Below are 57,671 nucleotides of genomic sequence, written 5' to 3'. Positions count from 1 at the left end.
CCCGCTGGTCATTACACTGAGTAATGACCAGACCCTCACCATTCCGGTCGGTGAACGTACCAGCACGGTTCAGGTTGAGTCACGTGCTGATGATAGCTACCGGCAAGGCGATGACGCGCTGACCATCGGCATCAAAGAAACGTCTGGCGGCAACTATGAAGCGCTGGATACCAGCAGCACAACCACCACCACGGTGGTGGATAACAGCGACGCCACCACACTAACACTGGGCGACATCACGGTGACAGAAGGCAGCGGCACCGCCACCATCGGTGCGACATTAAGCCAGCCGACCGACCGCGAATTTACCGTTACGCTCAGCAATGGCGCGACCATCACCTTTGCCGCCAACAGTGCGGTTGGCACCTCAACCGCCTTTGCGGTGCAGGGCGATGATGTCTATCAGGACGGTGAAAGCTATACGGTCAGTGTGACCGACAGCGGCGCGCATAACTTCGAGCAACTGGACAGCAGCGATACCGCCACGGTGACGGTAACCGATACGGTGAATGAGGGTATTGCGACGCTGACGGTGGATAAGAATACAGTGGCGGAAGGCGAAAGTTTCACGTATTCCGTGACGCTAAGCACTCAGGCTGGTTTGCCGATAAGCAACCACGCTGCGCTGACGTTTACGCTGACCGACGGCACAATAGTGACGGTGCCGGCGAATAGCGCGAGCGGTTCGGTGACGCTGGTGGCGAAAGACGATGTGTTTGTCGGCGGTCAACCGGCTGTGATGAATCAATTAGTGTCGGTGAGCGGCGGTGAGGCGTTTGAGAAGTTGACGCTGAACGATAATCCGGTGACGACCACGGTAGCGGATGAACCGGGGACGCCGGGAAATCCGGGCGATCCAAACCAGGGCGATGCGCTTATTGTGTCGATTCAGTCCAATAAGCCTGAGTTCGCCGAGAATGAAACGCAGACCTTTACCGTTTCCCTTAATAAGCAACTGGATCGTGATGTGGTCGTCACGTTGGACGGCGGTAAGACCGTCACTATCGCCCAAGGCACGACTGAGATGATCTATAGCCGCGCGGCTCAGGGCGATGACGTATATCAGGATGGCGCATCGTTGACGGTGGCATTGCAGGATGCGCAGTCCGCTGACGGCACATTGTTCGAGAACCTGACATTGGGAGCGCCCGCTGAAGCAAATGTGGTCGATACCGTTGATATGGTGACGGCGGTGTTGAGCGTGTCGCCAAATCCGGTCGAGGAAGGGGGCGAGGTCACCTACACGGTTGAATTGTCCGGTCCACAGGGTGCTGATTTGAGTGATCACGGTGGTTTGATGATTGCTCTGTCTAATGGCAAGACGGTCACGATCGCGGCAGGCTCGACGCTCGGTACGGTAACGAAGACGGTTGATGATAATGTTTTTGTCGGCGAGCGTCGGCAGACGGTAGGTATCGATAGGATCACCGAACAGGGCTCGGGAACCCAGGTGTTCGAAAATCTGACCAAAGGCAGTGACGTGACGCTGACAATCACCGATGAAGTCGTGCCGGACTCGGATGACACCGTTTATGCGGTCATCAGTGTGGATCAGCCGATGGTATCTGAAGGCGGCGCACTGAATTACACGGTAAAACTGGTGGATAGCACAGGTAAAGCCGTGGAACTGCCGGCAGGCAAGTCCGTCGATGTCTCGCTGAGTTGGAGCGGCGACGCGGCGAATAACAGCGATACCACGGGCCGCCCAACCAGCGTCACGATTACCGGCGGCTCATCTACGACATTTGTGGTAGACGCCGTGGATGATCAGGTTAGGGAGTCTGACGAACAACTGGTCGTGACGATCACTGGGGTGACGGATCCGAACGGCGCATTTGAGGCGTTGGCGATAAGTTCTCAGGATACCGCCTCAAGTACGGTGATCGACAATGATCAAGAACCGAGGCTCACGGCGGGTAAGACCCATGTCTCTGAAGAAGGCTTGTCCGGCGGTGCGCCTGATACCCGTGGCGATAATGATACAACGGATTCACGCTTCAGCAGCGGTACAATAACGGTTGAGCACCCGCACCCGACCACGGTAACGCTGGTTGTGCCTGACGCGAATGCGCCGGCGCTGACGTCTGAGGGGCAATCTGTTTCCTGGGCGTTGTCTCAGGATGGCAAAACGCTCATCGGCTCGACGACGGCAGGTAAAGTCGTCACCCTCTCCATCGACGATTCGGGTGAATACAACGTGGAATTACACCGTTCCATCGATCATTCGAATACGACGGAAGAGGATACGTTTGACTTCAATGTGGGCGTTAAGGTTGCCGATCAATATGGCAACACCAGCAATACGACGCTAACAGTAGTGGTTGAAGACGATGCGCCGGTTGCTCAGAATGTTGAAAACACGCTATCGGTGCCTGTGAGCGAGGTGATCGTCACCGGTCTTCAGGGCGGGTTTGTGAATGCCAACTATCAAAGAGATGCTAACGGTAGTTCCACGGATACGGATAGCGCCGATAGCTACTACGAGCAACTGCGTTGGGGGAATGGCACCGGCTCCGGGCGTTCGGGATATGATTATTACGATAATGAAGATTATCGTAATAGCAGTTCAGAGAGTTTGATCGGTTCCACCTTTAAGTTAGGGGCGTTTACGCATCTTAACTATCCGGTAACGGGCGGGGTGCTCGACTCGACTGATTTGGTGGTGAATTTTAACGTCATGATTGATGGTGAAAACCACGAAATCACCCATACGATAAAATTGACGCATACGGAAACGGCCAATACGGAAAATGTGTGGGTGCCGGGAAAGTGGTGGTGGCCGGGTCATTGGGAGCAAAGAGAACTTTCCGCTGAAGCCCAGCGCGATATTGTTGAAATTGATCAGGCTACCCTGACGAAGACGTTTACCGTAGGTGACCGAACTTTCGAGTTCACGATCGACGGCTTCAAGAACGGCGAATACGGTACGCCGGTTTCCAAGGTATATACATGGGAAAACGCCTCCAATGCGTTTGATCTTTATGCCACCATCTCTGCGGTGGATGATATGCCCAGAATCGAGGGACAGATTGACGGCGACGCTTACCAGATTGGCGCCGATGGCGCCGGGGTGGAAGGCGTGATTTGGAATAATGCCACGCAACAAGCCGACGGCACCTATGTCATTGTGAACGAATACGGGACATTTACCGGGAAATCGGATGGTTCTTACACGTTTGAAATGAGCCGTGAAGCCAGAGATAGTATGGCGGTGGGCGATCAACCGGAAATGAAATTCTCTTACACCGTCAAAGATAGCGATGGTGACGCGGCAACCGCGGATGTGGTGATTACGCTCAAAGGTGAAGCGAATGCTCCTGAAACTGGTCAGGCGCCGGAGGTCATTGAGCTTGTCGGCGAGGTGCAAGAAATTTCCGACAACGGCGATCTGAATGGCGGAGCGGGTGATGGCTGGAATGGGCAATGGAATACCAACGAGCCGACAAGCTGGAAGGGCGCTTTCTTCTCGCTGGCGGATAAAGATAAAGGCATGATTGCGACCGATTATGATTATCTCGGTCAACGTATCGCGCAAAGCGGTCTGCCGTCCGGGGAACTGCCGAAAGTCTGGCAGCAGGTTGATGGCTTGACTGCCGGTTCGGTTATCCAGATGGAACTGGGCTGGAATAATGGTATTTCTGGTAATGGCGGGGCGAATGGCACGCCATTACAGGTGGTGATTTCTTTCAATGGCATTGCGCTGTTGAAGATTACCACGCCGGATACGGCTAATTATAACTGGCTGACAGACGGCGAGTTCGAGAATGGTCAATGGGTTGACTACTTCCCGGATGATGCGTTGAACGCCTCGGTTGAAGTTTTGCATGATGGCGTCACCTTCGTGCTGGATGGCGTGACCTACGGCGCGCAAGATGTCGCGGCGTTGGAAACCTGGGCGAAAACCTATCAGGATACGGCCAAACGCACGGATGCTGATTATCTGGATGACAAGTTCAGCGTTATTCAGATTTCGCTGCCGGATGATGTGTTGCCGACAAATGGCAGCGGTGAACTGGCTGTTGAATGCAACCCGCTGGATAATTACGCCAACATAATGGATGATATCCAGATAGGCTCCTTCAAGCTCATCGGTGCGGGAGATATCACCACGCTTCCGCAGGATGATGTCGCCACGACGTTCAACGCGCAGGTAACCATCGCCGATGCGGATTCTCTGGATCTGAAAGAGGTGGTCATCAAGGCCGACGGTCTGGGCGCAGACGATAAAATATCGTTGCCGGATAATGAGTTGTTTACTGTTGCGCATCAAGACGATGGCGATGTGTTGACGATAACGTCCAGGGATAGCGCGGGTGAAAGCATCAGCGACTGGAACAGCTTCCTGTCGCAGTTAGCCCTCACCACATCCGGCAGTGACGCCAAATCGATCAGCATGCAGGTGACCGATATCGAGGGCAATACCAGTAAGGCGTCCACCATCTATTTTGGCAGCGCAGGCAATGATGAACTGCATGGCGGCAGCGGCAATGACCAATTGTTTGGCGGTCAGGGCAACGATATTCTGCTAGGCGGTAAAGGCGATAATATCCTTACCGGCGGTTCGGGGGCGGATACCTTTAAATGGCAGTCTGGCGACACCGGCCATGATGTAATCAAGGATTTCAACGCCAGCGAAGGCGACCGGATCGATTTGAGCGATCTGGTCGGTGAACTTGAAGAGGGAACCGACATCAGCCGTTACATTCGCATTCAGGGTAACGACGGTTCGCCAACCATCGAAGTCAGTACGGAAGGTAATTTTACCGCGGATAACGGCGGTACGGTCGCGGTATCCATTACGCTTGATAACTATAATGGCGCGCTGCCGTCGCTTGAGAGTTTGATCAGCAAACCGGAACATGCGGAAAGCTGAAAAGAACTTCGGTAAACAGCCCCGGCAGACTGGGGTAATGGCAGTAAAAGGGGCTTTCAAAGGATTCTGTCGGCTTCATGTTTTCTTCAAGAACACTTAACAAGGCCTCTGAATATGTTTTATATCCAGCGCGATAGTGATGGTTACCTGCTCAAGGTTGATGAGAGTCCTTTTCCCGAAATGAATGGCGAATTGCCTGACGATTCCGCAGAAGCGCTGGAATGGCTCAACAGCCATGAGGTTACGCAGGCCAGTTTGCAGCAACTGCGCCAAAGCGATCGGGAAATGGTGCGCGTACTTGAGGATTTGATTCAGGTTTTGATGCAAAAAGGACTCATCAACATTACCGATTTCCCGCCAGCGGCTCAGCTAAAGTTGATCAGTCGTACTCAGGCGCGTGAAGCGTTGAACGGCAGTTTGAACAAGTTGATTGGCGATGATGAAGACGGGATGTTCTGATGCTGGCTGAGATAAGGGCGCATTTTTTGCTGAACGCGTTCCGACATCCTGCTTATTCCCCGGCAATCGCGCCGGGGATTTTTTTGCGGCTTTATTCTAAGGTTGACTGACGCGCGGCGCCGTTATATCGGCGGCTGGCACCGGTTCACCCAGCAGACGGCCCATTGCGCCTTGCAACCCCATTTCCTGAAGAACGTTCAATTCGCCAATGGTTTCCACGCGTTCGGCAATCAGCGGCAGCGCAATACTGTTGGTGGCGCGATATAACGCTTCAATAAACATCTTTTTATCCGCTTCCTGATCGATATTGCGAATATAGCTGCCATCGACTTTCAGGTAGGCCAGTCCCCATTGGGATAAATTACCGATCATATTAAACCGACCGCCGAAGTGTTGCAGCCCCAATGTGCAGCCGTGTTCATTGAGCAGTTTGATTAATGCCTCAAGCTGTGCGGTGTCCGGCAAATGATTTTCATCCAGTTCCAGAATCAGCCGTTTCGCCAGCGCGGGTTGATGTTTTAGCGGCGCGAGCAATTGCGCCATTAACGGCAGATCAAGAACGGTATTACCGGACAGGCTGAGCGCCAGGTTGCCGGGGTATTGGCGTAAATACGCCAATACCTGTTGCAGCATGATCTGATCCAGCCGGGTGTGCCAACCAAAGCGTTGCACCCAGGGAAGGAAACGCCCCGCGGCAATGCTGTTGCCTTGTTCATCCTCGATTCTTGCCAGCACTTTATGGTGCAGTACCCGCTCAGGTTCTAGACAATCCACCACCGGTTGCAGGAATAGTTGTAAACGGCCTTGTTGCAGAATGGGATCAAGCCGGTTGAACCACCTATGCCGGTCGGTTTCCATCTGAGCAGGCGCCAGATGAGATTCATCAGAAATGGTGGTGTCGGAATTGCTTTCGGCTCTGGTAAGCGCCTGATCGCCCTGCACCAGCAACGATGATGCCGAATCGCCGGCGCGGAATGGCACTATGGCGAATCTGGCTACCGGCGATACATCGGTTTCTCCGGTGTGGTTCAACGTTTCAATATTGCGCGACAGATCGCCGACCAGCGCGTAAGCTTCTTTATCCACCAGACCGGGGCACAGCATGGCGAATTCCCCCCCGCGGATACGCGCCAGAATACTTTCCGCTTCGCTATGCTGCTTTTGGATATGACGCATAATCTGACCAATCGAAGTCAGCAGCGCATCGGTGCGCTGACCACCCAGCCGTTGATTCATTCCTGCGAGATCCTGTATGCGGATCATAATCAGAAAACCGGGCGCGGTTTCTTCATCTTCCAACTTGTCATTAAATTGCATATCGAAAGCGCGACGATTGGCCAGCCCGGTCTGCGGGTCCTGGTAGGCATCCTGTCGCAAGCACTCGCTTCGTTCCGCTTCCTCTTCAAACAGGGTTTTGAGTTGGCTGACCATCAGGTTCATGGCTTGCGCCACCCGGCGGAATTCCGGAGTATTGGGTAAATTCGGCTGATTAAGGAATTCCCGGCGCGTTATCGCCAGCGATTGTTCAACAATGTAATCCAAAGGACGTAACTGGCGGCGCAACAGAACGGCGCCGATCAATACGCCCAGCGAACCGCAGCCAAGCAACCACAGGAGGGTGGCCGAACTACTCTTCCATAAGCGGGTGACGGCGAACATGGGATGGCTGGCCACCTCAACCTTGGCCGCCTGTTCCCATCCCCGCATAATGATGGCTTCGCCCACGCCGGGCTGGAGATTAACCAGCCGGACGAACCAGGCGGGGACATTCGGTATTTCCGGCGAAGATTGACGCGTCAGCGTGATTTTACCGGTTTTTAAATCCCGAATACGGATGCTGGAGAAATAACCGCTGTCGAAAATGGAACTGACCATCAGTTCCACCATCGCCGGATCGTCAATATTGGGGGTCAGAGACAAGCCGAGTGCGGTGGCCGCATCCTGCGCGTGGGATTGAAGCTGGTTATTGGAGTGTTCACGGGAGTTTTCCAGACTGACGAAAAAACTGCCGCTGAAGATAATCAGCACGAACAGGCAGATGGCTATCAGTAATTGTTTATATAGAGACATAGCCTCATCCTACTCCTCAATTGAAAATCCTTCGGCACGCATTTTAGTTAACAAATCCTGCCAGCGTGAAAGTCGTTTACTGTCGCCCACACGTTTGTTGCCGCTTGCTCCCGGCAACCATAAACCTGCGCCGTTGAAGGAATAGACCGGCAGTAAATCGTCGCGCTGCGTCGCCGGTTGGATCTTATCCGTCAGATTATCCAGCACCAGCGGAATGGCGGTCGGCGTTGGATAGTAGGTAAGCACCATATGGGCTCTATTCAGGCGCAATGCTTTAACGTAAGTAATGCGCAGTTTTTCGCCGGATACCCCTAATTGACGCAGGGTAAAATATTTGGCGATGGCGAAGTCTTCACAGTCCGCCGCGCCTTTGCGCAGCGTTTCGATCGGGCTTGCCCAGTAATCTTCCTGATTCCAGATGACGATATCATCCCGAAACAGTAAGAGATCATTAAAAAAACGGTTTACGGTTTCCAGCAACTTCTTTTCTTCGGTACTACGCGGCGTCGCCAGTAAGGTCTGCCATCCTTCAATCCGCGAATCGGCGCCCGGCGGCATCGGGCCATAAAGTCGTTCGGTGCGTTGGGCGATGGTAACAAAGTCCCAGTCGGCGCGCAGGGAACCCGCCAGCAGAAACAGCAGACAGCAGATAAAAAATAGTTTGCAATAGGATGCTTTAGTCCCGTGATATCGCACTGATGTTTCTCTGTTTGCCCTCAAGGCCTGTTTTCGCTGTGTGAAGACGGAATAAATTAAGTTATACAGACTGTTGCAGAGTAGCTTACTTTTATAATAGCAAAAAGAGATTACTATGAGCGCCGGACAATGATCGCCAGCAATCGCCACAATAAAAGCGGCGAAAATGATGAGGTAAGCAGGATGAAGGCAGACGCAATGAATTCAGGCGATCTCCGCTTGGGCGCACTGGTATCTGAAACCCGTAACCCCGCCACGATGATGTTGGATACGCTGTCTACGCTGGACATGATGCGCGCGTTCAATCAGGAAGACAGGAAGGTGCCGGAGGCCGTCGGGCGGGTGTTGCCGACGATTGCCGAGGCGGTCGAGCGGGCGACGGATGCGCTTAAAGCAGGTGGCCGGCTGATTTATCTTGGCGCGGGAACCAGCGGACGGCTTAGCGTGCTGGATGCTTCTGAGTGTCCGCCGACCTTCGGTGTCCCGCATGGTCTGGTGATCGGCCTGATAGCGGGAGGGCCGGGCGCGCTGCTCAAGGCGGTGGAAGGCGCGGAGGACAATCCGCAATTAGGCGAAGCGGATCTGGTAGCCCTTGACCTGACGGCTGATGATATGGTTATCGGGCTGGCGGCATCGGGCAGAACGCCTTATGTTATCGGTGCGCTGCGCTATGCCCGGCGCATGGGTTGCCGGACCGCGGCGATATCCTGTAATCCTGATTCACCCATCGCGCAGGAAGCGCAGATCGCGATTTCTCTTGTTGTCGGGCCGGAAGCGTTAACGGGATCGACCCGGCTGAAATCGGGAACGGCGCAAAAGCTGGTGCTGAATATGATTTCCACCGGCGTGATGGTAAAGCTGGGAAAGGTGTATCAGAATCTGATGGTGGATGTGAAGGCAACCAACGTCAAATTGCTTGACCGTGCCTGCCGCATTGTGATGGAAGCGACAGGTGTGCAGCCGGATGTCGCGCGGCAGGCGCTATTACAGACCGAAAACGAGGTCAAGCCGGCGATTCTGATGATCCTGAGCGGCCTGGACGCGGAGCAGGCGCGTCAGCGGCTGGCGCGGCACGGTGGTTATCTGCGCGAGGCGCTGATAGGCTGATTTCATGATGGCGTGGTTATTTGTCAGGTGGAAAAGTCTTTTTCTATGCTTTGACCAAGGAGTGATGTTTTGAGCGATAAGCGAAGTCCGCGAGTGGTGTTTTTTGATCTGGATGGCACGTTGCATCAGGAAGATATGTTTGGCAGCTTCCTGCGTTTTTTGCTTCGTCGTCTGCCGCTCAATAGCGTTCTGGTTATTCCGCTCCTGCCGGTGATTGTTCTGGGATTGGCGCTACAGGGACGCGCCGCGCGCTGGCCGATGAGTTGGCTGTTGTGGGCGATAACTTTTGGACGCGGCGAAGCCCATTTGAACGGCCTGGAAAAGCAGTTTGTCAGTGACTTCCGCCGTCAGGTTACGCCTTTTCCTGAAGTTCAGGCGCGGCTTACGACATATTTACAAGATACGGATGCGCAGGTTTGGCTGGTAACCGGATCGCCCCAGCGTCTGGTCGAACAGGTTTATCATGATTCGCCTTTCCTGCCGGGGGTGCGACTGATGGGAAGCCAGATGACGCGCCGTTACGGTGGCTGGGTGTTGACCTTGCGCTGTCTGGGGAGGGAGAAAGTCATTCAGATGGAGCGGCAACTGGGTGCGCCGCTGAAACTCTACAGCGGCTACAGCGACAGCAAACAGGATAACCCACTGCTCTATTTTTGTGAGCACCGCTGGCGTGTGACGCCAAACGGCAGCCTGCAACAACTGGAGTAATGTCCCTCCGGGTTGTCCCGGCTTATTCTATCGTTATAATGTCCGCCGCAACACGTTACCGAGAAGAGAACGAGGACATGGTGAGCCACGTACCGGATGATGAATATTGGATGCGCCATGCGCTGACGCTGGCCCGGCGTGCTCAGGATGAAGGGGAAGTACCGGTCGGCGCAGTATTGGTTCTGGATAATCAGGCGATTGGCGAAGGCTGGAACCGCCCGATAGGTCATCATGACCCGACAGCCCATGCCGAGGTTATGGCGCTGCGTCAAGGGGGGCAGGTGTTGCAGAACTATCGCCTGTTGAACGCCACGCTTTATGTGACGCTGGAGCCGTGCATCATGTGTGCGGGCGCGATGATCTACAGCCGCATTGGGCGGCTGGTTTATGGCGCGGCGGATGAGAAAACCGGTGCGGCGGGGTCGCTGGTGGATATTCTGCGCCATCCGGGTATGAATCATCAGATCAACATTGAGGCAGGGCTATTGGCCGATGAATGTTCGGCTATGCTCAGCGCCTTTTTCCGTATGCGGCGTGATCAGCACAAAGCGCGTCGGGAAGCGGATAAAAAGGCCGCAGGTTAAGCGCGGCTTATTCCGACAGTTTATCGGCTGGCACCGCCGGATAAGCCTGCGCAGCAAGTTGCTGTTGCTTTGCTTTGTGTTCTTTTTCCGTCAGATACCCTTCCAGACTCACCATATAGCGACGAATATTCTCCACATAGTAATAAGCCTGTCGTCCGCGAGCGTAGCCATAAGTGGTTTGCGCGTAGTAGCGCTTCTGACTCAGCATCGGCAGACGCATTTTTACGTCCACCCAACTGTCGGGATTGCCTTGCTGTTTTTCGGTCAGCTTTCTGGCATCCAGCAAATGCGCGTATCCCATATTGTATGACGCCAGCGCAAACCAGATTTTCTCATCTTCAGGAATGGTGTCCGGCATCTTTTGCATCATATGAGACATATATTGAGCGCCGCCACGAATGCTCTGTTCAGGATCGAGGCGATCGGTCACGTCGAGACTTTCAGCCGTATTTCTGGTTAGCATCATAAGGCCGCGAACGCCGGTCGGCGAGGTGGCCAGCGAATTCCAGTGCGATTCCTGATAGGAGATGGCCGCCAGCAATTTCCAGTCGATTTCGGTCGCATACTTTTCAAATAGCGGCCTGTATGCAGGTAGTGTTTCATCAATCGCGTTCAGGAATGTCGTGGTGTCCACGTAATCAAATTCACCAACATGGCCGAGGTACTTTTCCTCCAGACTCGCCAGCGTACCGTCTTCAACCATCTGGCTGAAAAAATCCAGCAGCGCCGCTGACAGACTATCGTCATGGGCGCGCCGCATATACCAGGTGACCGGTTCTTCATCACTCAAATCGAAGGCGACGGCAAGTTGCGGATGGATACGTTGCATTAACCCGATGGTCACGGAATCGGCGATGGTGTAGTCCAGGTTGCCGTCCGCAACCTGTTTCAACAGATCATTTGAGGTCAGATCTGAGGCCGATTCCCAGTTGAGTTGGGGATATTTCTTGTCTCTCAGATCGCGAAGCGTGGCGATGTGGGCCGAGCCTGAGGTGACAGCCAGTCGCCCCGGCAGTTTTTCCATATTCCGGGGACGCGGCTTGCCCAGCCGATACACAAGCTGCTGCGAGACGGAATAATAAGAGGGGCCGACGCGGAAACGTCCCTGCCGTTCGTGGTTATAAATCAAACCGGCCGCCAGCAAATCCGCGTTATCGTTATCCAGATCGTCAAACAGTTCATCCAGATTTTTACGCGCAGACACCACCAGCCGGACGTCGAGATAATCGGCGAAACGTTTTGCCAGTTCATAATCCAGACCGCCGGGGGCGCCGTTATTGGTGTAGTAAGTCAGCGGGGAGTTAATGGTGCTGATGCGCAACTCTCCGCGTGCAAGAATCTGTTTAATCTGCATATCCTGGCTGCTGCGCCAGGGGATCGACGGCCATAAGGCCAGCGCCAGCAGTAACGTGATAATCCCGATGAAAAAATAGTTTAATTTTAGAGGCTTCAAATAGTTGTCTCTCAGCGGCTAACGAGCCTGTCTGTAACGGCAGTTTTTTCATCGCGGGTGATTTGTTCCTCCCGCCACTCTGTGGGCCGTCGCAAGCGACGTTAAAAACCGCGTCTGGCGTTTTTTTGTACATAAAGTCGCAGAGTCGGGGCATTTTGCGCAACAAACCGCCAGCGTGCAACTTTTATTGATTTGCTTAATGATTAACCGTGGTCGCCCTGCGATGTTCAATAATAGCCACGCAAACGGTTTCGTCCGGGGGCAGGATTCTCTATAATGACGCGCGTTTCCCCCTGTAGCGCCCAACGACCGCACTATTAGTAAGTGCATCGAAGACGAGAGAACTTTAGATTATGGAAATACTGCGTGGTTCACCTGCTTTGTCGGCTTTTCGTATCAATAAATTGCTGGCCCGCTGCAAAGAGCACTTTTTGCCGGTTAGCGATATCTATGCCGAATACGTGCATTTTGCCGATGTCAGCGCGTCGTTGAACAACGATGAACAGGCCAAACTCACCCGTTTGCTGAAGTACGGCCCTTCTCTCGCTGAACACGAGCCGCAAGGCCGACTGTTGTTGGTGACGCCACGTCCCGGCACCATATCTCCCTGGTCTTCCAAAGCGACCGATATCGCGCATAACTGTGGATTGAACAAGGTCCTGCGTCTTGAACGTGGCCTGGCATTCTATATCCATGCGCCAACATTGGATGATGCGCAATGGCGGCAACTGGGCGCGCTGTTGCATGACCGTATGATGGAAAGCGTATTTGACGACATGCGGCAGGCTGAGCAACTGTTTTCTCATCATCAGCCCGCGCCATTGAAACGTATTGAAGTCTTGTTACAGGGACGCCAGGCGCTGGAAGCGGCAAATATTCGTCTGGGGCTGGCATTGGCGGAAGACGAGATCGATTATTTGCTGGAGGCGTTCAAAAAGCTCGGTCGCAACCCGACGGATATTGAACTGTACATGTTCGCACAGGCGAACTCCGAGCACTGCCGCCACAAAATTTTTAATGCTGACTGGGTGATTGATGGCGTTGAACAGCCGAAATCGCTGTTCAAGATGATCAAGAACACCTTTGAGCATACGCCGGAACATGTGTTGTCGGCTTACAAGGATAATGCCGCGGTGATGGAAGGTTCCGCCGTGGGCCGCTTCTATACCGATACGCACGGCAAATATGATTACCATCAGGAAGAGACGCATATCCTGATGAAAGTGGAAACGCATAACCATCCGACGGCGATTTCCCCGTGGCCGGGCGCGGCGACAGGTTCCGGCGGCGAGATCCGCGATGAAGGCGCAACCGGGCGGGGCGCCAAACCGAAAGCCGGGTTGGTGGGTTTCTCCGTTTCCAACCTGCGCATCCCTGGTTTTATTCAACCGTGGGAAACGGAAGAATTCGGCAAACCCGATCGCATTGTCAGCGCGCTGGATATCATGACCGAAGGGCCGCTGGGCGGGGCGGCGTTCAACAATGAGTTTGGCCGTCCCGCGCTGACGGGGTATTTCCGTACCTATGAAGAGCGGGTCGATAGCCATAATGGTTGCGAACTGCGCGGCTACCATAAGCCAATCATGCTGGCGGGGGGGATCGGTAATATCCGTGCCGATCACGTCAGAAAAGGCGAGATCGGCGTCGGCGCCAAGTTGATCGTCTTGGGCGGGCCGTCCATGAATATCGGTCTGGGCGGTGGGGCGGCCTCATCAATGGCGTCCGGCCAGTCCGATGCCGATCTGGATTTTGCCTCTGTTCAGCGGGATAACCCGGAAATGGAGCGCCGTTGTCAGGAAGTGATTGATCGCTGCTGGCAATTGGGTGAGGCGAACCCGATTCTGTTTATCCACGATGTGGGCGCGGGCGGCTTATCCAATGCCATGCCGGAACTGGTGAGCGATGGCGGGCGCGGCGGACGTTTTGAGTTGCGTGACATCCTGAATGATGAACCGGGTATGAGCCCGCTGGAAGTGTGGTGCAATGAATCGCAAGAGCGTTATGTACTGGCCGTCGCGCCGGAGCAACTGGCCCGCTTCGATGAAATTTGTCGCCGTGAGCGCGCCCCTTATGCGGTGATCGGCGAAGCGACGGAAGAATTGCACCTGACGCTCAATGACCGTCATTTCAACAATCAGCCGATCGATCTGCCGCTGGATGTTTTGCTGGGCAAAACGCCGAAAATGCTGCGTGATGTTGAACGTAAGCAAGCGGCAGGCACGCCGCTAAAACGTGAGGGCATTTATCTGGCCGAAGCGGTGGAGCGTGTGCTGCATTTGCCGGTAGTGGCGGAAAAAACCTTCCTGATCACCATCGGTGACCGCACCGTTACCGGAATGGTCGCCCGTGACCAAATGGTCGGGCCGTGGCAGGTGCCGGTGGCGGATTGTGCGGTCACCACCGCCAGCCTGGACAGCTACCACGGCGAAGCGATGTCGATTGGCGAACGCGCGCCTGTTGCGCTGCGTGACTTCGCCGCGTCTGCGCGTCTGGCGGTGGGCGAAGCCCTGACCAACATTGCCGCGACCCAGATTGGCCCGCTGACTCGCGTGAAATTGTCCGCGAACTGGATGGCGGCGGCAGGACATCCCGGTGAAGATGCCGGTCTTTATGATGCGGTGAAAGCCATCGGCGAAGAACTCTGTCCGACGCTGGGGTTGACCATACCGGTTGGTAAGGACTCCATGTCGATGAAGACGCGCTGGCAGGAGGGCGGAGAAGAACGCGCCATGACATCGCCGATGTCGCTGGTGATCTCGGCGTTTGCCAGGGTGGAAGATGTGCGCCGCACCGTCACCCCTCAATTGCGCGCAGAACAGGATAATGCCTTGCTGCTGATTGACCTGGGCGCTGGTAACAAGGCGCTGGGCGCCACGGCGCTGGCTCAGGTTTATCGTCAATTGGGGCATACAACCGCGGATGTCCGCAACGCGACGCAACTGGCCGGCTTCTTTAATGCCATCCAGCAATTGGTCGCGGACAATGTCCTGCTGGCGTATCACGACCGCTCTGACGGCGGTTTGCTGGTGACGCTGGCGGAGATGGCATTCGCCGGACACTGTGGCGTGAACGTTGATATCGCCACGCAGGGTGAAGACGTTCTGGCGACTTTGTTTAATGAAGAACTGGGCGCGGTGATTCAGATCCCCGCGTCACGTCGCGCCGAGGCGGAAAGCGTCCTGGCTCTGCATGGTCTGGCGGAATGCGTTCACTATCTTGGTCAGGCTGAAGCCGGTTCCCGCTTCATGATCAAGCGCGGCGAAGAGGTGGTGTACCATGAGAACCGCATTACGATGCGTAACTGGTGGGCGGAAACCACCTGGCAGATGCAGCGCCTGCGTGATAACCCGCAATGCGCCGATCAAGAACATACCGCCAAAAAGGATGAAAACGATCCGGGTCTGACTGTGGCGTTGACTTTTGATCCTCAGGACGATATCGCCGCGCCGTATATTGCCCGTCAAGTACGTCCTAAAGTCGCGGTATTGCGTGAGCAGGGCGTCAACTCCCATGTGGAAATGGCGGCGGCTTTCCATCGTGCGGGCTTTGATGCCATTGATATTCATATGAGCGATTTGCTGGCGGGACGCCGTGATCTGCAAGACTTCCAGGCACTGGTGGCGTGCGGCGGCTTCTCGTATGGCGACGTGCTGGGCGCGGGCGAAGGCTGGGCGAAATCCATTCTGTTCAATTCACGCGTGCGTGATGAGTTCGCCGCGTTCTTCCAGCGTCCGCAGACACTGGCGCTGGGCGTGTGTAATGGCTGCCAGATGATGTCGAACCTGCGGGAACTGATTCCGGGCGCTGAGTTGTGGCCGCGGTTTGTTCGCAACAAATCAGATCGTTTTGAAGCGCGTTTCAGTCTGGTTGAAGTTGAAAAGAGTCCGTCGCTGTTCATGAGCGACATGGCCGGTTCACGTATGCCTATTGCGGTTTCTCATGGCGAAGGCCGTGTTGAGGTTCGTGATGATGCTCACCTGAGCGCGCTGGAACAGCACCATCTGGTCGCCTTGCGTTACGTGAATAACTACGGGCAGGTGACGGAAAATTATCCGGCCAACCCGAATGGTTCGCCAAACGGCATCACCGCGCTAACCAGCGGCAATGGCCGCGCAACTGTAATGATGCCGCACCCGGAACGCGTATTCCGTACGGTCAGCAACTCCTGGCACCCGGAAGAGTGGGGCGAGGATGGCCCGTGGATGCGTATGTTCCGCAATGCGCGCAGACAACTGGGATGACAGTGCGTTAATCATAAGGTCGGTTAATCATCAGAAGGAGCTTCGGCTCCTTTTTGCTAACTGCGGTTAACGCGAGTGGCGGCGAAATAAGCATAAACTCCAACTGTTGATGAAACTGTCGTGTTTTTGCGACAAACGCAATCTTCAATGTCGCTAATTGATGACACTTAACTTCATGATTTATATAGGCAAGGATGAATTGCAGCAACGCTGTCGGTTTTTGACGACATAAATGGCTGCTTTTAGTGTGAAGGATAGCGTCAGCTTCAGATTTTAAAAATGCTGAAATAAATAAATTATTAAAAATCATTGCATTAAGAAATTTATTTAAAGCTGGCACAAACCATGCATAATATACAACGTTGCTCATTCAACTGGTTATGATTGCACTGCCGACGGGCGGAAATCTCGCTCATAACACCCGGAATGACGCCAAAAGAAAGGGTGCCTATCGTCCACCAGACCGATAATATTTTATCAAGCATCGGACGACACGTTGAGTGAGGCACCGCCTATTCAGTTACGCGGCCAGCGGGAGCGATTCTTCTGGCCACGTAATGCTAATGTCAGATCGCCGCGCTCCCCTCTCATTTCCCGTTAATGAATATCCTGATTATTCCCGGTGATAGCTATTCCAGATGATAGTTATTCCAGATGATAATTTGTTGCGCCCTTTATCCTGAACGGCAACGCGCCGCATACCTCATCGGAAAAACGTTCCTGACGTTTTTATCGGATTCAGTTAGCATCAAGTACGGGTTGGTAGGTAGCGAGATGATTTCTTTGAAACGATGGCGTTTGTTTCCGCGTTCTCTGCGGCAATTGGTAATCATGGCTTTTTTGCTGGTGTTGTTGCCCTTACTGGTGCTGGCTTATCAGGCTTATCAAAGTCTGGATACGCTCAGTGAACAGGCGGCGGAGATTAACCGCACCACATTGACGGACGCTCGCCGCAGCGAAGCGATGACCAGTATCGCGTTGGCGATGGAGCGCAGCTATCGTCAGTATTGCGTACTGGACGATCAAACGCTGGCGGCGCTGTATCAAAATCAGCGTAAGCAATATTCTCAAATCCTCGATGCTCACGCGCCGATCCTGCCGGATCCACGCTACTATCAAACACTGCGTCAGTATTTAACCCAACTTGCGGAGTTACGCTGCGATAACAGCGGCCCGGATCACAATGCCTCCGGGCTGCTGGAACGCTTTTCCCAGGCGAACGGACAGATGGTGCAGATGACGCGCGATGTGGTGTTTTCCCGTGGTCAGCAGCTACAACAAGCGATTGCCGAACGAGGTCGGTTCTTTGGCTGGCAGGCGCTGCTGCTTTTTCTGGTCAGCATCATGCTGGTGATGTTGTTTACCCGGATGATTATCGGCCCGGTCAATGGGGTCGAGCGGATGATTAATCGCTTGGGCGAGGGCCGCTCGTTAGGGAATACCAGTACCTTTAAAGGGCCGCGCGAAATTCGATCGCTGGCTCAGCGTATCATCTGGTTGAGTGAACGACTCTCCTGGCTGGAGTCGCAACGTCATGAGTTTCTACGCCACATCTCCCATGAGTTGAAAACGCCGCTGGCGAGCCTGCGTGAAGGTACGGCGTTATTGGCCGATGAGGTGGCGGGGCCATTGACCGCCGATCAAAAAGAGGTGGTCGCAATTCTGGACAGCAGCAGCCGACACCTGCTGCAATTGATCGATCAACTGCTGGACTACAACCGTAAGCTGGCTGATGCCCCCACGGAAATGGAACAGGTGGAGATTGAAGAAATCGTCGAGATTGTGGTGTCGTCCCATAGCCTGCCCGCGCGGGCAAAAATGCTGCATACCGAGGTCAAACTGAATATAGAGCATTGTTGGGCGGAGACCACGCTTTTGATGCGTGTGCTTGATAATCTCTATTCCAATGCGGTGCACTATGGCAAGGAATCCGGTAACATTTGGATCGCTAGTCGTCAGAGTGGTAATCGGGTACAGATTGATGTTGCGAATAACGGCACGCCTATCCCTGATGCGGAGCGCGACATGATTTTTGAACCTTTTTATCAGGGAAGTCATCAGCGCAAAGGCGCCGTCAAAGGCAGCGGTCTGGGGTTGAGCATTGCCCGTGATTGTATCCGCCGTATGCACGGCGAACTCAGCCTGATCACCGTTGACTATGCTGAAGTCTGTTTTCGTATTGAATTGCCTTTAACGTCTGAGAATAAATAATGAATGCATGGTTTGACCGTCCTTGTCCGCAACGCATTCTGTCTGTTGTGTCTTCGCGCCGCGTGCTAAAAGCCGTGGTGATGTTATCCCCCTTGTTGCTGGCTGCCTGTAATAGCCATGTAAATCGCGGCATATCGTCGCTGGACAGGGAAAGCCCTATGCCGAAAGAGCAGGTGACCGATTACCGCATCGCGCAATGTGAGCACCTGTGGCAGGTGGACGATCGTGAAGCAATGAATAATGCGCTCTACTGGCTGCGTGCAATGGATTGCGCCGGGCGTTTGACGCCTTTTCAGGCACGCGAAGAAGCGCTGCGGCTGGAAGAAGGGCGTTGGGAAAATGCCTTCAAGCAGGGGATTTTGCTGGACAACGCCGGCATAACCCAGACAGAACGACATCAGATGCTGGAACAACTCAATGTGTACCGTCTGGATTTTCCGTCGTCATTAAGGTCATTGGTGCAAACCTGGCGTGATCGACAAACCCTGCTGCTGGCGTTATCCGATGAACGCTCGCGTTATAAACGTTTGCAAGAATCCAGCGATAAGCAACTGGATACCTTGCGCATCCAGCAAAATCATCTGCAATATCAACTGGAAACCACCACCCGGAAATTGGAGAACCTGACGGATATTGAGCGTCAGCTTTCGTCTCGTAAACAACTATCGGGCGAGTTGCCGGGAAATGATGTCGAATATCGTGGCAATGGCAATGTAGGTGTAAACCGTGAAACTCGCGGCGCAGTGCAAAACTCTACGGTCACGCCGACCAAAGCAGAAGATACTTATTCACCGCCGGTGGAGCCAGAGAGCACGATTAAGGAGCCGAAAACCCCATGATAGCCCGTAAACCGGCGAATTTATTGCTGGTGGATGATGATCCCAGCTTATTGAAGCTGTTGGGCATGCGTCTGACCAGCGAAGGCTACGGCGTAATGACGGCGGAAAGCGGTCAGGAAGCGTTAAAACTGCTGACCAGAGAACAATTTGATCTGGCTATCAGCGATCTGCGCATGGATGAGATGGACGGCATGGCGCTGTTTGCGGAAATTCAGCGCTATCAACCCGGTATGCCGGTCATAATTCTGACGGCGCACGGTTCGATCCCGGATGCGGTGGCGGCAACGCAACAAGGCGTATTCAGTTTTCTTACCAAGCCGGTTGATCGTGATACGTTGTATAAGGCGATTGATGAAGCAATGGCGCTTTCAGCGCCGGCGGGTGATGAAAGCTGGCGTGAAAAAATCGTCACGCGCAGCCCGCTGATGCTACGTCTGCTGGAGCAGGCCAGCATGGTGGCGCAGTCAGACGTCAGCGTATTGATTAACGGACAGAGCGGAACAGGAAAAGAGGTGCTGGCGCAAGCGATTCACGCCGCCAGCCCGCGAGCGAAAAAAGCCTTCATCGCCATTAACTGCGGCGCGTTGCCGGAACCGTTGCTTGAGTCGGAACTGTTCGGTCATGCGAAAGGCGCGTTTACCGGCGCCGTCAGCAGCCGTGAAGGGTTTTTTCAGGCGGCGGAAGGCGGAACGCTGTTTCTGGATGAAATCGGCGATATGCCGCTGTCGTTGCAAGTTAAACTGCTGCGCGTGTTACAGGAGCGCAAGGTTCGTCCGCTGGGCAGTAATCGTGATCTGGATATTAATGTGCGGATCATTTCCGCGACTCACCGTGATTTGCCAAAAGCAATGGAAAAAGGCGAGTTTCGTGAGGATCTGTATTATCGGCTGAATGTGGTGAATATGAAATTGCCCGCCCTGCATGAACGTGCCGAGGATATCCCGCTGCTGGCTAATCATCTGTTGCGTGAGTCGGCAACCCGGCATAAATCCTTTGTGCGTACTTTCTCAACGGATGCCATGAAACGGTTGATGACGGCGAGTTGGCCGGGTAACGTGCGGCAACTGGTTAACGTTATTGAACAGTGCGTGGCGCTGACCAGCGCGCCGGTTATCAGTGAAGCGCTGGTTGAGCAAGCGCTGGAAGGTGAAAATACGGCATTGCCGACGTTTGTCGAGGCTCGCCATCAGTTCGAGTTGAATTACTTGCGCAAACTGTTGCAGATAGCCAAAGGCAATGTCACGCAGGCCGCGCGTATGGCGGGTCGTAACCGGACGGAATTTTATAAACTGTTGGGGCGTCATGAGTTGGACGCTAACGATTTTAAGGAATAATGCTAATAGCTTGTCAGACGGGAATCTGACAAGTTGATTGTTCGCTGATGCCCGGCTTTGGCCGCAACATAGGTAATAAAAAGGTTCTTCGATGAAAAAAATTGATGCGATTATCAAGCCGTTCAAACTGGACGATGTACGTGAAGCGTTAGCTGAAGTGGGCATCACAGGGATGACGGTAACGGAAGTAAAAGGTTTTGGTCGTCAGAAAGGTCACACGGAACTGTATCGTGGCGCTGAGTACATGGTTGATTTTCTGCCCAAAGTGAAAATTGAGATTATAGTTGCCGATGATATCGTGGATACCTGTGTGGAAACGATCATGCAGACGGCACAGACCGGCAAAATTGGCGACGGTAAAATCTTTGTCTTTGATGTGGCGCGGGTGGTGCGTATTCGTACCGGTGAAGAAGACGAAGAAGCGATTTAATCACCGGGACGTGGATTGGCGTCTGATCATGCGTCTTCTTCAACGGCGTTGTCTGCAAGCCAGTCCTGGTCGGGCTGGCTTTTTTATTTCTTTATTTTGACTGGCGTTCGCTGACCATGCTGTCGGCCAGCGTTTTCAACTCAGGTGTTTGCCGAATGGCTTTGGCGACTATTTCCGCAACGGCGATCGCCCCTTTTTGCTGGAAGTGCGTGGTATCCGGGGTGGTCAGGCTGCCCGTCTGATTGCGATAGAAAGGGTATTTCTTCGGGTCCGCCGCCAGCCAGTATTGTTTCCAGTGATTACGGCCTCCCTGGTTCGCCAGTGCAATCGTGGCGGGTTCGATATCCAGCAGAATGACGTTATTGGCCGTTGCCGTGTTTTTGATGGTTTGGCTGTAGTCGCCGACAAAGGCATATCCGCCTTCGCTATTTTGCCGCGTAAAGTGGCTGTGTACCGCGGGTATGCCGTTTTTACCCTCCGCCGTGCGTACACGCGCGGTGGGGGTCAGCAGTACGGGCGTCATTTGATACTGGCGGGCAAAATTGAGGTAACGTTCCAGTGATGTCTGGAATGACATATCCGGTTTACCACGCGCAGCCTGACGTTCACCTTGCGCATTGTTGGGATAGGAGCACAGGTTGGCGACATCGGCAGCGCCGCGTACCGGTCTGGCGCTGTTGCAGTTTTGGTCGTTATGTCCCATTTGGATGAACAGGAAATCACCCGCTTTCATCAACGGTTGTATCTGGCGGAACCAGCCTTCATGGAAATAATCGCGTGAACTGCGACCAGAGCGGGCGGCATTAACGATTTTTACCCCGCTATTCTTTTTGAACTGTTGTTCGAAAACCTGTCCCCAGCCCATGCGCGGAAAACGGGCTTTTTCATAGGTTGCCGCGGTAGAGTCGCCAACGATAAAAATACGGGTTTTGGCTTTTTGCATCTCATCCAGACGCTGGCGGGCGAACTTGTAATCCAATGGCTCATAATTGCCCTGAGCGTTCAGACCGACGATCGGGCGAAAATTGCTATCGGTCAGCACCGTATGCCCGGAATAACCGGTGTTGTTGTCATAATTACGGTTATGATTAATGACCTTGATGATATTGGTCATGGCTTCCTGCTGGGTGGACGGATAGGTCAACGGATCAAACCGTACGGGGGCGGCGATACCCGCTTGCTTCAACGCCGCGTTAAACCCGGCATGAAAAACGCCATAGGCCTTTTCCCATGCCGCCGTATCCAGTGTCGGCGACGCTGCGTCATCAGCCAGTTGCTGTGGTCCGATATAGCCTGTGGCGGCGGCGACATCGGAAAGGATACGATCGGTTAACGGATTGATGTTGACGATATTCTCTTTGCCCGATTGTAGTGATGGCGCCAATGCCGTCAGACAGATCGCCCGCGGTAGGTAATTGAGCAGGCAATTATTGCCGCCGGATTCGATGGCCGAAAGCCGTAACGGGGCCGTTAATGTTGAAATGTCGAGGTGATAATTCCCTTGCTCTTCCGTTTGCGTTTGCCTGCGCTGCCCTTGCTGATCCCGGATAATGATTGTGGCGGGGAGATGGATTTCACGGTGCGTCAGACGGCCCGTGAGGGTGGTGTTTTCGCCCAGACTGGCGCTTGGCATGGCCGCAATGTCGGCGGGCGGGTTGGCGCTACGGGCGGCATCGGGTGATTTGGCGTGGACCTTCATCCAGGGAACTGAAAACAGGATGGCGCAGGCCATCTCCTTGGAAAAACGTTTTAGCATGGTTAAACATATCCCTTGTTGCATGAGTGGAAAAAGTGTTGAAAACGGGTTGCGCCTATTGTCGAACAGATCGCGGGGATTTTTATAGATTCAGTCATTTAAAAAGTGCTGTTTTTTGTTTTTTACTCATCTGCAACGGCATGGTCGGAAAATGCGGGCTGGCGAGTCAATATGAAAAACAAACAGCTTGAAAATGAAGAAATCTCTGCTTCCCGTTGCGAGTAATAAATCCTCTCAAGCCTTGTACCGCCTATGGCTAATCGTTTGCGTAAAAACCTCTGTCAAGGCCTATCTTCAACAGCGATAAACGGTTTACACTATAGGCCAGTACCCAAACGGGTGATTGTTTCCCAGTATATTTAAGTTAGCTGAGTCAGGAGATGCGGATGTTAAAGCGTGAAATGAACATTGCCGATTATGATGCCGAACTGTGGCAAGCAATGGAGCAGGAAGTGGTGCGTCAGGAAGAGCACATTGAACTGATTGCGTCCGAAAACTATACCAGCCCGCGCGTCATGCAGGCGCAGGGTTCTCAACTCACTAACAAATATGCTGAAGGCTATCCGGGTAAACGCTATTACGGCGGTTGCGAGTATGTGGATGTGGTTGAGCAACTGGCTATCGATCGCGCCAAAGCGCTGTTCGGCGCGGATTATGCCAATGTCCAGCCTCACTCTGGTTCTCAGGCTAACTTTGCCGTCTATACCGCGCTGTTGCAGCCGGGCGATACCATTCTGGGCATGAACCTGGCGCACGGCGGCCACCTGACTCATGGTTCCCCGGTTAACCTGTCTGGTAAACTCTACAACGTGATCCCTTACGGCATTGATGAAAGCGGCAAGATCGATTACGAAGAAATGGCGCAACTGGCTCACACCCACAAACCAAAAATGATCATCGGTGGTTTCTCTGCTTACTCTGGTGTGGTCGACTGGGCAAAAATGCGCGAAATCGCCGACAGCATCGGCGCTTATCTGTTTGTTGATATGGCGCACGTCGCCGGTCTGGTTGCCGCGGACGTGTATCCGAATCCGGTTCCTCATGCGCACATCGTGACCACCACCACCCACAAAACGCTGGCAGGCCCGCGCGGTGGTCTGATTCTGGCGAAAGGCGGCGACGAGGAACTGTATAAAAAACTGAACTCCGCGGTATTCCCTGGCGGACAGGGCGGCCCGCTGATGCATGTTATCGCCGGTAAAGCCGTCGCGCTGAAAGAAGCAATGGAGCCTGAGTTCAAGATTTATCAGCAGCAGGTGGCGAAAAACGCCAAAGCGATGGTCGAGGTATTCCTGTCTCGTGGTTATAACGTGGTTTCCGGCGGCACCAGCAACCACTTGTTCCTGCTGGATCTGGTGAGCAAAAACATCACCGGCAAAGAGGCGGACGCCGCGTTGGGCCGGGCCAATATCACCGTTAATAAAAACAGCGTGCCGAACGATCCGAAAAGCCCGTTCGTGACTTCTGGCGTGCGTATCGGTACGCCGGCCGCCACGCGCCGGGGTTTTAAAGAAGCGGAAGTGCGTGAACTGGCTGGTTGGATCTGTGATGTGTTGGATAACATCAACGACGAAGCCACGATTGAGCGTGTTAAACAAAAAGTGCTGGATGTCTGCGCCCGTTTCCCGGTTTACGCTTAATCTCAAACTTTCCCCTGAGAAAGTCTTTACGGCTTTCCGCCAAACATCAACGCCAGCCGACGTGCTGGCGTTTTTCATCTATGACGATGGTTTCCGGCTTCCTGTTTGAGTCTTTGCTGGGAGGCACATTCTGGGTGAGGGCGCTGTTGGCTGTTCCGGCGTTGTTTATTCGTCCCACTGTTAGCCATCACACCACCTGAAACAGTGGGACATCCATAAACGCGATCTATTTTGTACAAGGCTGTGTGTACTACGTTATGTGTACTACGTTATGTGTACTACGTCGTGGGTTCGCTGACCAGCCCGTCGATAATCACCTGCGCGACGCCCTGCGAGCAGCGCTCGATGCGTCCCCGCACGCCGTAAACCGCAGACAGGCTTTCCGGGCTTATCACGTCGGCGGAAGCGCCGTCCGCGATCAGGTTACCGTTTTGCAGCATCAATACGTGATCGCCGTGACGCAACGCGATGTTGATATCATGCACCACGACAACGGTAATGATATTCCGCTTACGTGTTTCCTTACGCACCAGATCCATCACATGGAACTGGTAGTTGAGATCCAGCGCGCTGAGCGGTTCATCCAGCAGCAATAACGAGGGTTGACGAATCAATGATTGCGCCAGTCCCACCAGTTGCTTTTGTCCGCCGGAAAGTTGATCGAGGTAGTTCAAGGCCAGATGTTCAATACCCAGTTGTCGTAACAGGGTCATGACTTCGGCCTGCTGAACCGCGGTATGCAAGCCGCCGGAGGCGCGCTGCGCGGCGATAATCGATTCCAGTACGTGCAGATGCACGCCCGCTGGCAGCGATTGCGGCAGATAAACCACTTTTTCGGCCCGTTGTGCGAAAGGCAACTGCATCAGGTTGCTGTCATCCAGCCACAGTTCGCCTTCGGACGGGTTCAGTCCGGCCATCGCACGCAGCAAGGTCGATTTACCGCTGCCGTTAGGACCCAGCAGGATGGTGATTTTCCCGCGAGGCAACAGCGGAACCGACAGATTGCGAATAACCTGACGTTTGGGATAGCCCGCGCGAAAGTGCGAAAGTCTTAATCCTTGCCGGCTCATACATTTCCCCTATGGCGCAGAATAATACTCAGGAAGAACGGCACGCCGACCAGTGAGGTAACGATACCGACCGGAATGATCACGCCGGGGATCAGATTCTTCGAGGCGACAGAGGCCAGCGATAGCACCAACGCGCCGGTCAGTGCGCTCGCAGGCAGGTAAAAACGATGATCTTCACCAAATATCATGCGCGCAATGTGCGGCGCGACCAGACCGATAAATCCGATGGGGCCGACAAACGCCACTGAGATGGCCGACAGAATGCTGATACGCAGCAAGCTCGCCAAACGCAAACGCCGAACGTTGATGCCAAAGCTGACGGCGCGATCTTCACCTAACCGCAAGGCGGTAAGTTTCCACGAACTCATCAGCGACAGCGGCATGACGACGACGAGCACCAGCAACAGGACGCCCAGCTTCTCCCACGATGCCCGCGCCAGGCTGCCCATCGTCCAGAACACCAGGCCTTGCAGCGTATCTTCGTTGGCAACGAACTGAAGCATGGAAACCAACGCATTGAACGTGAACACCAGTGCGATACCGAACAGCACCACGCCGGAGGTGGCGACCTGCGTCCAGCGGGTAATGGCGTCAAGCAGCAAGGCGGCGAGCAGGGCGAATAGAAACGCATTGGCGGAGATAAACCACTGATCGGGAATACCGGGGAGGCCAATTCCTAATACTATGGCCAGCGCCGCGCCGAACGCCGCGGCAGAGGAAACGCCCAGCGTAAACGGGCTGGCCAGCGGGTTATTCAGGATGGTTTGCATCTCCGCCCCGGCCAGCCCCAGCGCCATGCCGACAACCACCGCCATCAGCGCGTAAGGCAGGCGAATATTCCAGACGATAACGCGCGTCCCGGCATCCACGCTGGCCGGATCGGTCAGCGCCTGCCAGAGCGCATCCAGCTTCAACCCTGATGGCCCCATCGTGAAATCCAGCAATAGCGAGCCGATGATAACCAGCAGCAGCATTGTCATGATGCTCACGCGGCGTCGGATGATGCCGCGATAGTCGTCCATCACGGCGCCGTCATCCAGAGCGGTAGGTCCAGTGGTTGTACTCATTAACGCTTACTCACCTTCTTTCCAGGCAAAGATAAAATCATTATCAGGCAGCGAGGTAAAGTTTTTGATGATATGACGATAGCTATCGTCAGGATTCAGATCAGTGAACGTCTGCGGATAAATCGCTTTGGCCAGATATTCCATACCGACAATGTTGTAAGGATGGTTATAGAACGGATGATAAACGCCAAATACCTGTTTTTGCTTCACGGCAGGGATTTGGTTCACCCCCTGGCGAGACACCAGTTTTTGGGCTTTTTCGGCAATGTCGGTTTTATCGGCATTGTAGCCCAGCGGCAGCGTAATGCTGGTGCTGGAGTTGCGTTTGGCGCCGGTCATGATGTAAACATCGGGTTTCATGCTGATGAGTTTTTCCAGCGACACATAGCCATTGGCGCCTGGCAGCAATTCAGAACCGATATTGTTGGCGCCGACCGCTTCGACCATGCCGCCCCAGCCGTTATGCGCATGGCTGAAGCAACAACTTTCCGAGCGTCCGGCCCAGGCTTCGACAAACACATTGGCTTTTTTGGGCAGCGTCGCGGTTTTCTGCTGAATGGCGGCCAGGTGCTGGCGATAGAATGTGGTATAGGCTTTGGCGTTGTCTTCTTTATCCAACACTTTGCCCAGCAAATCGACGCTATCCGCGGTGTTTTTGACCGGGTTGACCTCTGAATCGATAAATAACACCGGGATACTGAGCGCGTTGAGTTTACCCAACACGCCGCTTTCACTCAGTGACGGTTTGGCGCGTAATTGCGCTACCATCAAATCCGGTTGTCTGGATAGTAAGGTTTCCAGTTCAATCGCGCCATTGTCGCCGGATTTCATATCCAGCACATTTTCAGCTTGCGGCCATTTGCCTTTCAGTATGTTCCAGAATGCGATGTCTGATTTTTTGGGAATGTTGTTCCAGGCGACCAGACGTTCAAACGGATTCTCCCGATCCAGCAGCGCCAGGGTTGTAATGTCCCGTCCGTCCTGTATCACGATACGTTGGGGACGCTGTTTTACTTCGACCTGCCGTCCATCCATATCGGTGACGGTTAAGGGGTACTGGGTCGCGTAACTGGCGAATGAAACGCAGAGTGCCGTAGCCAGCAACAACGAGGTGAAAGGTTTTTTAAACATAATCATTTCCTGAACTTCTCTCCATTGAAGGAAAATGATTTTAATAATTATTATCAACTCAGGGTAGTGCGGATAAGACGAATAATGGGCAATTCGGTAATGCGTAACTAAAAAAACAACACGCCAGCCCAAGGCTGGCGAAGAGGATTGGGATATTGTCAGAAAATGTATCAGCGTTTCAGCGCATCGCTCAGTTCATCACGCAGGGTTGCCAGCATACATTTCACGACGCGTGGGTTACCCGCCACCAGATTACCCGAGGTGAGGTAATTATGGCCGCCGACAAAATCGGTCACGACGCCGCCGGCTTCACGCACCAGCAGTTCGCCGCAGGCGAAATCCCAGGGTTTCAGACCGATTTCAAAGAACCCGTCAACACGACCGGCAGCGACATAGGCCAGATCAAGCGCCGCGGAACCGGTGCGACGGAAATCCGCGCACTGAGTAAACAGCGCGGCGACAATATTGATATAGCTTTTGGCATGTTGCTTCGCTTTGAATGGGAAACCGGTAGCCAGAACGGTGCCATCCAGATCGCGTGCGTTGCTGCTGCGCAGACGATAACCGTTCAACTGCGCCCCTTGACCACGGGTGGCGGTGAACAGTTCGTTGCGCATCGGATCATAAACAACGGCAACTTCCGTGCGGCCTTTGAGGCGCACAGCAATGGAAACAGCGAAATGGGGGAGGCGTTTAATGAAGTTGGCGGTGCCATCCAGTGGATCGATAACCCATTGTACAGCCTGATCTTCACCAACCAACTCACCACACTCTTCACCAATAATGGTGTGTTGCGGGTAAGACTTACGGATGACTTCAATGATCAGACGCTCTGCATCCCGATCGACGTTGGTGACAAAATCGTTGCTGCCTTTTTGACTGGCTTCCACGGCGTCAGGGGTTTCGTAATTTTTAGCAATTAAATTACCGCCTTTACGCGCAGCGCGTATAGCGATGTTGAGCATCGGATGCATGGTATCGTCCACTAGAATGTTAAAGAACAGAAAACGGGGCGCATTATAGCAGGGGAAAAGGAAAATATCTAAGTCTGTGTTAGAATATTCCGATTTCCTTTTCGCATGATAGAGTTCACATGTTACACAATATTCGCATTGTTCTGGTTGAAACATCCCACACCGGCAACATGGGTTCCGTTGCCAGAGCAATGAAAACCATGGGATTAAGCAAGCTGTATCTGGTTAATCCGCTGGTAAAACCCGATTCCCAGGCCATCGCTCTGGCGGCGGGCGCCAGTGACGTTATTGGCGACGCCGCGCTGGTGGACACGCTGGATCAGGCGCTTGAAGGGTGTAGTCTGGTGGTGGGAACCAGCGCCCGCTCCCGAACCTTACCCTGGCCGATGCTGGAACCGCGCGAATGCGGCGTGCGCGCCGCGCAGGAAGCCGAACATGCGCCGGTGGCGCTGGTTTTCGGTCGTGAGCGCGTCGGTTTGACGAATGATGAATTACAGAAATGCCATTATCATGTCGCTATCCCGGCCAACCCTGAATACAGTTCGTTAAATCTGGCGATGGCCGTGCAGATTCTGGCTTATGAAGTGCGCGTCGCCCATCTGGATCGTCTTGCCGTCGGTAAGGAAGTCCACGGCGAGACGCCTTATCCGCTGGTGGATGATCTGGAGCGTTTTTATCAGCACCTTGAAAAGACATTGATGGAAACCGGTTTTATCCGACAGGCGCATCAGGGGCAGGTGATGAACAAACTGCGTCGGCTGTTTACGCGAGCCAAGCCGGAAAGTCAGGAACTGAATATCCTGCGCGGGATACTGAGTTCGATTCAGAAGAAGAATAATGATGCATAATGGATGAATAATACTTGAGTGAATTACTTGGTTAAATAGTTGACTGTAACACTCGGGAATGTCAGACTCAGGCTATGTTCTGCTAATACATGTCTTCATAATACATGTTTTATCTACAGGTATCACTATCATGAGACTGACATCTAAAGGCCGTTATGCTGTTACCGCCATGCTTGATGTGGCGCTGCATTCTAAAGAAGGCCCGGTTCCGCTGGCTGATATTTCCGAACGTCAGGGAATTTCACTCTCCTATCTGGAACAATTGTTTTCACGCCTGCGTAAAAACGGTCTGGTCGCCAGCGTGCGTGGTCCGGGCGGCGGTTATCTGTTGGGCAAAAGCGCTGATGAAATCGCGGTGGGCATGGTGATTTCGGCGGTAGACGAATCTGTCGACGCCACGCGTTGTCAGGGACGTGAAAGTTGTCAGGGCGGCGATCGTTGCCTGACCCATACGCTGTGGCGTGATTTGAGCGACCGAATTACTGACTTTCTGAACAACATTACGTTGGATGAACTGGTCAACAATAAAGAAGTGCTGGATGTGGCGGACAGACAGGACACCGATACCCGTCGCACCGCCAACGGTCGGATTCAGGACACGATCAACGTCAATCTGCGCGCCTGATCATTCATTCGCGTCGGCGGATCGTTCGATCCGCCAAATCAAGCCTCCCGCCAGTTATTTTTTGTCATTGATTTTCAACAGCGCATGGCGTTTAACCGAAAGGCTGCGGATAGACAGTCTGCTAATAAAACAAGACGCTTTGCACGTTTTGAAGTGATGTAGGGAGTTTATGAGCAATGAAGTTACCGATTTATCTGGATTATTCAGCGACGACGCCGGTTGATCCGCGGGTCGCTGAAAAAATGATGCAATGCCTGACCCTGGACGGCACTTTCGGCAACCCCGCTTCCCGTTCCCACCGTTTCGGCTGGCAGGCGGAAGAAGCCGTCGATATCGCCCGTAACCAGATTGCCGAACTGGTGGGGGCCGACCCGCGCGAGATTGTCTTTACCTCCGGCGCGACAGAGTCGGATAATCTGGCCATTAAAGGCGCCGCCAACTTCTATCAGAAGAAAGGCAAACACATCATCACCAGCAAGACAGAACACAAAGCCGTGCTGGATAGCTGCCGCCAGTTAGAGCGCGAAGGGTTCGACGTCACCTATCTTGCGCCGCAACGCAACGGTATTATCGACCTGAAAGAACTGCAAGCCGCAATGCGTGATGACACCATTCTGGTTTCCATCATGCATGTGAACAATGAAATCGGCGTGGTGCAGGACATCGCGAGCATCGGCGAAATGTGCCGTGGCCGCGGGATCATCTTTCATGTCGATGCCACCCAGAGCGTGGGTAAGTTGCCCATCGATCTGAGCCAGTTAAAAGTGGATCTGATGTCTTTCTCCGGCCATAAAATTTATGGTCCGAAGGGCATCGGCGCACTGTACGTTCGCCGCAACCCCCGTATTCGTATCGAGGCGCAGATGCACGGCGGCGGCCACGAGCGCGGTATGCGCTCCGGCACCTTGCCTGTTCATCAAATCGTCGGCATGGGCGAAGCTTACCGTATCGCCAAAGAAGAAATGGACGCCGAGGTGGTGCGCCTGCGCGCATTGCGCGATCGTCTGTGGCACGGTATCAATGATATTGAAGAAGTCTATCTGAACGGTGATATTGAACAGGGCGCGCCGAATATCCTCAACGTCAGCTTCAACTATGTTGAAGGCGAGTCGCTGATTATGGCGCTCAAGGATCTGGCCGTTTCGTCCGGTTCCGCCTGTACCTCCGCCAGTCTTGAACCCTCCTATGTGTTACGCGCGTTGGGTATGAACGATGAACTGGCGCATAGTTCGATCCGTTTCTCTCTGGGACGTTTTACCACTGAAGAAGAGATCGACTACACCATCGAGTTGGTGCGTAAATCCATTGGCCGTCTGCGCGAGCTTTCTCCGCTGTGGGAAATGTTCAAGCAAGGCGTGGATATCAGCAGCGTCGAATGGGCGCGCCGGCCTGCGGCGATGTGATGAAGTTACAGATTAAGGTTAACGACGCCGGGATTATCGAAGACGCCCGCTTCAAGACTTATGACTGCGGTTCCGCCATTACGTCCAGTTCGCTGGTGACGGAGTGGGTAAAAGGCGAACCGCTCAACGAGGCGGAATAGTCATTGCTATAACGGGCTGCTCTGGGCGGCCCGCTCTATTTTTGTGCGATGACCCGCACATCGGGTTATCGGAAAAACAGTCTGGAGCCGAATTATGAAAAACGAAGCGATGCTGATTTCACTTTCCACCCAACCTGCGGATGCGCGCTGGGGAGAGAATGCGTCATTAAGTATGCATGAAAACGGTTTTACCATTCACTTGAATGGGAAATCTCCGTTGGCGACCATCCAACGTGCGGCCCGTAAAATTGACGGTCAGGGCATCAGGCACGTCAAACTGGCCGGTGTTGGTTGGGATCTGGCGAACAGTTGGGCATTCTGGCAAGGCTATCGCGCGCCGAAAGGCCAGCGGACGGTGGAATGGGCGGAACTGAATGAGGCTGACCGGAAAGAACTGGATGACCGTCTGAAGATTGTTGACTGGGTGCGCGATACCATCAACCTGCCGGCGGAAGATCTCGGGCCTGAGCAACTGGCGACCCGTGCGATCGATCTGTTGTGTGAGGTTGATTGCGATGCGGTTAGTTATCGCATCACCAAAGGCGATGATCTGCGTGAGCAGAACTACGCCGGTATTTATACCGTTGGCCGGGGTTCCGATCGTGCGCCGGTCCTGTTGGCGCTGGACTACAACCCGACCGGCAATCCCGATGCGCCGGTGTTCGCCTGTCTGGTGGGCAAGGGCATCACCTTCGATACCGGGGGTTACAGCCTGAAACCCAGCGGCTTTATGGATTCCATGAAATCGGACATGGGCGGCGCGGCGACCGTGGTGGGCGCGCTGGCGCTGGCCGCCTCGCGTGGGTTGAAGCAGCGGGTGAAGTTGTATCTGTGTTGTGCGGATAATATGGTCAGCGGTAACGCGTTCAAGCTGGGCGACATTATCCGTTACCGCAACGGCAAGAGCGTTGAAGTCATGAACACAGATGCGGAAGGGCGTCTGGTGCTGGCCGATGGACTGATTGACGCGTCTGAACAGCATCCGCAGTGGATCATTGATTGCGCGACGCTGACCGGTGCGGCAAAAACCGCTTTGGGTAATGATTATCACGCGCTATTCAGTTTTGATGATGAACTGGCGGCGGCATTACAGGCCAGCGCGCAACAGGAAGACGAACCATTCTGGCGTCTGCCGCTGGAAGCGTTCCACCGCGGTCAACTACCTTCCAATTTTGCGGATTTGAATAACGTCGCCGGGGCCGCGCACAGTGCGGGCGCGAGTACGGCAGCGGCGTTTTTATCGCATTTTGTGAAGAATTATCAGCAAGGCTGGCTGCACATCGACTGTTCCGCCACCTACCGCAAGGGCGCTGTGGAGCAATGGTCACCGGGCGCCACCGGGCTGGGCGTGCGGACGCTGGCGAATTTGCTGTTGAGCAAAGCTGAATAGTCAGGATTCAGTTATCATTGCCGGAATGTGCTGTTCAGCAAAACCGGACCAGCCGTCCGGTTTTTAATGCAATCAAGGGTTGAGGATAGGTATGGATTTTTCACCACAAAATAAACTGGAAGAGGTGCTGGTAATGGCCACAACCGAGCCTGCGCATCGGCCTGAGTTTTTCAGCGAATTAATGGAAGCCACTGTCTTCGTCTTAGGCAGCAGCGATGAAAGTGAAGCGCGTGGTGAAAAGATCCTGCATGCGGGCGGCAACGTACAGATTCAGCATTGGGAAAAGGCCGACGGTTCTTCCGCCATTCCTTTTTTCTCGTCGCTGGCCGCCTTGCAGCAAGTGATTACCGAAGAACAATCCTTTCTGGCATTACCAGCCCGTTCACTGTTTGAAATTACACTGGGCGCCACCTTGTTTCTCAACCCCAAACTGCCGTATGGAAAAGAGTTTTTGCCACAGGAGGTGCAACACATGCTGTCCGGCGAAGGTAACGGATTGGTCGAGCAGCGCATTGTTGAGGAAGATACTCAAGTGGTGATTGGTCAGCCCGCCGAAATGCCGGTGCAAATGATTGATTCTCTTACCCAGTTGTTCACCAAGTATCGGCATGTGCGCCGCGCATTTCTGGCGCAAATCCAGGAGCCGGATGAAAAAGCGCCGCATCTGCTCATCGGGATTGAAGCCGATCAACAGGTGGAGGAAATTATCCGCGCCGCAGGCAGCGTCGCCAGCGATACGTCAGCGGATGAGCGTCCGGTTGATCTTTGTGTGGTTAATGAAAATGAGCCTGGCATCAGTCACTACCTGATCAAACACACCACGCCGTTTTATGAGCGCAAATGGGGTAGTTTCCTGCGCGATTTCAAGGATACCAGTCACGCCTGAACCGGTGTCGGCGTAGCGGCGGGTGATCAATCCGCCGTTGTCGCCTGGAGCAATAACAGATCGATCAACATCACCAGATTCGATTCAAACGAACTGATCTCACCCGCCTCGGCCGCATAATGCACCGCATCGTCATACAAACGGAAATGCAGATCGGCCTGCTCGCCTAATGAATTCAGAGATGCTCTGGTGAACGCAATCACCTTCATACCGATATTTCTGGCAACTCGTACCTTGTCCAGCACCTGCTCGGTTTCACCACTGCGGGAAATGGCGATGAACACCTGATATTTGGGTGCATTGTTGAGAAAAATGCCTCTGCTATCGCCCAACCCGGAAGAAAACGCGTCTTTACCCAAAACCTGAAGCTTTTTCGCCAGATATTCTGCAAACAGGTGGGAGAAACCGGCGCCATAGAGGAAAAAATGGCTTTCCTGACGCAAGATCTGGCTGAATGCGGCCATCTCTTGCGCGCTGATATAGGAAAAGGTATGTCGGTAATTATCAACAAAATGCTGAAACGCCGCCGGAAGATGATTAACGGCACAAGGTTCGGCCATTGGCGGCAAATGCGGCTGCGTCGTCAGCAGTTGCTTACAGTGATAAATAAACTCGCTGTAACCGCTGAACCCGATTTTCTGACACAAACGCATGATGGTGGCGGTAGAAACGTAGGTTTGTTGCGCCAGTTCCCGCACGGTAATTTTCCCTATCAGAGAAGCATGTTCCGCGACAAAGGCCAGCACGCGATATTCCGCGCGCGTCAGCGACTGACCACGTTGCATCAGCGATGCCAGCCGGTTATCCATAAGGTGCTCCTGAACCGTTGACGACAGCCGGGGAATCAATCAAGCGTGATGGGCATGTCATTGCGGCTGCCCCAATCGCTCCACGCGCCATCGTAAAGCGTCACATTGGCGACATTCAGTACGTGCAACGCCAGAATAACCACGCAGGCGGTGACGCCGGAACCGCAACTGGCAACGACCGGACGACTGAAATCCACCCCATGCTGATGCAGAATGGCGGCGAGTTCGGCATTCGGTTTTAGCGCGCCGTTGGCGACCAGATCACCCCAGGGTACATTCAGGCTGCCGGGAATATGTCCGCGATGCAGGCCGGGGCGCGGTTCGTCCACTTCACCGTTAAAGCGGGCGGCAGGGCGTGCATCGACAATCTGCGCGGAGCGATCACGGCTGATCGCCAACACCTCATCACGTTGACGGATCGCCTTCTTATTCGGTCTGGCGTCGAAAACCGCAGGCGCTCGCTCGACAGCACCTTGTTCCAGTGGCAGGTTTTGATTTTTCCAGCCAGCCAGTCCGCCAGCGAGAATTGAGATCTTCTCAACGCCAACGGTGTGCAGCATCCACCAGGCGCGCGGGGCGGAGAACAGATTGCCCTCATCGTAGATAACCAGGTGTTGCTGATGACTGACGCCCAGCCCGCTCATGGCGCGGGAAAAGTCCTCGCTGTCCGGCATCATATGCGGCAGGTCGGTATGGTGATCGGACAAGGTTTCAATATTAAAAAATACCGCGCCGGGAATATGACCGGCACGGTATTCCGCATTGATATCGCGGATTGTCTCGCCCGGCGGCAACATTCGGGCGTCAAGGAGCGTGATCGCGCTGTCGTCAAGATGCTCGGCAAGCCAGGCGGCAGAAACAAACCATTCGTTAGAAACCAATGATGCAGAAGAAGATGCTGACATAATTCCTCCAGGCCGGGGCTAACGGTCAGTCAGTCCCGATGTGAAACCGTGGAGGCATTGTCAGCGATTTCTTCTATTCCGACAAGCACGCGCTTACTGAGCGACGCCGTCTGTATAGGCTTGTTTTAGCTGCGGCCAGTACTCACGGTTAGCCTCAATCATATCGTCCAGAATCGCCTTCGCATGCTGCATGGTGGGTACTGTGCGATTCAGCGTGAAGGCCTGCAACGCTTTTTCATAACTGCCTTCCAGCGTCGCCTCAACCAACAGTTGTTCCGAAGCCAGTTGCTGTTCCAACAGCGCCCGGTGGAACTGAGGCGCATTACTCATACGAACCGGTTCAGGCCCTTGCGCGGTGATGTAGGCGGGGACTTCCACCATCGCATCATAAGGCAGATTGGCTATCGCCCCTTTGTTTTCCACAATCACCAGATGGCGCTGGCGCAGATCGAAAGCCAGCGAGCAGGCGACGTCAACGATAAACTCACCATGCACGCCAACGTGGAAGGCGTCTGACAGTACGCCGGTTTCCTGATAGCGAGCCGCCGCCGCAAAGAGTTTCTTCTCGCGTCCGTCCATTACTTCATTGGCGCGGGTGTAATCGGGGTTCTGATGTTCGACAATCTGATTCGGCATCAGGTAATACTGCAAATACGGGTTCGGCACAAACTCCGGGAAATGATCCATGATCGGCTTGATGTTGCGCCAGGTCTTAACCCAGGACGGATCGGCATGCTGCGGATCGGTGTCGGCTGCATCGGCGGTCAGCAAGCCGTAGCGTGCGATATGTTCGCGCAGTTCGGGCAGGCGATCGACGCCATCGACCAGCACGCGGGTAAACCAGCCAAAGTGGTTGAGGCCGAAATAATCCACCGTGATGTCGTGGCGGTCAACGCCCAGCACCGCGGCGATATTACGCATCGCGGCGACCGGCATGTCACAGATATTCAGCACGCGCGCGTTGGGGCGCAGGCGGCGAATACCTTCGGCGACGATCGCCGCCGGATTCGAATAATTGACGATCCAGGCGTCCTGATGAGCGTAACGCGCCACCAGATCGATCAGTTCGACCATCGGCAGAATGGTGCGCAAGCCGTAAGCCAATCCGCCGGGGCCGCAGGTTTCCTGCCCGACCACGCCGTGGCGCAGAGGGATTTTCTCATCCTGCTCGCGCATTTTGTATTGACCGACGCGCATCTGGGCGAAGACAAAGTGCGCGCCGCTAAACGCGGTTTCCACATCGGTGGTGACGGTGAATTTAATCTCGCGGCTATGATCGCGGATGACTTTTTCAACCACGGGCGCAATGGTTTCCTGTCGCTGACCGTCAATGTCGTACAGACGGATTTCCGCCAGCGGAAAATCCGCGAGACGCACCATCAGACTTTTTACGATGCCTGGCGTGTAGGTACTGCCGCCGCCGGCAATAGTCAGAATGAATGGGGGTTTCGTCATGGTCAATCTCCTGTTAAAGCGCGTTTTCAACTGCTTCGCGTATGGTTTTGACGTGAAGTCCGTATACCACCTGCACATTGTTACCCTGACGGATAACGGCTTTGGCGCCGGTGGTTTTGAGTTGTTGGTCGTCAACTATCGTCGGGTCCAGCACCGTTACCCGCAGACGGGTGTAACAGTTATCCACGACTTCAATATTCGGTTTGCCGCCCAGTCCGGCAATGATGGTTGAGCCGACGAGGTGAGCATCGTTTTTGACCTGCTGCTGTGCTTTTGCCTGATATTCGGTTTTGGAGTACAACCGGGTGTCTTCTTCACTGGCTTCGCGTCCCGGCGTCGGCAGATCGAAATAGAGGATCAGGAAACGGAAGACCAGGAAGTAAATCACCGACATGATCAACCCGACGACGATGTACATCGGCCAATTGGATTTCTCAATGCCCAGCGGCAGGTTGTAAAGCAGGAAGTCAATGACGCCGTTGGCGCCAATGGCGTGAACGCCCAGCACAGAGAACAGCATCATGCCCAGGCCGGTCAGGACGGCGTGAACCACAAACAGCAACGGCGCGACGAACAGGAAAGAGAATTCCAGCGGTTCGGTTACGCCAAGCAGGAAAGAGGTAAAGGCGGCGGGGATCAGAATCGCTTTGGCCGCCATGCGTTTTTCTGGTTTGGCGGTCACATACATCGCCAGCGCCGCCGCGGTCAGACCGAACATTTTACTGATGCCGCGCGCATCCCATACCACCGTCGGGCTGAGTTGTTTGACGCTTTGGCAAGCCATCTCAGCAAAGTAGATATTACGTGCGCCTTGATACAGGTTGCCGCACACCTCGGCCATCCCGCCCAGTTCGGTATACAGGAACGGGGTGTAGACCAGATGATGTAACCCGGTTGGGATCAGAATGCGTTCCAGAAAACCATAGATGGCGACGCCAAAGGGAACGGCGCCTTGAATGGCAAACGCCAGTTGGCTGATCCCTGCCTGGGCGAACGGCCAGATGGCGCTCATGACGAAACCGAGGGCAATTGCCAACGGGATCACTAAAATGGCGACGAAGCAGTGACCTGAATAGATCGCCATCAAGCCGTCGAACTGTTTGCCGGAATAGCGGTTATACAGATAACCGGCCAGGGCGCCGATCAGAATACCGGCGAAAACGCCCATCTCCAGGACTTGAACGCCGAGCGCCATGCCTTGTCCGGCGGCGCGCATTTCGGCGACTGGCGCCAGTTTTCCTTGAATTTGAAGGGTAATGTTCATCGCATTGATGAAGATGATGAACGCCACCAGACCGATCAGCGCCGCGTAGCCCTTATCGCGCTTTGCCAGCCCGATAGGAATGCCGACAGCGAAAACTAGCGCCAGATTCGCCAGAATAGCCACCGCAGATTTGGAAACCAGTTGACCAAAATCCTGAATCAACGGGTGATTAAGCAAGGGAATATATCCGGCCAGATTACCGTTGCCGAACACGTTGCCAAACGCGATGAACAGCCCGACAATCGGTAATATCAGCACTGGCCCGTACAGGGATTTACCAAAATTCTGTAATGCATTGACCGCGTTTTTCATTATCAGCCCTCTTGGTGGCCATTATTAGGGGTACAGCGCAAGGCTAGCAGCGAATGAAGTGAAATATCCAGTTATCTTATTGTTTTAAAAACAAATAACCCATAATGTTACAAGTAACGTTCAGAATTATGATCGCCGATGATTTGTTACATCATGTGATGTTCCCGATTGAAACCGCACCGGACGTCAGCAATATCGATAGTGAAGTAGGGCAAAAGCTAATGTTTTTTAACAAAATGTTATTCCGCCGATAGGCAACAGCGCTTGCTGCCCCTATAATCTGCGCTACTTTCACTGGCTGGGGTTATTATTTCTCCAATCCGGCTGCTATCTGATAGTAATTTAATGAGGTCAATATGACGGTAGAACGTACCTTTTCCATCGTAAAACCCAATGCTGTCGCCAAGAATGCGATTGGGGCCATTTATGCACGCTTTGAAAGCGCGGGTTTTAAAATTATCGCCGCCAAAATGCTGCAACTGACCCGTGAGCAGGCTGAAGGCTTTTATGCTGAGCATCAGGGAAAACCGTTTTTTGACGGCCTGGTTGAGTTCATGATTTCCGGCCCGATTATGGTTCAGGTACTGGAAGGTGAAAATGCGGTGCAGCGCAACCGTGACATCATGGGCGCGACCAACCCGGCGAACGCGCTGGCCGGTACGCTGCGCGCCGATTATGCCGACAGTTTCACTGAAAACGCCGTGCATGGTTCTGATTCCCTTGAATCCGCTCAACGTGAAATCGCCTATTTCTTCAGCACCGATGAAATTTGTCCGCGTAACCGGTAAGCGCCGGCGCGGGGCCGCCGGGTGTTGGTTTGATGTTCGGCGCATAAAAAGTGCGGCGATGGTGGCTTCCCTGTTTTAAACTTTGTACAATGCCGCGCCCCGGATGAGCTTGCGCTTGTCCGGGGCGTTTCTTTATCATCCTTCTTTAGCGCCATAACGTGTAATAACGAGGCCTGGGTTCCTATGTCTGAACAAATCGTGTCTGAGCAAATCGTGTCCGAATTTTCACCGGCGTCTGCCGTCGCCTCTCAACCTGCCAAAACCAGTGCGGGAAAAGTCAATCTGCTGGATCTTAACCGTCAGCAAATGCGGGAGTTTTTCGCCTCGCTTGGCGAGAAACCTTTCCGCGCCGATCAGGTGATGAAGTGGATTTATCACTATTGTTGTGATGATTTCACCCAGATGACGGATATCAACAAAGCCTTTCGCGGCAAGTTACAGGAAGTCGCCGAGATCCGTGCGCCCGAAGTGGTGGACGAACAACGCTCATCTGACGGCACCATCAAGTGGGCGATTTTGGTCGGCGGTCAGCGTGTCGAGACGGTCTATATTCCCGAAGAAGATCGCGCCACGCTGTGTGTCTCTTCCCAGGTCGGCTGCGCGCTGGAGTGTAAATTCTGTTCCACCGCGCAGCAGGGGTTTAACCGCAACCTGCGGGTATCTGAAATCATCGGTCAGGTATGGCGGGCGGCCAAAATCATCGGCGCGTTCAAAGTCACCGGTCAGCGGCCTATCACCAACGTGGTGATGATGGGTATGGGCGAACCCTTACTCAACCTGACCAACGTGGTGCCGGCGATGGAAATCATGCTGGATGATTTCGGTTTTGGTCTGTCGAAACGTCGCGTCACGCTGTCGACATCCGGGGTGGTGCCGGCGCTGGACAAACTGGGCGACATGATCGACGTCGCGCTGGCGATCTCCCTGCACGCGCCAAACGATGAAATCCGTAACGAAATCATGCCGCTGAATAAGAAATACAACATCGAAACATTCCTGAGCGCAGTACGGCGCTATCTGGCGAAATCCAATGCCAATCAGGGACGCGTGACGGTGGAGTACGTGATGCTGGATCATATCAACGACGGCACGGAACATGCCCATCAGTTAGCACAACGTCTGAAAGACACCCCATGCAAGATTAACCTGATCCCGTGGAACCCGTTCCCGGGCGCGCCCTATGGCCGCAGTTCGAATAGCCGTGTCGATCGCTTCTCCAAGGTGCTGATGGAGTATGGCTTTACCACGATTGTGCGCAAAACCCGTGGCGATGATATTGATGCCGCCTGCGGTCAGCTTGCCGGCGAAGTGGTGGACAGAACCAAGCGCACGCTGAAGAAAAAAATGGCGGGTGAACCTATCGCGGTTAAAACGGTCTGATACCTAATTGTCTTGGCCGTTAATGAGCGCGATAATATTTATGACGCGGGCCAGGTCGGGCGATGACTGATGATGGGCGCGGGATGGAACCCTAATAAAAGGACGTCAGGGATGATGCGAAAGTTAAGGCAAGGAACCGGTTGGCTGGTGGTAATCATGGCGGTTTTGTCGGCGGGATGCGGTAATCATTCATCCCGTGAAAACGTTACTCCCATGATTGCGCAGACCCGTTTGCAACTGGAGCTGGAATATCTGGCGCGCAATAATCTGGAGGCGGCGCGTCAGAATCTTGAAAAAGCGCTGGATGCCGCGCCGCGGGATTATCGCACCCAGTTGGGCATGGCGCTTTATGAGCAGCGCATCGGTGAAAATGAATCTGCCGGGCGGCGTTATCAGCGCGCGTTTGCGCTGGCGCCTGAAAACGGCAGCGTGATGAATAATTACGGTGCGTTTCTGTGTAGTTTAGGGCAATATGTAGCGGCGCAGAAACAGTTTAGTGCGGCAGCGCAACTCCCTGATTACAGTCAGGTTGCGGATGCGCTGGAAAACGCGGGCTATTGCTTTTTCAAAGCCGGACAGAATGATGAAGCGCGCAGATTGTTAATCCGGGCTATAAAGTATGATCCTGCCAAAGGTGCTATGCTGTTGGCAGAGGCTGATAAACAGTTTTCCAGCGGAAAATATGAGCAAGCCAACTGGCTCCTGGACATTTATCAGCATATTCTTCCGGCCAGCGCCGAGAGTTTATGGTTACAGATTCGTTTCGCCGCGTTAGCTGGCTATGATGAGGATATTGAACGTTATGGCAAATCGCTGGCGCGAAATTTTCCACAATCTAAACAGTACCAGCAGTTCTTAGCTAATGAATACTGAAGCCACTCAAGATAATACAGAATCAACCATTCCCGGCGAACGTTTACGTCAGGCGCGTGAGCGGCTGGGGTTGACTCAGCAGAGCGTTGCTGAGCGTTTGTGCCTTAAGCTTTCCACCGTTCGCGAGATAGAAGAAGGTAATACGCCAACGGGGCTGGCGCCGACATTTTTACGCGGATATATCCGTTCCTATGCCAAACTGGTTCATTTGCCCGAAGATGAACTGTTGCCGATGCTGGATAAACATGTGGCGCCGAAGGTGTCGAATGTTGCTCCCATGCAGAGTTTCTCTCTGGGTAAAAGCCGTAAAAAACGTGACGGTTGGTTGATGACGTTCACCTGGCTGGTGGTGATTGTGGTGCTGGGATTGACTGGCGCATGGTGGTGGCAGAACTATCAGGCGCAGCAGCAGGAAATCAACAGTATGGTGGACCATGCCAGTTCAATGCAGGCGCAGAGCGAAGGTCAGTCTGTGCCGCTGATGGATAACAGCGAACCGCCAGCGGATTCGAGCGTTTCCACGCCGGTGGAGTTGCCCTTGCCGGGGGTGACGCCGCCTGAGACGCTTGCTAATCCTGCGATGATCCCCCCTCAGCCCGCATCGCCGTCTGTTGCCTCGCAACCGACCACACCCTTGCAGCCGGATAACAATAACGCCGCGTTGAGTTCAGTCGAGGTTGCCCCGGCGACCGAGACAGCTTCGAGCGAAAATCCAACCCCGCCTGCGGCCAGCGACAATGCGCTGGTCATGAGTTTCAACGCGGATTGCTGGCTGGAAGTGCTTGACGCCAGCGGTAAAAAACTGTTCAGCGGTATGCAGCGTAATGGCGGCTCACTGAATCTGAATGGTCAGGCGCCGTATAGACTCAAGATCGGCGCGCCCGCCGCGGTCCAGATCCAATTCCAGGGTAAACCCGTCGATTTGAGCCAGTTTGTGAGAAGCAATCAAGTAGCTCGCCTTACACTGGCCGCGGAATAACGTAACGTTTACGTGATGTTGCAATGTTGGAGAAGAAGTAATGCATAACGCAGCACCCATAACCCGTCGCAAATCAAAACGGATTTACGTCGGCAAGGTGCCTATTGGTGATGGCGCGCCGATCGCGGTGCAATCCATGACCAACACCCGAACCACCGATGTTGAAGCGACCGTTGGCCAAATCAAGTCACTGGAACGTGTTGGCGTTGATATTGTCCGCGTCTCCGTGCCAACCATGGAAGCGGCGGAAGCATTCAAACTGATCAAGCAGCGTGTGAATGTCCCTCTGGTGGCGGATATTCATTTTGACTACCGCATCGCCCTGAAGGTGGCGGAGTACGGCGTTGACTGTCTGCGAATCAACCCCGGTAATATCGGCAATGAAGAGCGTATCCGTTCTGTTGTTGATTGCGCGCGGGATAAAAACATGCCGATCCGTATCGGTGTGAACGGCGGTTCGCTGGAAAAGGATTTGCAGGAAAAGTATGGCGAGCCGACGCCGCAGGCGTTGCTTGAATCCGCGATGCGGCATGTTGATATTTTGGATCGCCTCAACTTTGATCAATTCAAAGTCAGCGTGAAAGCATCGGATGTGTTTCTGGCGGTGGAATCTTATCGTCTGTTGGCCGCGCGTATCGATCAACCGTTGCATCTGGGGATCACGGAAGCGGGCGGCGCACGCAGCGGCGCGGTCAAATCCGCTATCGGCCTCGGCTTGTTGCTGTCGGAAGGTATTGGCGACACGCTGCGTATCTCGCTGGCTGCCGATCCCATCGAAGAAGTGAAAGTTGGTTTTGATATTCTAAAATCACTGCGTATTCGTTCCCGCGGTATAAACTTTATTGCCTGTCCAACCTGTTCCCGTCAGGAATTTGATGTGATTGGCACCGTCAATGCGCTGGAGCAGCGACTGGAAGATATCATCACGCCGATGGATGTGTCGATCATCGGCTGTGTGGTCAACGGGCCGGGCGAAGCGCTGGTTTCCACCATTGGCGTCACCGGCGGCCATAATAAGAGCGGTTTTTACGAAGATGGCGTTCGCCAGAAAGAGCGTTTTGACAACGAGCAGATGATTGATCAACTGGAGGCCAAAATTCGGGCCAAAGCCTCCATGATGGATGAAAGCCAGCGCATCACCGTTAATCTGGTCGATAAATAAATGGCGTTGGCGCGGACATAGGCCATCACTCGCATAATTTATCATTCCTAACCTGATGAGGATCGGCCTGCATTGAAGATAGGTTGCCGATCCTCCTATAATCGGGTTTATTTTTGAAAAACGCATAGAGAACTGACGTGGCAAAAAATATTCAAGCCATTCGCGGCATGAACGATTACCTGCCAGCCGAAACGGCATTGTGGCAGCGTATTGAAACCAGCCTGAAACAGGTGCTCGGCAGCTACGGCTACAATGAAATCCGCACACCGATTGTTGAGCAAACTTCGCTGTTTAAACGCGCCATCGGTGAAGTGACCGATGTGGTTGAAAAAGAAATGTATACCTTCGAGGATCGCAACGGCGACAGCCTGACGTTGCGTCCTGAGAATACCGCGTCATGCGTTCGCGCCGGTATTGAGCACGGTATTCTTTATAATCAGGAACAGCGTTTGTGGTATCTGGGGCCGATGTTCCGCCACGAACGTCCGCAGAAAGGACGCTACCGCCAGTTTCATCAGTTGGGTTGTGAAGTTTTCGGGCTACAGGGGCCGGATATTGATGCCGAACTGATTCTGCTTACCGCTCGCTGGTGGCGAGTGTTAGGCATCGCCAAGCACGTCAAGCTGGAACTGAACTCGATTGGATCGCTGGAAGCCAGAGCGACTTACCGTGAAGCGCTGATCGCCTTTCTTGAGCAGCATAAAGATAAGCTGGACGAAGATTGTCTGCGTCGCATGTACACCAATCCGTTGCGTGTGCTGGATTCAAAAAATCCGCAGGTGCAGACGTTACTCAACGATGCGCCGGTTCTGACGGATTATCTGGATGAAGAATCTCGCGCTCACTTTGTCGCGTTGGGTGAACTTTTAACGCAGGCGGGCATCCCATATACCGTTAATCCTCGTTTGGTTCGCGGTCTGGATTATTACAACCGTACCGTGTTTGAATGGGTCACCACCAGTCTGGGGGCGCAGGGAACGGTTTGCGCCGGCGGACGATATGATGGCATGGTTGAGCAGTTGGGCGGCCATGCGACGCCCGCGGTGGGGTTTGCGATGGGGCTGGAGCGTCTGGTGCTGCTGGTGCAATCGGTTAATCCTGAGTTTAAGGCGCATCCGGGCGTGGATGTCTATCTGGTTTCTTCCGGCGCAGGCACGCAGGCGGCCGCCATGCAACTGGCTGAAAAGCTGCGTGATACGTTGCCGCAATTGAAACTGATGACCAACTATGGCGGCGGCAATTTTAAAAAGCAATTCGCCAGAGCCGACAAATCAGGCGCGCGCGTAGCGCTGGTTTTAGGTGAAAACGAAGTTGCGGCAGGTCAGGTTGTCGTCAAAAACCTGAGCAATGGCGAGCAGGATACCCTGGCGCAGACCGACGTCGCCGCGCGTCTGGCAACGTTACTGGATTGAGGAGAAAGACACCGTGGAAGTCTATACCACAGAGAATGAACAGGTTGATGCGTTACGCCGTTTCCTCGCGGAAAATGGCAAGGCGCTGGTGGTGGGCGTGGTGCTCGGTGTCGGGGCGCTGGTTGGCTGGCGTTTGTGGCAGAATAGCCAGAGCACCAACGCAATGGCGGCGTCTACGTCATATCAGCAAATCACCGAACAATTGGCCGATGGCAAAACGGACGGCGTAGCGGCGGCTGAGAAGTTCAGCACCGCGAATAAGAACAGTTATGGCGCACTGGCTTCACTGGAACTGGCGCGTCATTATGTCGATCAGAAAGATTTCGCCAAGGCGGAACAACATCTGGTGTTGGCCCAATCCCAGACCAAAGATGCCGACTTGCTTGCACTGGTGAACCTGCGTCTGGCGCGGATCCAACTGCAAGAGAAGAAAACGGACGAGGCGCTGAAAACGCTGGATGCCATTAAGCTCGATGGCTGGGTGGCGCTGGCGGCGGATGTCCGTGGCGATGTGCTGGTCGGCAAAGGGGATAATCAGGCGGCGCGCGACGCGTACAACAAAGGTTTGTCTGCTAACCCTCCGCAGGCATTGAAGGCATTGCTGACCATGAAACTGAACAATCTGTCCAGCTAAGAGGAATTCCATGCAATTGCGTAAAACACTTTTAGTAGGACTGGTTTCTGTTGCCCTGCTGAGCGGTTGTTCGCTGTTTAACAGCGAAGAAGATGTTGTCACGATGTCTCCACTGCCAAAGGTGGAGAATCAATTTACTCCCACCAAAGTGTGGAGCCGTTCAGTCGGCAGCGGTATCGGGGAGTTTTACTCCAATCTTCATCCGGCATGGCAGGATAATCGCGTCTTTGCCGCCGATCGCCGGGGTACTGTCAAAGCGCTGGATCTAAATGACGGCAAAGAAATCTGGCGGGTTGATCTGTCTGAGAAAACCGGGTTTTTCTCCCGCAATAAACCCGCGCTGTTGTCCGGCGGCGTGTCCGTTTCCGGCAGCCATGTCTATATCGGCAGCGAGCAGGCGCAGGTCTATGCGCTGAATGCGGATGATGGCGCGGTGGTATGGCAGACCGCTGTAGCGGGCGAAGCCATTTCCCGCCCGGTCGTCAGCGACGGCGTGGTGCTGATCCACACCAGTAACGGCATGTTGCAGGCATTGGACGAAGCCGATGGCACGATTAGATGGACCGTCAATCTGGATATGCCGACGCTTTCCCTGCGCGGCGAATCTGCACCAACGACGGCGTTCGGCGCGGCGATTGTCGGTGGGGATAACGGTCGCGTGAATGCGGTGATGATTAATCAGGGCCAGCTTATCTGGCAACAGCGCATTTCCCAGCCAAGCGGCGCGACGGAAATCGATCGCCTGAACGATGTTGACACCACGCCGGTTGTGGTGGGCGAGGTGGTCTACGCGTTGGGTTATAATGGCAACATGACGGCGCTGGATTTGCGTTCAGGTCAGGTTCTGTGGAAACGAGAACTTGGTTCGGTGCAGGATTTCATCGTCGATGGCGACCGCATCTATCTGGTTGATCAGAATGACCGTATTGTGGCGCTGAATACCAATGGCGGCGTCAATCTGTGGCGTCAGAGCGATTTATTGCACCGTAATCTGACCGCGCCAGTGCTGTTCGACGGCTACCTGGTGGTGGGGGATACGGAAGGCTATCTGCACTGGTTGAATACGGCTGACGGGCGTTTTGTGGCTCAGCAGAAAGTGGATGGTTCAGGCTTCCTGAGCAAGCCGGTCATTGCCAGCGACAAGCTGCTTATCCAGGCGAAAAATGGAGAAGTGTACGCTTTTACCCGCTAGTTAACGCCCTGCACGTTTGGGTCCCTGCCGTTGGCGGAGACGATCCCGAAACGGCTCCTGACTGTATCAGGGGCCGTTTCGTCTTTTTATCGTTAGCGAGCATTCTCGCTGTAACGTATTGAAATATAAGTAATGAGGTTGTAACAATGATACCTGTCGTCGCGCTGGTCGGACGTCCGAATGTGGGAAAGTCCACGCTGTTTAACCGCTTAACACGCACTCGTGATGCATTGGTGGCGGATTTCCCAGGGCTGACTCGTGACCGCAAGTATGGCCGTGCGGAAGTGGAAGGCCATGAATTTATTATCGTTGATACCGGCGGTATCGATGGTACGGAGGACGGCGTTGAAACACGCATGGCCGGTCAATCGCTGGTGGCGATTGAAGAAGCGGATATCGTCCTGTTTATGGTGGATGCCCGCGCCGGATTAATGCCGGCGGATGAAGGTATTGCCCAGCATCTGCGTAGCCGTCAAAAGACCACGGTTTTGGTCGCCAACAAAACCGATGGGCTTGATCCCGATACGGTGACGGCGGATTTTTACTCGCTCGGTATGGGTGAAATTCATGCGATTGCCGCCTCTCATGGCCGTGGCGTGACCTCGCTGCTTGAGAAGGTCTTGTTGCCGTTTGTACAGGATGAGGTGACGGAGCCGGTTGAGTTAACCGAGGAAGAAGCGAACGCGGCTTACTGGGCGGAGCAACTGGGGGAAAATGCGTCTGAAGGCGAGATCGCGGAGGACGACGACTTCAACCCGGAAGATCTGCCGATAAAGCTGGCGATAGTCGGGCGGCCTAACGTGGGTAAATCCACCCTGACTAACCGGATTCTGGGTGAAGACCGGGTGGTGGTTTACGACATGCCTGGCACTACCCGCGACAGCATATACATCCCGATGGTGCGTGATGAGCGTGAATACATACTGATCGATACCGCCGGGGTGCGTAAGCGCGGCAAAGTTACCGAGACGGTGGAGAAATTCTCCGTGATCAAGACGCTACAAGCCATTGAAGATGCCAATGTGGTTCTGTTGGTGATTGACGCGCGTGAAGGCATCTCCGATCAGGATCTCTCTCTGCTGGGCTTTATCCTCAATAGCGGGCGCTCACTGGTGATTGTGGTCAACAAGTGGGACGGACTGTCGCAGGAAGTACGTGACGAAGTGAAGGAAATGCTGGATTTGCGCCTTGGCTTCATCGATTTTGCCCGTATTCACTTTATCTCCGCATTGCACGGCAGCGGTGTGGGCAACTTGTTCGAATCGGTGCTGGAAGCTTACACTTGCGCGACCCGTCGTGTGGGCACCTCTATGCTGACCCGCATTATGCAAATGGCGGCGGATGATCATCAGCCGCCGTTGGTGCGCGGTCGCCGTGTAAAACTGAAATATGCGCATGCGGGCGGCTATAACCCGCCTATTGTGGTGATCCACGGTAATCAGGTCAAAGATTTGCCTGACTCGTACAAGCGCTATCTGATGAATTACTATCGCCGCACATTGAATGTCATGGGGACGCCGATCCGTATTCAGTTCAAAGAAGGCGAGAATCCCTTTGCCGATAAGCGCAACACGTTGACGCCAAACCAGTTACGCAAGCGTAAGCGTTTGATGCAGCACCTTAAAAAAAGTAAATAATGTATTTGGCGGGGCGAAGGATGATCTTCGCCCCGTGTTGTCGGAGAGCGAACGCGTTCAGCCAGAAGGGAAAGTCATGTCCTGGGAAACCTGGAGTTTTGCATTTCAAGTCACCATGCCCAATCTGTTGCTCCTGCTGCTGGGTATGGGAATGCGTCGGCTGAATCTGTTGGATGACGCGTTCTGTGATTCGGCAATGAAACTGGTGTTCAATCTGGCTTTACCCTGCCTGCTTTTTTTCAGTATCGCGACGAATCAACAGTCGATGGCCGATCATCTGCCGATGATGATTTACGGTACGTTGGGAACCCTTGCCACCTTTCAGTTATTGGAGTTTGTGGCGGTCTATCTGGTGAAAGATCCGCGAGAGCGGGGGATTTTCGTTCAGGGCGGTTTTCGTTCCAATACCGGCATCATGGGATTGGCATTTGCGATGAGCGCCTACGGTAGTGAAGGTGTGGCGGTAGGATCGCTTTATCTGACGGTAACGGTGATCCTATTTAATGTGCTGTCGGTGATTACGCTGACCCGCAGTTTGCGGCGCGACGAGCAGGGAGGGAGGATTAGCACGAAAGCGCTGCTGGTCAGTATCGTGACCAATCCGTTGATTATCGCCCTGCTGTTGGGATTGCTCTATTCACGCAGTACGCTACCGATGCCGGAGGTGATTAAGCAGACCGGACATCTGGTATCAGCCTTGGCGTTACCGCTGGCGCTGCTGTGCGCGGGGGCCAGTCTGGATATCCGCACCATGCTGCGAACATCCAACGTTGCGGCGCTTTCTTCTGTCGCCAAATTACTTGTGGTTCCCGGTTTGCTGACGCTGGGCGGTTGGATGGTCGGGTTTCGTGGCGTATCGCTTGGTGTTATTTTCCTGTTTTCAGCGACGCCAACCGCAGCCGGGAGCTATGCCATGACGCGTGCGATGGGCGGCAATGCGACGCTGGCGGCGAATGTTATCGCGATGACCACCGTCGGATCATTTTTTGTGACAGCAATCGGCCTGTATTGCTTACGTTCGCTGGGCGTGATTTAACCGTAGCAGTGACATAAGACTTATTCGCGAGGAGATGAAATGGACGCAATGTGTCCGCAATGTAATAACCCGCTGGTCTGGCAAGACGGTGATACCTTTCAGTGCCGCGCCTGCCGGGAACGTTATTGCCAGGAAGCCCGTTGTCCCGAATGTAAGCACATGCTTGACGTGTTGAGGGCCTGCGGCGCGATAGATTATCTGTGTCGGCAACACGGATTGATCTCAAAAAAGCGCGTGTTGTTAAGCTACCTTCGCGCCGACTAATCATGCTTATGGCTGCACGCCGTTACGCCAGAGCTCCGTCAGTTCCGGCGGCGCGCTGTCTTCGGGGATTAACAGGATGGCTTCGGCGTATTGCTGCTGCGGGTGGCCATAGCTGATATGAATCCGATAATAAAATTGATCGCCGCGTCCAGGGCCATCAGTCTCGCCGGGTTCACGGGCCTGCGGCAGCGCGTTGAGGATCGCCCGGCAGATTCGCTCTCGCTCGGATATCGGCACACTGGCGAGTACGAAACGGCGCAGGCCCGCCAGCTTGGGGATCCAGGCAAGCCCACCTTCGCGGGCTAATTCGATGACCGCATCGTCGTTAAGCTCCGGCAACGTTTTCATAAAAGCTCCTGCCTCACCTCCACACCCACCGTTTCCCATGCTTGCCGGATGGTATCGGCAACAGTTTGATTGAATCGTTTAGCGGCATGACGAATGGTATAACGGGCGAACATTTCGAAATCCGCATTCTGCGGCAGCGATTCATCGCACACGGTGTCATACCAGATTCTACCGGCTTTTTCCCATGAATAGCCGCCCAGTGCGGTGGCCGCCAGATAGAAGGCGCGATTGGGGATACCGGCATTCAGGTGTACGCCGCCGTTATCTTCGCGTGTGTTGACATAGTCATGCATATGGGAAGGTTGCGGATCGACGCCTAACAGCAGGTCATCATAGGCTGTCCCGGGATGTGACATGGAGCGCAAACCCATACCGTGAATACCCTCGGCCAGCAAGCCAGCCCCGATAATCCAGTCTGCCTGTTCGGTGGTTTGTCCCAGATGAAACTGTTTTACCATCATGCCAAAAACATCGGACAAGGATTCGTTCAACGCCCCGGATTGGCGGAAATAAATTAGTCCCGCTTCATTTTCGATAATGCCGTGAGCCAATTCATGGGCGACCACATCAATCGCAATGGTGAAACGATTGAATATTTTGCCATCGCCGTCACCGAATAGCATTTGTTGTCCGTTCCAGAACGCATTCTGATAATCCTTTCCGTAATGCACCGTACCAGCCAGCGTTAGTCCTTCGTCATCAAGCGAATTACGCTGGAAGATCTGCCAGAAGAAATCGTAGGTAACACCAAGATAGTCGTGGGCTTCATCAACGGCGATATCGCCATTACTGGCTTGCCCTTCTGCGCGTACCGGTGTGCCGGGTAGCTGTTGCTGATTTTCAGCGTCGTAAATTTCACGATGCACCTGTCCGGCAGGCTGCTGTGCATGGGGTAGTGGCCGGGGATGATGGCTTACCATCAATGACTGGACATGCATCAACATCTGTTGGGCGCAACGGCGCTGCTCTTCCGAACCATTAGAGATAATACGATGCAGGATATAGGGGGGGATCACGCCATAAATCGGTCTGGACTTCATACCTTATCTCCTTGAAAAGGCGATCATCGGGTAACGCAGACGATCAGCAAAACTCACGCATTCTTACTTTCACTATAAGAAATTAGTAGGCTGGAGATCAGTATAGTTCAGAAGTTGAGGCGGATAGCGGGGACAATCATCAGTTTTAGGACAAATCCCCTACGGCGATTAAGACTTGTTACGTCGCCTATTGGCGGGCGCGGTGGGGGGTTGCGGCACGAGGGCCGTGACCTGACTTTCTACCCATCCATCCTGCAACCGGGTTTTCAATGTTTCGCCCGGCGAGATTTGGGCGACGTTTTTCAGCATTTTGCCATCCGGCGTCGTGGTGACGTTGTAGCCGCGCGACAACGTTGCCAGCGGGCTGACGCCGTCCAGACGGGAACAGGCGACGCCCAACCGTTGTTGTTGCTTATTCAGGTTACGTTCAACGGCATTCTGCATCTGATAGCGCAATTGCTGTAAACGCTGCTGCGCCCGCTGAATTGTCGGCAACGGCTGCTGCTGAAACAAACATTGTTCCATGCGTTCGTGGCGGCGCATATTCTGTCGCAACTGTAGCTGCATGGCATCATCCAGTCGCTGGCGGAGTTTCACCAACAGAGCCTGCTGACGCGCCAGCCGCAACTGCGGATGCTGTTGCTGCAAGCGATGATGCCAGCGCGTGAATACCTGATGGCGCTGAGCAAGATAGTAATCCATCGCCATTTCCAGACGCTGGCGCTGGGATTGTATCTGACGCAGCAATTCAAGCTGATCACGGCTGACCAATTCTGCCGCGGCGGAAGGCGTTGGCGCACGCAGATCGCCGACGAAATCGGCAATGGTTACATCGGTTTCGTGACCCACCGCACTGACGATGGGGATACGGCTGGCGAAAATCGCCCGCGCGACACGCTCATCGTTGAAGCTCCACAAATCTTCCAGTGAACCGCCGCCGCGACCGACGATCAGGACATCACACTCGTTGCGCAGGTTGGCCAGTTCAATGGCGCGCACAATCTGTAACGGCGCTTCATTGCCTTGTACGGCAGTGGGATACAGCACCACGGGCAGTGAAGGATCGCGTCGCTGCAAAACGTTTAAAATATCGTGCAAGGCGGCGCCGCTGGCGGAGGTGATTACGCCGACCTGTCTGGCCGGGGAGGGGAGCGCCTGTTTGAACTGCTGATCGAACAGCCCTTCGGCGGCAAGACGCTGCTTCAACTGTTCAAACTGCTGTTGCAACAGACCATCTCCGGCGGGCTGCATACTTTCCGCCAGCAACTGATAATCGCCACGCGGTTCATACAGCGTAATGCCGGCGCGTATCAGTACCTGCTGACCGTTTTGCGGACGAAAGGCGACCCGGCGGTTACTGTTGCGGAACATGGCGCAACGCACCTGGGCGCGCTCATCTTTCAGCGTGAAATACCAATGACCGGAAGACGGCTGCGAGAAGTTGGAAATTTCGCCGGAAAGCCAGATCTGCCCCATTTCCATTTCCAACAATTGTCTAACCGTCTGATTCAGGCGGCTGACGGTAAAAATAGCAGTGGCGGGAAATTGAGACATTGTGAGCTAGATCAAATTTTAAAACAGTGACTTAATTGATTGATACTACCTGGCTGTAATAGGTAATCAAGCTTTTTAGTAAAAAATGCTGGAGGCAACCGATTACGCTCTGTATAATGCCACGGCAATATTTTATCTGTTCTTACACCCACCTTGGTGAGATATTGCCCATGCTACGTATCGCTAAAGAAGCACTGACGTTTGATGATGTTCTCCTTGTTCCCGCCCACTCCACTGTCTTGCCTAACACGGCTGATTTAACCACCCAACTGACGAAAAAAATTCGTCTCAATATTCCTATGCTGTCGGCTGCGATGGATACCGTAACCGAGTCTGGTCTGGCGATTGCGCTGGCTCAGGAAGGGGGCTTGGGCTTTATCCATAAAAACATGTCGATTGAGCGTCAGGCGGATGAAGTCAGCCGCGTAAAAAAACATGAAAGCGGTGTGGTCGTCGATCCACAAACCGTTACGCCAAATACCACATTGCGTCAGGTAAAAGAATTGACCGAACGTAATGGTTTCGCCGGTTATCCGGTTGTTGCCGAAGGCAATGAACTGGTAGGGATTATTACCGGTCGTGACGTGCGCTTTGTGACCGATCTGGATCTGCCGGTCAGCGCCGTGATGACGCCGAAAGCGCGTCTGGTTACGGTAAAAGACGCGGAAGCGCGTGAAGTCGTTCTGCAAAAAATGCATGAAAAACGCGTGGAAAAAGCGCTGGTGGTGGATGAGCAATTCCGTCTGCTCGGCATGATTACCGTAAAAGATTTTCAGAAAGCAGAACGCAAACCCAACGCTTGTAAAGACGAGCACGGTCGCCTGCGTGTCGGCGCGGCGGTTGGCGCGGGCGCGGGTAATGAAGAGCGTATCGATGCGCTGGTCGCGGCGGGGGTGGATGTGTTGCTGATTGACTCTTCCCACGGCCACTCCGAAGGCGTGTTGCAGCGTATTCGTGAAACCCGCGCCAAATACCCTGATCTGGAAATCATCGGCGGCAACGTGGCAACGGGTGCGGGCGCCAGAGCGTTGGCGGAGGCTGGCGTCAGCGCAGTGAAAGTCGGCATCGGCCCTGGTTCCATTTGCACCACCCGCATCGTGACGGGTGTCGGTGTTCCTCAGATCACCGCTATTTCCGACGCGGTTGAAGCATTGGAAGGCACCGGTATTCCGGTTATCGCCGATGGCGGTATTCGTTTCTCCGGCGACATCGCCAAAGCCATTGCAGCGGGCGCCGCTTGCGTCATGGTCGGTTCGATGCTGGCGGGGACGGAAGAATCTCCGGGTGAAATCGAATTGTATCAGGGACGTTCTTTCAAATCTTACCGTGGTATGGGTTCACTGGGCGCGATGTCCAAAGGATCTTCCGACCGCTACTTCCAAAGCGATAACGCCGCGGACAAACTTGTGCCGGAAGGCATTGAAGGCCGCGTAGCCTATAAAGGCCGCCTGAAAGAGATCGTTCACCAGCAAATGGGCGGTCTGCGCTCCTGTATGGGGCTGACCGGCTGCGGCACTATCGACGAACTACGCACCAAAGCGGAATTCGTGCGTATCAGCGGCGCGGGTATTCAGGAAAGCCATGTTCACGACGTGACCATCACCAAGGAGTCACCGAACTACCGTATGGGTTCATAAGGTGATTTGCAGGCTGATTTAACCCGTTAAACCTGGTAAGATTGCCGGGTTTAATCACTTTTGCTTTTTCGTATTTTGGAATACGCCTCTCATGACAGAAAACATTCATCAACACCGCATTCTCATTCTGGATTTCGGCTCGCAATATACGCAGTTGGTCGCACGACGCGTTCGTGAACTGGGCGTTTATTGTGAACTCTGGGCATGGGACGTCACTGAAGCGCAGATCCGTGAATTCAATCCTAACGGGATTATCCTTTCCGGCGGCCCGGAAAGTACCACTGAATTTGATAGCCCACGCGCGCCGGAATACGTTTTCCAGTCTGGCGTACCGGTTTTAGGCGTTTGCTACGGCATGCAGACTATGGCGATGCAACTGGGCGGTCAGGTGGAAGGCTCCAGCGAACGCGAGTTCGGCTATGCGCAGGTGGAGGTGAAAACGGACAGCGCGCTGGTTCGTGATATTCAGGATGCATTGAGCGCCGCAGGCGCGCCGCTGCTGGATGTATGGATGAGCCACGGCGATAAAGTCACCGCCCTCCCTGAGGGATTTGTGACCGTCGCCAGCACGGATACTTGTCCGTTCGCGATCATGGCTAACGAAGAAAAACGTTTTTACGGCGTGCAGTTTCACCCGGAAGTCACCCACACGCGTCAGGGACAACGCATGTTGGAGCGTTTTGTACGTGATATCTGTGAGTGTGAAGCGCTGTGGACGCCAGCCAAAATTATTGATGATGCGGTAGCGCGTATTCGTCAGCAGGTCGGTGATGATCAGGTGATCCTCGGTTTGTCCGGCGGTGTGGATTCCTCCGTAACCGCGATGCTGTTGCACCGCGCGATTGGCGAACGCTTGACCTGCGTATTCGTGGATAACGGCTTGCTGCGTTTGAACGAGGCGGATCAGGTACTGGAAATGTTTGGCGACCACTTCGGCCTGAACATTGTTCATGTCCCGGCGGAAGCGCGCTTCCTGAACGCGCTGGCAGGGGAGGATGAGCCGGAAGCGAAACGTAAAATCATCGGGCGGGTTTTTGTTGAAGTCTTCGACGAAGAAGCCAGCAAGCAGTCCGAAGTGAAATGGCTGGCGCAAGGTACTATTTACCCTGACGTTATCGAATCCGCCGCTTCCGCAACCGGCAAAGCGCACGTCATCAAATCTCACCATAATGTCGGCGGATTGCCGAAAGAGATGAAGCTGGGTCTGGTCGAGCCGCTGAAAGAACTGTTCAAGGATGAAGTCCGCAAAATCGGTCTGGAACTGGGTCTGCCGTACAACATGCTGTACCGCCATCCCTTCCCTGGCCCAGGGCTGGGCGTGCGTGTGTTGGGCGAAGTGAAGAAAGAATATTGCGACCTGCTGCGTCGTGCCGATGCGATCTTCATTGAAGAACTGCACAAAGCCGAACTGTACAATAAAGTCAGCCAGGCTTTCACCGTCTTCCTGCCGGTTCGTTCCGTTGGCGTAATGGGCGATGGCCGTAAATATGATTGGGTCGTCGCACTGCGCGCCGTTGAAACCATCGACTTTATGACCGCGCACTGGGCGCACTTGCCGTATGAATTCCTTGGCCGCGTATCCAACCGCATCATCAACGGAGTAGACGGCATTTCCCGCGTGGTTTACGACGTGTCCGGTAAGCCGCCGGCGACGATCGAGTGGGAGTGATCCGAGGTTATTCAGGGACTATCGCCAACTATCGAAAAATCGCCATAACGTTTTGATTTTTAATTAAATTGAAAGTGGTGACTATCGGTAGCTATCGCCGGCCAGCAGCACAGGCTGGCGGTAGAAATGACGGTAAGTTCCAAAGCCCGGATTAAGACCTTGCCGTTGATGATTGATTCTTTTTCGGTCATGACGGTAAAAATTCCCTCCCAAAGCTAGACGTGACGCGGCTTTCGAGGCATCTTCAGACTTCCTGACCCCTGACGGTAAAAACCGCCATTGAACAGGAGTTAAATCACGATGCTTACCGACACCGCATTACGTAATCTTAAGCCCAAAGCCAGGCCGTACAAGGTTTCCGACCGGGACGGCATGTATGTGACGGTATCGCCTACTGGTACCGTCACCTTCCGCTACGATTACCGTCTTAACGGACGCCGCGAAACCCTCACCATCGGCCGTTATGGCCCCGCCGGTATTTCCCTTGCTTTAGCCCGTGAAAAGCTGCTCGACGCCAAGCGCGCTATCAGCGAAGGGCGTTCCCCCGCACATGAAAAACAGCGCGAGAAGCGCCGGCTGACGGCCGCCAAACATTTTGGCGATATGGCCGCTCGCTGGCTGGTCGATGCGCGCATGGCCGATAGCACCCGTTCCATGCGCAAAAGCATCATGGAACGCGATATCCTGTTGGTCTTCGGCAACCGCCTACTCACCGAAATCAGCCCCGATGATTTGCGTGCCCTGTGCAACAAGGTGAAAGCCCGTGGCGCCCCGGCCACGGCGGTGCATATCCGCGATATCGTTAAACAGGTCTATGTCTTCGCCATTCTGCATGGCGAAAAGGTCGAGAATCCGGCCGACGAAGTCAAGGCCGCATCGATCGCCACCTTTGTACCGAAGGAAAGGGCGCTGTCGCCAACCGAGATCCGGCTGGCGTTCCATCAGCTCGAATCCATTGCTTCTTATCCAACCATCCGACTGGCGCTGCGCATGATTCTGCTGACCCTGGTGCGCAAAAGTGAACTAGTGGAAGCCACCTGGAACGAAATCGATTTCGAGAACGCCACCTGGACATCCCTAAAGAGCGCATGAAAAGACGTAATCCGCATATCGTCTACCTGTCCCGGCAAATGCTGGATATTTTTGTGGCGTTGCATACCTGTGCCTCCGGCTCAAGGTTTGTACTGCCGTCACGCTATGACGGCCATCGCAGCATGTCGCACGCCACGCTGAATCGGGTAACGGTGCTGGTGGTGCAGCGCGCGCAGGCTAACGGATTGCCGCTGGAGCCGTTCGCCAGAAAACCGGTGGGCTGGGCAATGTCGTTCTCACCGGACAGCAGGCTGACCACTAAAGCGTTGGAAATGGCTTTTGAAAACCGGGGCA

46 protein-coding genes and 2 pseudogenes (1 of these 48 running past the window's edge) are annotated in these 57,671 nt (G+C 54.0%); 32 read left to right on the top strand and 16 right to left on the bottom strand.

Annotated features, from left to right (window positions below):
• Positions 1-4,873 carry part of the coding region annotated (locus DES54_RS10775; RefSeq protein WP_113867239.1) for an immunoglobulin-like domain-containing protein on the top strand (this coding region is incomplete at its 5' end). Its footprint begins 259 nt before the window's first position, so 4,873 of the 5,132 annotated nt are shown.
• Positions 4,874-4,987: 114 nt separating this feature from the next.
• On the top strand, positions 4,988-5,332 hold the full coding sequence (locus tag DES54_RS10770) for a tryptophan synthase subunit beta (RefSeq protein ID WP_113867237.1): 345 nt from the start codon (positions 4,988-4,990) through the stop codon (positions 5,330-5,332).
• A 96-nt stretch (positions 5,333-5,428) separates the two neighbouring features.
• Here the strand turns inward: DES54_RS10770 and lapD are convergent, their stop codons facing one another.
• Positions 5,429-7,402 carry a cyclic di-GMP receptor LapD gene (gene lapD / locus DES54_RS10765; RefSeq protein WP_113867236.1) on the bottom strand — a complete coding sequence of 658 codons (1,974 nt, stop codon included), beginning with the start codon at positions 7,400-7,402 and terminating at the stop codon, positions 5,429-5,431.
• A 9-nt stretch (positions 7,403-7,411) separates the two neighbouring features.
• Positions 7,412-8,098: a cysteine protease LapG gene (lapG, locus tag DES54_RS10760; RefSeq protein WP_113867234.1), complete on the bottom strand. Its 687-nt coding sequence runs from the start codon at positions 8,096-8,098 to the stop codon at positions 7,412-7,414.
• A 198-nt stretch (positions 8,099-8,296) separates the two neighbouring features.
• On the opposite strand from lapG, the gene murQ reads away from it, so the two are divergent.
• From murQ to tadA, 3 genes are all read left to right on the top strand, one after another.
• The gene (gene murQ / locus DES54_RS10755; protein WP_427846314.1) at positions 8,297-9,205 is read left to right on the top strand and encodes an N-acetylmuramic acid 6-phosphate etherase; all 909 of its coding nucleotides are present in this window, start codon (positions 8,297-8,299) and stop codon (positions 9,203-9,205) included.
• Positions 9,206-9,274: 69 nt separating this feature from the next.
• Positions 9,275-9,913: a phosphatidylglycerophosphatase C gene (yfhb, locus tag DES54_RS10750; protein WP_113867233.1), complete on the top strand. Its 639-nt coding sequence runs from the start codon at positions 9,275-9,277 to the stop codon at positions 9,911-9,913.
• A 77-nt stretch (positions 9,914-9,990) separates the two neighbouring features.
• A complete protein-coding gene (gene tadA, locus DES54_RS10745; protein ID WP_113867232.1) occupies positions 9,991-10,497 on the top strand; it encodes a tRNA adenosine(34) deaminase TadA in 507 nt (168 codons plus the stop codon).
• Positions 10,498-10,504: 7 nt separating this feature from the next.
• Here tadA and mltF read toward each other — a convergent pair whose 3' ends face one another.
• The gene (mltF, locus tag DES54_RS10740; RefSeq protein ID WP_113867230.1) at positions 10,505-11,950 is read right to left on the bottom strand and encodes a membrane-bound lytic murein transglycosylase MltF; all 1,446 of its coding nucleotides are present in this window, start codon (positions 11,948-11,950) and stop codon (positions 10,505-10,507) included.
• Positions 11,951-12,300: 350 nt separating this feature from the next.
• Here mltF and purL point away from each other — a divergent pair, with 350 nt between their 5' ends.
• On the top strand, positions 12,301-16,191 hold the full coding sequence (gene purL / locus DES54_RS10730; protein ID WP_500676588.1) for a phosphoribosylformylglycinamidine synthase: 3,891 nt from the start codon (positions 12,301-12,303) through the stop codon (positions 16,189-16,191).
• A gap of 7 nt (positions 16,192-16,198) precedes the next feature.
• On the opposite strand, the gene DES54_RS10725 is transcribed toward purL, so the two are convergent.
• Entirely contained in the window at positions 16,199-16,561 is a 363-nt protein-coding gene (locus tag DES54_RS10725) for a hypothetical protein (RefSeq protein ID WP_113867228.1), read from the bottom strand.
• 404 nt (positions 16,562-16,965) lie between these two features.
• Between DES54_RS10725 and DES54_RS10720 the strand changes: the two genes are divergently transcribed.
• The 4 genes from DES54_RS10720 to glnB all read left to right on the top strand — a co-directional run bounded on the left by DES54_RS10720 (position 16,966) and on the right by glnB (position 21,005).
• On the top strand, positions 16,966-18,402 hold the full coding sequence (locus DES54_RS10720) for a sensor histidine kinase (protein WP_113867227.1): 1,437 nt from the start codon (positions 16,966-16,968) through the stop codon (positions 18,400-18,402).
• The gene (qseG, locus tag DES54_RS10715; RefSeq protein ID WP_113867225.1) at positions 18,402-19,241 is read left to right on the top strand and encodes a two-component system QseEF-associated lipoprotein QseG; all 840 of its coding nucleotides are present in this window, start codon (positions 18,402-18,404) and stop codon (positions 19,239-19,241) included. The genes DES54_RS10720 and qseG overlap by 1 nt, the downstream gene beginning before the upstream one ends.
• Positions 19,238-20,575 (top strand): two-component system response regulator GlrR, encoded by a 1,338-nt coding sequence (gene glrR / locus DES54_RS10710; protein ID WP_113867224.1) that lies wholly within the window; start codon positions 19,238-19,240, stop codon positions 20,573-20,575. Before qseG ends, glrR begins: the two co-directional genes overlap by 4 nt.
• 91 nt (positions 20,576-20,666) lie before the next feature.
• The gene (gene glnB / locus DES54_RS10705; RefSeq protein ID WP_113867223.1) at positions 20,667-21,005 is read left to right on the top strand and encodes a nitrogen regulatory protein P-II; all 339 of its coding nucleotides are present in this window, start codon (positions 20,667-20,669) and stop codon (positions 21,003-21,005) included.
• Positions 21,006-21,096: 91 nt separating this feature from the next.
• Here the strand turns inward: glnB and paeY are convergent, their stop codons facing one another.
• Positions 21,097-22,761, bottom strand: coding sequence for a pectin acetylesterase PaeY (gene paeY / locus DES54_RS10700; protein ID WP_113867221.1), 1,665 nt, complete (start codon positions 22,759-22,761; stop codon positions 21,097-21,099).
• 386 nt (positions 22,762-23,147) lie between these two features.
• On the opposite strand from paeY, the gene glyA reads away from it, so the two are divergent.
• On the top strand, positions 23,148-24,401 hold the full coding sequence (gene glyA / locus DES54_RS10695) for a serine hydroxymethyltransferase (RefSeq protein WP_113867220.1): 1,254 nt from the start codon (positions 23,148-23,150) through the stop codon (positions 24,399-24,401).
• A 278-nt stretch (positions 24,402-24,679) separates the two neighbouring features.
• Here the strand turns inward: glyA and DES54_RS10690 are convergent, their stop codons facing one another.
• From DES54_RS10690 to suhB, 4 genes are all read right to left on the bottom strand, one after another.
• On the bottom strand, positions 24,680-25,471 hold the full coding sequence (locus DES54_RS10690) for an ABC transporter ATP-binding protein (RefSeq protein ID WP_113867219.1): 792 nt from the start codon (positions 25,469-25,471) through the stop codon (positions 24,680-24,682).
• Positions 25,468-26,538 (bottom strand): FecCD family ABC transporter permease, encoded by a 1,071-nt coding sequence (locus tag DES54_RS10685; protein WP_113867217.1) that lies wholly within the window; start codon positions 26,536-26,538, stop codon positions 25,468-25,470. Before DES54_RS10685 ends, DES54_RS10690 begins: the two co-directional genes overlap by 4 nt.
• Before the next feature lie 6 nt (positions 26,539-26,544).
• On the bottom strand, positions 26,545-27,669 hold the full coding sequence (locus DES54_RS10680) for an ABC transporter substrate-binding protein (RefSeq protein ID WP_113867216.1): 1,125 nt from the start codon (positions 27,667-27,669) through the stop codon (positions 26,545-26,547).
• 170 nt (positions 27,670-27,839) lie between these two features.
• On the bottom strand, positions 27,840-28,643 hold the full coding sequence (gene suhB, locus DES54_RS10675; RefSeq protein WP_113867215.1) for an inositol-1-monophosphatase: 804 nt from the start codon (positions 28,641-28,643) through the stop codon (positions 27,840-27,842).
• Between the two features lie 119 nt (positions 28,644-28,762).
• On the opposite strand from suhB, the gene trmJ reads away from it, so the two are divergent.
• From trmJ to sseB, 6 genes and pseudogenes are all read left to right on the top strand, one after another.
• On the top strand, positions 28,763-29,491 hold the full coding sequence (gene trmJ, locus DES54_RS10670; RefSeq protein ID WP_113867213.1) for a tRNA (cytosine(32)/uridine(32)-2'-O)-methyltransferase TrmJ: 729 nt from the start codon (positions 28,763-28,765) through the stop codon (positions 29,489-29,491).
• 130 nt (positions 29,492-29,621) lie between these two features.
• Positions 29,622-30,116, top strand: a complete 495-nt coding sequence (gene iscR, locus DES54_RS10665) for a Fe-S cluster assembly transcriptional regulator IscR (RefSeq protein ID WP_113867212.1) — start codon at positions 29,622-29,624, stop codon at positions 30,114-30,116.
• 176 nt (positions 30,117-30,292) lie between these two features.
• On the top strand, positions 30,293-31,519 hold the full coding sequence (locus tag DES54_RS10660) for an IscS subfamily cysteine desulfurase (protein WP_113867211.1): 1,227 nt from the start codon (positions 30,293-30,295) through the stop codon (positions 31,517-31,519).
• Positions 31,492-31,656: pseudogene (locus DES54_RS10655) on the top strand (iron-sulfur cluster assembly scaffold protein); the annotation flags it as partial. The gene DES54_RS10660 and the pseudogene DES54_RS10655, both read left to right, overlap by 28 nt.
• A gap of 97 nt (positions 31,657-31,753) precedes the next feature.
• A complete protein-coding gene (pepB, locus tag DES54_RS10650) occupies positions 31,754-33,049 on the top strand; it encodes an aminopeptidase PepB (RefSeq protein WP_113867208.1) in 1,296 nt (431 codons plus the stop codon).
• A gap of 91 nt (positions 33,050-33,140) precedes the next feature.
• A complete protein-coding gene (gene sseB, locus DES54_RS10645) occupies positions 33,141-33,935 on the top strand; it encodes an enhanced serine sensitivity protein SseB (RefSeq protein WP_113867207.1) in 795 nt (264 codons plus the stop codon).
• Positions 33,936-33,961: 26 nt separating this feature from the next.
• Here the strand turns inward: sseB and DES54_RS10640 are convergent, their stop codons facing one another.
• From DES54_RS10640 to DES54_RS10625, 4 genes are all read right to left on the bottom strand, one after another.
• Positions 33,962-34,744 carry a MurR/RpiR family transcriptional regulator gene (locus tag DES54_RS10640; protein WP_113867205.1) on the bottom strand — a complete coding sequence of 261 codons (783 nt, stop codon included), beginning with the start codon at positions 34,742-34,744 and terminating at the stop codon, positions 33,962-33,964.
• A 35-nt stretch (positions 34,745-34,779) separates the two neighbouring features.
• A complete protein-coding gene (gene sseA, locus DES54_RS10635) occupies positions 34,780-35,649 on the bottom strand; it encodes a 3-mercaptopyruvate sulfurtransferase (RefSeq protein WP_113867203.1) in 870 nt (289 codons plus the stop codon).
• Between the two features lie 93 nt (positions 35,650-35,742).
• A complete protein-coding gene (locus DES54_RS10630) occupies positions 35,743-37,104 on the bottom strand; it encodes a 6-phospho-alpha-glucosidase (RefSeq protein WP_113867201.1) in 1,362 nt (453 codons plus the stop codon).
• A 13-nt stretch (positions 37,105-37,117) separates the two neighbouring features.
• Positions 37,118-38,680, bottom strand: a complete 1,563-nt coding sequence (locus DES54_RS10625) for a PTS transporter subunit EIIC (RefSeq protein ID WP_113867199.1) — start codon at positions 38,678-38,680, stop codon at positions 37,118-37,120.
• A 356-nt stretch (positions 38,681-39,036) separates the two neighbouring features.
• Here DES54_RS10625 and ndk point away from each other — a divergent pair, with 356 nt between their 5' ends.
• The 11 genes from ndk to DES54_RS10570 all read left to right on the top strand — a co-directional run bounded on the left by ndk (position 39,037) and on the right by DES54_RS10570 (position 50,037).
• Complete coding sequence (ndk, locus tag DES54_RS10620) at positions 39,037-39,468, top strand: nucleoside-diphosphate kinase (RefSeq protein ID WP_113867198.1); 432 nt, start codon at positions 39,037-39,039, stop codon at positions 39,466-39,468.
• Positions 39,469-39,651: 183 nt separating this feature from the next.
• Complete coding sequence (rlmN, locus tag DES54_RS10615; RefSeq protein ID WP_113867197.1) at positions 39,652-40,848, top strand: dual-specificity RNA methyltransferase RlmN; 1,197 nt, start codon at positions 39,652-39,654, stop codon at positions 40,846-40,848.
• Positions 40,849-40,959: 111 nt separating this feature from the next.
• Positions 40,960-41,721, top strand: a complete 762-nt coding sequence (pilW, locus tag DES54_RS10610) for a type IV pilus biogenesis/stability protein PilW (protein WP_113867195.1) — start codon at positions 40,960-40,962, stop codon at positions 41,719-41,721.
• Positions 41,711-42,700, top strand: coding sequence for a cytoskeleton protein RodZ (gene rodZ, locus DES54_RS10605; RefSeq protein ID WP_113867194.1), 990 nt, complete (start codon positions 41,711-41,713; stop codon positions 42,698-42,700). The genes pilW and rodZ overlap by 11 nt, the downstream gene beginning before the upstream one ends.
• Before the next feature lie 40 nt (positions 42,701-42,740).
• A complete protein-coding gene (gene ispG / locus DES54_RS10600) occupies positions 42,741-43,862 on the top strand; it encodes a flavodoxin-dependent (E)-4-hydroxy-3-methylbut-2-enyl-diphosphate synthase (RefSeq protein WP_113867193.1) in 1,122 nt (373 codons plus the stop codon).
• Between the two features lie 137 nt (positions 43,863-43,999).
• Positions 44,000-45,274: a histidine--tRNA ligase gene (gene hisS, locus DES54_RS10595; RefSeq protein ID WP_113867192.1), complete on the top strand. Its 1,275-nt coding sequence runs from the start codon at positions 44,000-44,002 to the stop codon at positions 45,272-45,274.
• A gap of 13 nt (positions 45,275-45,287) precedes the next feature.
• Entirely contained in the window at positions 45,288-45,908 is a 621-nt protein-coding gene (locus DES54_RS10590; protein ID WP_113867190.1) for a YfgM family protein, read from the top strand.
• A 10-nt stretch (positions 45,909-45,918) separates the two neighbouring features.
• Positions 45,919-47,100, top strand: a complete 1,182-nt coding sequence (gene bamB, locus DES54_RS10585; RefSeq protein WP_113867189.1) for an outer membrane protein assembly factor BamB — start codon at positions 45,919-45,921, stop codon at positions 47,098-47,100.
• Between the two features lie 146 nt (positions 47,101-47,246).
• Positions 47,247-48,737 (top strand): ribosome biogenesis GTPase Der, encoded by a 1,491-nt coding sequence (der, locus tag DES54_RS10580; protein ID WP_113867188.1) that lies wholly within the window; start codon positions 47,247-47,249, stop codon positions 48,735-48,737.
• A gap of 76 nt (positions 48,738-48,813) precedes the next feature.
• Positions 48,814-49,773, top strand: a complete 960-nt coding sequence (locus DES54_RS10575) for an AEC family transporter (RefSeq protein ID WP_113867186.1) — start codon at positions 48,814-48,816, stop codon at positions 49,771-49,773.
• A gap of 39 nt (positions 49,774-49,812) precedes the next feature.
• On the top strand, positions 49,813-50,037 hold the full coding sequence (locus DES54_RS10570; RefSeq protein WP_113867185.1) for a zinc ribbon domain-containing protein: 225 nt from the start codon (positions 49,813-49,815) through the stop codon (positions 50,035-50,037).
• 6 nt (positions 50,038-50,043) lie between these two features.
• Here DES54_RS10570 and DES54_RS18580 read toward each other — a convergent pair whose 3' ends face one another.
• From DES54_RS18580 to xseA, 3 genes are all read right to left on the bottom strand, one after another.
• On the bottom strand, positions 50,044-50,385 hold the full coding sequence (locus tag DES54_RS18580) for a protealysin inhibitor emfourin (protein ID WP_169050430.1): 342 nt from the start codon (positions 50,383-50,385) through the stop codon (positions 50,044-50,046).
• A complete protein-coding gene (locus DES54_RS10560; RefSeq protein WP_113867183.1) occupies positions 50,382-51,425 on the bottom strand; it encodes a M4 family metallopeptidase in 1,044 nt (347 codons plus the stop codon). Before DES54_RS10560 ends, DES54_RS18580 begins: the two co-directional genes overlap by 4 nt.
• Positions 51,426-51,593: 168 nt before the next feature.
• A complete protein-coding gene (gene xseA / locus DES54_RS10555) occupies positions 51,594-52,979 on the bottom strand; it encodes an exodeoxyribonuclease VII large subunit (protein WP_113867182.1) in 1,386 nt (461 codons plus the stop codon).
• 170 nt (positions 52,980-53,149) lie between these two features.
• Here xseA and guaB point away from each other — a divergent pair, with 170 nt between their 5' ends.
• From guaB to DES54_RS19375, 4 genes and pseudogenes are all read left to right on the top strand, one after another.
• Entirely contained in the window at positions 53,150-54,616 is a 1,467-nt protein-coding gene (gene guaB, locus DES54_RS10550; RefSeq protein ID WP_147247281.1) for an IMP dehydrogenase, read from the top strand.
• A 91-nt stretch (positions 54,617-54,707) separates the two neighbouring features.
• Positions 54,708-56,285: a glutamine-hydrolyzing GMP synthase gene (gene guaA / locus DES54_RS10545; RefSeq protein WP_113867179.1), complete on the top strand. Its 1,578-nt coding sequence runs from the start codon at positions 54,708-54,710 to the stop codon at positions 56,283-56,285.
• Between the two features lie 300 nt (positions 56,286-56,585).
• Entirely contained in the window at positions 56,586-57,377 is a 792-nt protein-coding gene (locus tag DES54_RS10540) for a tyrosine-type recombinase/integrase (RefSeq protein WP_169050431.1), read from the top strand.
• Positions 57,374-57,671, top strand: a pseudogene (locus tag DES54_RS19375) (hypothetical protein); the annotation flags it as partial. The gene DES54_RS10540 and the pseudogene DES54_RS19375, both read left to right, overlap by 4 nt.

The organism is Brenneria salicis ATCC 15712 = DSM 30166 (assembly GCF_003315515.1).
Taxonomy (GTDB): Bacteria; Pseudomonadota; Gammaproteobacteria; order Enterobacterales; family Enterobacteriaceae; genus Brenneria; species Brenneria salicis.
Note: the sequence above shows the minus strand (reverse complement) of the source record. Positions and strands in the feature narration are given on the sequence as shown.

Coding starts and splice junctions, on each gene's coding strand:
- DES54_RS10770 (WP_113867237.1), top strand. CDS start 4,988: ATGTTTTATATCCAGCGCGATAGTGATGGTTACCTGCTCAAGGTTGAT.
- lapD (WP_113867236.1), bottom strand. CDS start 7,402: ATGTCTCTATATAAACAATTACTGATAGCCATCTGCCTGTTCGTGCTG.
- murQ (WP_427846314.1), top strand. CDS start 8,297: ATGAATTCAGGCGATCTCCGCTTGGGCGCACTGGTATCTGAAACCCGT.
- tadA (WP_113867232.1), top strand. CDS start 9,991: ATGGTGAGCCACGTACCGGATGATGAATATTGGATGCGCCATGCGCTG.
- DES54_RS10725 (WP_113867228.1), bottom strand. CDS start 16,561: ATGAGCAACGTTGTATATTATGCATGGTTTGTGCCAGCTTTAAATAAA.
- DES54_RS10720 (WP_113867227.1), top strand. CDS start 16,966: ATGATTTCTTTGAAACGATGGCGTTTGTTTCCGCGTTCTCTGCGGCAA.
- qseG (WP_113867225.1), top strand. CDS start 18,402: ATGAATGCATGGTTTGACCGTCCTTGTCCGCAACGCATTCTGTCTGTT.
- glrR (WP_113867224.1), top strand. CDS start 19,238: ATGATAGCCCGTAAACCGGCGAATTTATTGCTGGTGGATGATGATCCC.
- glnB (WP_113867223.1), top strand. CDS start 20,667: ATGAAAAAAATTGATGCGATTATCAAGCCGTTCAAACTGGACGATGTA.
- paeY (WP_113867221.1), bottom strand. CDS start 22,761: ATGCTAAAACGTTTTTCCAAGGAGATGGCCTGCGCCATCCTGTTTTCA.
- glyA (WP_113867220.1), top strand. CDS start 23,148: ATGTTAAAGCGTGAAATGAACATTGCCGATTATGATGCCGAACTGTGG.
- DES54_RS10690 (WP_113867219.1), bottom strand. CDS start 25,471: ATGAGCCGGCAAGGATTAAGACTTTCGCACTTTCGCGCGGGCTATCCC.
- DES54_RS10685 (WP_113867217.1), bottom strand. CDS start 26,538: ATGAGTACAACCACTGGACCTACCGCTCTGGATGACGGCGCCGTGATG.
- DES54_RS10680 (WP_113867216.1), bottom strand. CDS start 27,669: ATGTTTAAAAAACCTTTCACCTCGTTGTTGCTGGCTACGGCACTCTGC.
- suhB (WP_113867215.1), bottom strand. CDS start 28,643: ATGCATCCGATGCTCAACATCGCTATACGCGCTGCGCGTAAAGGCGGT.
- trmJ (WP_113867213.1), top strand. CDS start 28,763: ATGTTACACAATATTCGCATTGTTCTGGTTGAAACATCCCACACCGGC.
- iscR (WP_113867212.1), top strand. CDS start 29,622: ATGAGACTGACATCTAAAGGCCGTTATGCTGTTACCGCCATGCTTGAT.
- DES54_RS10660 (WP_113867211.1), top strand. CDS start 30,293: ATGAAGTTACCGATTTATCTGGATTATTCAGCGACGACGCCGGTTGAT.
- pepB (WP_113867208.1), top strand. CDS start 31,754: ATGAAAAACGAAGCGATGCTGATTTCACTTTCCACCCAACCTGCGGAT.
- sseB (WP_113867207.1), top strand. CDS start 33,141: ATGGATTTTTCACCACAAAATAAACTGGAAGAGGTGCTGGTAATGGCC.
- DES54_RS10640 (WP_113867205.1), bottom strand. CDS start 34,744: ATGGATAACCGGCTGGCATCGCTGATGCAACGTGGTCAGTCGCTGACG.
- sseA (WP_113867203.1), bottom strand. CDS start 35,649: ATGTCAGCATCTTCTTCTGCATCATTGGTTTCTAACGAATGGTTTGTT.
- DES54_RS10630 (WP_113867201.1), bottom strand. CDS start 37,104: ATGACGAAACCCCCATTCATTCTGACTATTGCCGGCGGCGGCAGTACC.
- DES54_RS10625 (WP_113867199.1), bottom strand. CDS start 38,680: ATGAAAAACGCGGTCAATGCATTACAGAATTTTGGTAAATCCCTGTAC.
- ndk (WP_113867198.1), top strand. CDS start 39,037: ATGACGGTAGAACGTACCTTTTCCATCGTAAAACCCAATGCTGTCGCC.
- rlmN (WP_113867197.1), top strand. CDS start 39,652: ATGTCTGAACAAATCGTGTCTGAGCAAATCGTGTCCGAATTTTCACCG.
- pilW (WP_113867195.1), top strand. CDS start 40,960: ATGATGCGAAAGTTAAGGCAAGGAACCGGTTGGCTGGTGGTAATCATG.
- rodZ (WP_113867194.1), top strand. CDS start 41,711: ATGAATACTGAAGCCACTCAAGATAATACAGAATCAACCATTCCCGGC.
- ispG (WP_113867193.1), top strand. CDS start 42,741: ATGCATAACGCAGCACCCATAACCCGTCGCAAATCAAAACGGATTTAC.
- bamB (WP_113867189.1), top strand. CDS start 45,919: ATGCAATTGCGTAAAACACTTTTAGTAGGACTGGTTTCTGTTGCCCTG.
- der (WP_113867188.1), top strand. CDS start 47,247: ATGATACCTGTCGTCGCGCTGGTCGGACGTCCGAATGTGGGAAAGTCC.
- DES54_RS10575 (WP_113867186.1), top strand. CDS start 48,814: ATGTCCTGGGAAACCTGGAGTTTTGCATTTCAAGTCACCATGCCCAAT.
- DES54_RS10570 (WP_113867185.1), top strand. CDS start 49,813: ATGGACGCAATGTGTCCGCAATGTAATAACCCGCTGGTCTGGCAAGAC.
- DES54_RS18580 (WP_169050430.1), bottom strand. CDS start 50,385: ATGAAAACGTTGCCGGAGCTTAACGACGATGCGGTCATCGAATTAGCC.
- DES54_RS10560 (WP_113867183.1), bottom strand. CDS start 51,425: ATGAAGTCCAGACCGATTTATGGCGTGATCCCCCCCTATATCCTGCAT.
- xseA (WP_113867182.1), bottom strand. CDS start 52,979: ATGTCTCAATTTCCCGCCACTGCTATTTTTACCGTCAGCCGCCTGAAT.
- guaB (WP_147247281.1), top strand. CDS start 53,150: ATGCTACGTATCGCTAAAGAAGCACTGACGTTTGATGATGTTCTCCTT.
- guaA (WP_113867179.1), top strand. CDS start 54,708: ATGACAGAAAACATTCATCAACACCGCATTCTCATTCTGGATTTCGGC.
- DES54_RS10540 (WP_169050431.1), top strand. CDS start 56,586: ATGCTTACCGACACCGCATTACGTAATCTTAAGCCCAAAGCCAGGCCG.